Raw genomic sequence first — 55,936 nt, 5'->3', positions numbered from 1 at the left:
GTCACCGCGGGACTGAACGGGACGCTGGCGCGAGGCGTCTCGTATGTCGTGTCGTGTGTGTCGTCTCCTGTGCGCATGGGCACCCCCTCGTTCACAACGCCCCACAGCGCAGGGATCGTTCCTTCATCCGGCCTCCCGCAACCCAGGGGCGGGCCGGCCGGGATAGTCCGCCGGAGGGTTGAGCCGCTGGCCCGGCTGCCCGCCCAACTCGTACTTCAGCAGCTTCTTCGCCTTCTCCGGGTCCATCTCGCCCTCGCCGTAGGAAGGGCAGAGATGCGTGATCGGGCAGGCGCCGCACGCCGGCTTGCGCGCGTGGCAGACCCGACGGCCGTGGAAGATGACTCGGTGCGAGAGCATCGTCCACTCAGACTTGGGGAAGATCGCGGCAATGTCCGCCTCGACCTTGACCGGGTCTTCGTGTTCGGTCCACTTCCACCGCCGCACCAAACGGCCGAAATGCGTGTCAACCGTGATGCCGGGCACCCCGAACGCATTGCCGAGAACCACGAACGCGGTCTTCCGTCCGACCCCGGGCAGGGTCACCAGATCCTCCAGCCGGCCGGGGACCTCGCCGCCGAAGTCATCCCGCAGCGCCGCGGAGAGGCCGAGTAGCGACCGAGCCTTGGCACGGAAGAATCCGGTGGGCCGAATGATCGCCTCCAGATCCTCTGGTGCCGCCTCGGCCATGTCGTCGGCGGTGGGGTACTTCGCGAACAGCGCGGGCGTGGTCTGGTTCACCCTGAGGTCGGTCGTCTGAGCGGAGAGGACCGTCGCGACGAGGAGTTCGAAGGGGTCGCGGAAGTCGAGCTCCGGATGGGCGTACGGATAGACCTCGGCCAGCTCGCGATTGATCCGGCGGGCGCGACGGACCATCGCCAACCGCGACTCAGGCTTCCGGGCCCCCGACCTTTTCGCGCTCTTTGCGGCTTTCGGAGCACCGGACGGCGCATGTTCGCCCACAGCGGAATCTTGCTTTTCGGCCACTCTTCCAGCCCCCTCGGCCTGCGCTCTCACCGGCAAATTGGACACTCGGCCACCCTACGGTCCACCACTGACATCCGCCCCGGTCACAGGTAATCAGGACCCAATCGGGCCCCTGCCGCACGAACAGACGCTCCAGTGCGTCAGACTTGTTGTGATTGATCGCACGAATATTTACTTGCCAGGGGTCTGCCGCAGCCACGCTGTCCCACGCGGTGTCCCCCGGACGGGCACCGTACGGTCCGGCATCATGGGGGCCACGGTCCCTGAGCAGGTCGACAAGGAGAGAACTCGTGGACGACGTTCTGCGGCGCGCCCCGCTCTTCGCGGCGCTCGATGACGAGCAGGCCGCGGAGCTCCGCGGCTCGATGAGTGAGGTGACGCTCGCCCGCGGCGACGCACTCTTCCACGAAGGCGACCCCGGTGACCGCCTTTACGTGGTCACCGAGGGCAAGGTGAAGCTCCATCGCACTTCCCCCGACGGGCGCGAGAACATGCTCGCCGTCCTCGGCCCGGGCGAGCTGATCGGCGAGCTTTCGCTGTTCGACCCCGGACCGCGCACCGCGACCGCGACGGCACTGACCGAGGTCAAGCTCCTCGGTCTGGGCCACGGCGACCTCCAGCCCTGGCTGAACGTACGACCCGAGGTGGCCACAGCGCTGCTGCGCGCCGTCGCCCGGCGACTGCGCAAGACCAACGACCAGATGTCGGACCTGGTCTTCTCCGATGTTCCTGGCCGCGTCGCCCGGGCGCTCCTCGATCTGTCGCGTCGCTTCGGCGTGCAGTCGGAGGAGGGGATCCACGTGGTCCACGACCTCACCCAGGAGGAGCTGGCCCAGTTGGTGGGCGCCTCCCGAGAGACCGTGAACAAGGCACTCGCGGACTTTGCGCAGCGTGGCTGGCTGCGGCTTGAGGCACGAGCCGTGATCCTGCTGGACGTGGAACGGCTCGCCAAGCGTTCTCGCTGATCAGGTAGGTGCGGACGCTGTCCGGCACCGCCTCGCGCCAACAGGAAGGGCCGCCCCGGGATTGCTCCCGGGGCGGCCCTTGCCGTATGGCTCGCGCTATCTGGCCGTCACTGCTTCTTGGTGCCGTCCACGATCAGGGGGTTGGCGCCACTGCCCCCACAGGGCACCGCGTACACCGGGTTCTTGGCTGCCGCCTCCTTGAAGGCGTCGATGCACTGGTTGATGAGGATCTTGTCGGTGAGCGAGTTGCTCAGGATCTTGTTCGCCCGGGCGATGCCCTCGGCCTCGATCCTGCGGCGCTCGGCCTCCGCCGTGGCCGTACGAGCCGCCTCGGTCGCCCGCTCGGTCGCCTGCTGCTGTTGGATCTTGCGGTCGATCTGACCCTGCAGTTGGTCGGACGGTTTCACATTGCGGAGGTTGACCGTGGTGACGGCGATGCCCCGGGGGGCCAGTCGCTCCCGAATCAGATCACCGATCTCACCGTTGATCTTCTCCCGAGCGGAGCTGTAGCCCTGTTCGCTGGTGTGGCGAGCGAAGACATTGCGGATGATCTCTCGGCTGTCGGGAAAGACCAACCGCTGCTGGATGGCGCCCTCACTGCCAGCGAGCCGGTAGAGCTCAACCGCCTTGGCCGGGGTCACCGCCCACTTGACCGTGACCTCCACGTACATCACACCGCCCTGGTTGGAGCGGACTTCGACGACGTCCTTGTCCGAGAGGCTGAGGTCCACGGGACGGGTGGAGAAGGTGGTGATATCGGTGAACGGTGACGTGATGTTCAAGCCCGAGGTCAGTGGCTTCCCCACCTTGCCGAAAGTGACCGGAACGCCGACCTCATAGGCACTGATGATGTGCACGCAGCTGGCCACGCCCGCGAACAGCCCGGCTATCAGCGCGCCCAGAGCGCCTAGCTTGAGCCCCCGTTGGTCGTTGCTCCGGCCGACGAAGAACAGTACGGCCGCAGCAATGAGCAGCAGTACGAAGAGAACGAACACTCCGGGTCCCCCCAAGGTCAAATGCGAGATATAAGCGGAGCGTAAAACACAGCCCATGGCTTCAGACGCTCGGGGGGCCAGGACAGTTCGGCCGTGGGCAGAGCGAATCTCCCGCCCTCGCACGGATCACTGCGCCGGGCGGTGCACAAGGCTCGCACCCGACCGTACGGACCTCGCACCCGGCCAGTACGGGCTAGATCAGCCCGTGCTCCCGCAGATACTCCAACTGCGCCAGGACGGACAGCTCCGCCGCAGGCCAGAGCGTTCTGTCCACGTCCGCGTAGACCCGCGCGACCACGTCCGACGACTCACGGTGGCCTTGCTCGACCGCAGTCTCCACCTGAGCCAGCCGATGGGCCCGATGGGCCAGGTAGTACTCGATGGCGCCCTGGGCGTCCTCCAGTACGGGCCCATGGCCCGGAAGCACCGTACTGACGCCGTCGTCGACGGTCAGCGAACGCAGTCGGCGCAACGAGTCCAGATAGTCGCCGAGCCGGCCGTCCGGGTGGGCGACGACCGTGGTGCCCCTGCCCAGCACAGTGTCCCCGGTCAGGACCGCGCCGTCGGCCGGTAGATGGAAACAGAGCGAGTCCGAGGTGTGGCCGGGCGTGGGAACGACCCTCAACTCCAGGCCACCGGTCCGGATCACATCGCCGGCGGCCAGACCTTCGTCGCCGAGTCTGAGTGCGGGGTCCAGGGCGCGGACGGGTGTCCGGGTCAGCTCGGCGAAGCGCCCCGCGCCCTCGGCGTGATCGGGGTGTCCATGGGTGAGCAGCGTCAGCGCGACCCGCTTGCCCGCCCGTTCGGCGGTGGCCATGACATTGCGCAGATGAACGTCATCGAGCGGTCCCGGGTCGATGACGACGGCCACATCGGCATCCGGTTCGAAGACGATCCAGGTGTTGGTGCCGTCGAGGGTCATGGCGGAGGGGTTGGGCGCCAGGACATTGATCGTACGAGCCGTGGCGGGCCCGGAAAGGGCGCCGCCGCGAGGTTGCCCGGGCAGGGCCGCGGCATCCGTCATCGCGGGCCCCCTATGGGGATGTTCTTGGTGAACTCCTCATGTCCCGGCCAGCTGAGGAGCAGTTCCCCGCCAACCATCCGGGCGGTCGCCAGTACGGGGGTGAGGTCCTGGTGTCGCGCTGCTGTGAGGGCGTCCGCTGCCGTGGCATGGGGAGCCAGCGCCCTCAGTGTGGCGATGGTGGGCGGCATCATCAGCAGTTCTCCACGGTCGTACTGGTCGGCCGCATCGGCCGGCCGGATCCACACCGTGCGGTCGGCCTCGGTGGACGCGTTCCGGGTGCGCTGGCCCGCCGGGAGCGCGGCGACGAAGAACCAGGTGTCGTAGCGGCGTGGTTCGAACTCGGGTGTGATCCACCGGGCCCAGCCACCGAGCAGGTCCGACCGCACCACCAATCCGCGGCGGTCCAGGAAGTCGGCGAAGGAGAGTTCACGAAGGACCAGGGCCTGCCGATCCGCTTCCCAGGTGTCGTCCGTCGTATCGCTGACCACCGTGTCCTCCGTGGTGCCTGCGAGAAGGACGCCCGCTTCCTCGAAGGTCTCCCGGACCGCTGCGCACACGATGGCCTGTGCCGATGCCTCGTCCACGCCGAGACAGGCGGCCCACTCGGCCAGGGAGGGGCCTGCCCAACCGATCGGACGGGAGTCCCGGTCGTCCACTCCGCCACCCGGGTAGGCGTAAGCGCCGCCGGCGAAGGCCATGGAGGCGCGCCGGCGAAGCATATGGACCATAGGACCGTCCACCGTGTCGCGCAGCAGCATCACGGTTGCTGCCCGGCGGGGCGCCGCAGGGGCGAGGTCGCCGCTGGCGAGGGCGCGAATCCGGTCCGGCCATTCCGGTGGGTACCACTGACCATTGGACATGGCCGGATGGTATGCGCTGACGCGTGGATGTTCGAGGGGTCACCCGGTCGCCCACAGGAGCACCGGGAGGTCTCAGCCGTCCCTTGCCTCAACCGGGGCCTACTGCCACCAGCACTGTGTACGGGACGGCACAACGGCCCTGCGTACGGGTCGGAGCAGGCGGCGGGGGCGAGGTTTCACGTGGAACATCGGCCCTGGGCCGCAGTGAGCGGTCCGGCCGGTGACCCGACCGGACCTCCCACACTCAGAACCTCATGCAACGGCGCCCTCAGGCCATCGGACGAGGCGTCCATCGAGGCCGAGGTGACCGGCCCACCGAGCCTAAAACCGGCTCTGGCTGCGGATCACACACCAGGCGGATCACACATCAGTGCGGCCTCAGCACAGCGCCACACTGTTCGAACTCCGCAGTCCGCCCTGAGGGCCTCACACCTGGGTGAGCTCCACCAGGATCTCGACCTCGACCGGTGCATCCAACGGCAGCACAGCAACGCCCACTGCACTGCGTGCGTGCACACCCTTGTCCCCGAGGACCTCGCCGAGGAGTTCGCTGGCGCCGTTGAGCACCGCAGGCTGACCGATGAAGTCAGCTGCCGACGCGACAAAGCCAGTGACCTTGACGACCCGCGCGATGCGATCCAGATCGCCGGTGACCGACTTCACCGCGGCCAGTGCGTTCAGCGCGCACGTGCGAGCCAGTTCCTTGGCCTCGTCAGGAGTGACCTCGGCCCCCACCTTGCCGGTGACGGGAAGCTTTCCCTCGACCATCGGGAGCTGGCCCGCGGTATAGACGTACGAGCCCGAGATCACGGCCGGCTGGTAGGTGGCCAACGGTGGCACCACCTCCGGCAGGGTCAGGCCCAGCTCCGCCAGCCTGGCTTCTACGGCGCCGCTCACGACGACTTCGCCCGCTTCAGATAGGCCACGAGCTGCTCGGGGTTCGGCCCGGGCACGACCTGGACGAGCTCCCAGCCGTCGTCGCCCCAGGTGTCCAGAATCTGCTTGGTCGCGTGCACGAGAAGAGGCACGGTGACGTATTCCCACTTGGTCATGGAGGCGACTGTAGCCGCAGAGCACAGTCTCTCCGCACCCGAGGAGCCCGCAGGGCTTCGATCTGCGGGACGGGATCAACGGCTGCGGTCCCGCATCGGGCGGAGCGCCCCAGGAGCCGAGGAACGCCCGCCCGAAGCACGGCCGGCAATGCCCACGTGACGCAGCCCGCACACCACCTCGTGCGTAGGTCGTGGTTCAACTGGTTAGGCTCGAATGCGTGAGCAGGTTCCAGGTGGTCAGTGGCAAGGGTGGCACCGGTAAGACCACGGTGGCCGCCGCCCTCGCGCTCGCCCTCGCAACCGAGGGAAAGCGAACTCTTCTCGTCGAGGTCGAGGGGAGGCAAGGCATCGCCCAACTGTTCGAGACGGAGGCGCTCCCCTATGAGGAGCGAAAGATCGCCGTCGCCTCCGGTGGCGGTGAGGTCTTCGCCCTGGCCATCGACGCGGAACGAGCGCTGCTCGACTACCTCCAGATGTTCTACAAGCTTGGCAGCGCAGGCCGGGCGCTCAAGAAGCTCGGCGCCATCGACTTCGCCACCACGATCGCGCCCGGAGTCCGAGACGTACTGCTCACCGGCAAGGCGTGCGAAGCCGTTCGCCGGCGGACCAAACAAGGCGCCTACGCCTACGACCACGTCATCATGGACGCGCCACCCACCGGCCGGATCACCCGGTTCCTCAATGTGAACGACGAGGTGGCGGGGCTGGCGAAATTCGGTCCCATATACAACCAGGCCCAGGCGGTGATGCGGGTCCTCAAGTCCCCCCAGACCGCGGTCCATCTGGTGACTCTCCTGGAGGAGATGCCGGTCCAGGAGACTGCGGACGGGGTGGCGGAGCTGCGCGCGGCCGATCTACCGGTCGGCAGTGTGATCGTGAACATGGTCCGTCCGCACCTCCTAGACGAGCAGGCGGTCAACAGTGCCGCGGGTGACCGCAGGTCCGAGATCGCCAGAACCCTCGTCGCGGCGGGCGTGAGCGGTGCCGACGAACTTGTCGCTCCGCTGTTGGAGCAGGCGGCCGATCACGCCCAGCGGGTCGGTCTGGAGCGGGACCAGCGTATGGCGCTGAGCCGGCTGGACCTGCCCACCCATGAACTCCCCCTGTTGAGCGAAGGCGTCGATCTCGCAGGGCTCTACCAACTGTCGAAGGAACTGCGGAAGCAAGGGACCGGCACATGACCTTGGACGCGTCGGCAACGCCTCTCGAAGTCGACCCGCTCATCGATGACCCCGCCACCCGCATCATCGTCTGCTGTGGCTCCGGAGGCGTCGGCAAGACGACCACCGCAGCGGCGCTCGGGGTACGGGCAGCTGAGCGCGGCCGTCGTGTCGTAGTGCTGACCATCGACCCGGCTCGACGACTGGCCCAGTCCCTGGGCATCGATTCCCTCGACAACACTCCGCGCCGGGTGAAGGGCATAGAGGGCAACGTCGATGGCTCGTCCGGTGAGCTCCACGCCATGATGCTCGACATGAAGCGGACCTTCGACGAGTTCGTCGAGGCGCACGCGGATGCCGAGCGAGCCCAGGCCATCTTGAACAACCCCTTCTACCAGTCACTCTCGGCCGGCTTCGCCGGTACGCAGGAGTACATGGCGATGGAGAAGCTGGGGCAGTTGCGCGCTCGGGACGAGTGGGACCTGATCATCGTCGACACGCCTCCGTCACGCAGTGCCCTGGACTTCCTCGACGCTCCCAAGCGACTGGGATCATTCCTCGACGGCACCTTCATCAAGCTGCTGGTGACCCCGGCGAAGATGGGTGGCCGGGCGGGGATGAAGTTCCTCAACGTCGGCATGACGATGATGACGGGCACCCTGGGAAAACTGCTGGGCGGTCAGCTGCTGCGGGACGTCCAGACGTTCGTATCGGCGATGGACACCATGTTCGGGGGCTTCCGCACCCGCGCCGATGCCACCTACCGCCTGCTTCAGGCCCCTGGTACGGCGTTCCTGGTCGTGGCCGCTCCGGAGCGGGACGCCCTGCGGGAGGCCGCGTACTTCGTGGAGCGCTTGGCGGAGGAGGAGATGCCGCTGGCCGGGCTGGTGCTGAACCGCGTACACGGAAGCCGAGCCGCCCAGTTCTCCGCCGAACGGGCCCTCGCAGCAGCGGAGATCCTCGCCTCGGGAATTACGTCAGAAAATATTGATGGTGAGGGCATTGTGGATCAGGGGGGCGGGAAGACTGGTGTTCGTGAGGCTTCGGGCGCCTCTCCCGAACCCCCGCCCGAAAGCCACACACCGGCGCACAACCCCGAGCAGGACAACACTCCCGAGCACACCGCGCATACCGCGCAGCCCATGGATGATGCCCACGTGCCCCAGAAGGTCGTATCCACCACAGCGGACCCCACTGCCGAGCAACTGACGGCCGGTCTGCTGCGTCTTCATGCGGAAAGGATGCAGGTACTCGCGCGTGAGCAGCGAACGCGCGACCGTTTCACCGCGCTGCACCCGGAAGTGGCAGTAGCCGAGGTCTCAGCTCTCCCTGGCGATGTCCACGACCTCGCGGGCCTGAGGGCCATCGGTGACCAACTGGCCGCCGCAGGAGACTCGATCGCCGGACAGTGAAGTCCTGGCGACTGCGCTGGATACTTCGGACCTGCGGTCAGCTCCCCCGCGACCGATACGGACCGAAGGGCTAGACAGTCGAAACGGCACCAGTGAGAGAGACCTGCTCGATGCCCATGGCGACCGTGCCCGGGACTGGCATCCGGCAATGATGCAAGGGGTGACCTCGCTAGCCCCTGACAGGGCGTCACCACGCTGGGCGGTTGAGTTGAAGGACCGGGACGCATCGCCCGGAGCCGGATGCTTCGCCGGCACGGCGTAAGAAGAGTGGCAGCATCACACATGGCAGCACGAAGCCGACATATGAGGCCCGCGGCCCGGTACAGAGCCCGGCAAATGAAGGGACTCGGCGAACAGGCTCCCGCAAGCCTGTCCTGCCCGTCCTATCCGTAGTACCTGTGGTGCCTCTGTTGTGTTCCGACACGGGTGGATTCCATGTCGACTGAATCGTGCGAGGTGGTGCACCCGCGGGGGATCTCCCCGCTGTGACTACCCCACAGCTGCGTACGTCTCGTAGGTCTCATCGTCATCGAGACCAACGGGCAGAATGCCCGCACTGCGCTCGTACTCCGTGCGCGCGGTCTCCAAGAGTCTGCGCCACGAGGTGACCGTGGGACGTCGGCGCAGAAGTGCACGCCGCTCCCTTTCGGTCATTCCGCCCCAGACACCGAATTCCACCCGGTTGTCGAGGGCGTCGGCCAGGCATTCGGTCCGCACCGGACATCCGGTGCACACCGCCTTGGCCCTGTTCTGCGCTGCTCCTTGAACGAACAGTTCATCCGGATCGGTAGTGCGGCAGGCTGCCTGCGCACTCCAGTCGGTTACCCAGCCCATCCCGGCGCCGTCCTCTCCCGAATCGAGGCTCCCCCACGGCGGCAGCGGCATATTCACCGCTGCCAGTTGAGGACGTTACGGAAGGCAGGCACAGCGCAACACCCCCTTCGGGCCCAATCTTGAATGGCCCGAACGGACTATGCGCACGGAACAGATCACTCGGGGGGGTGAGCAGAGGACATGCGTGAGGAACCCGGCAAACCGGGGCAGAAGAGCTGAGCCACAGCACGCACCAGAGGGCGCATAAGACGGATTGAATGCGAATTCGGACACGGACCCTGCGATTCCGCTTCGCTCTCCGCTGCCGCCCTTGTGACTAGGCGCTTTGCAACAGGCTCGCTGCGGAATCGGGGAATGCCTTGATACAAAACCGCACTGCTGTGACAGTTGAGAGCAGCTTAGGCCAAGGCCTATACGTATGTCCGGCGAATGAGAACGTAGGCTGCCTTCATGCCAAAAAAGCGCTCGGGCGGTGGTCTGACCGGGACCCAGCAAGCCGCCAAGTTCCTCGGTGTCAGCGTGCTCTCCGGAGCCGTGCTGGCAGGCATCGCCCTGCCGGCCTTCGGGGTACTGGGGCTCGCGGCCAAGGGAACGGTGAAGGGATTCGACGAGATCCCTGCCAACCTCAAGACCCCCCCGCTGAGTCAGCGCACCACCATCCTGGACTCCAAAGGCGGCCTGATCGCCACGGTGTACTCACGCGACCGCACGGTGGTGCCGCTCAAGGACATCTCGCCCCACATGCAGAAGGCGATCGTCGCGATCGAGGACTCGCGCTTCTACGAGCACGGGGCGATCGACCTCAAGGGCGTGCTGCGGGCGCTCAACAAGAACGCAACGAGCGGCGAGGTCGCTCAGGGCGCGTCGACCTTGACGCAGCAGTACGTGAAGAACGTCTTCGTCGAGGAAGCGGGGGACGACGCCGAGAAGTTCGCCGAGGCCACCCAACAGACCCTCGGCCGCAAGATCCAGGAGTTGAAGTACGCGATCCAGCTCGAGGAAGAGCTGGGTAAGAAGACGATCCTCAAGAACTACCTGAACATCACGTACTTCGGCCAGAAGTCCTACGGCGTCGAGGCAGCCTCCCAGCGCTTCTTCTCCAAGAAGGCGAAGGACCTGAATCTGGAACAGGCCGCGCTGCTCGCCGGTCTCGTCCAGTCGCCCAGCCGCTATGACCCGGTCAACGATGCGGAAGAGGCCACCAAGCGCCGCAACATCGTCCTCCAGCGGATGCTGGAGGTGGGTGACATCTCCCCCGAGGAAGCGGCACGGGCCAAGGCCACCCCGATCAAGCTCAACGTGAGCGAGCCGAAGAACGGCTGCATCACCGCGGTCAACGGAGCGGGCTTCTTCTGCGACTACGTGCGGAAGTCCTTCCTGTCCGACCAGGCTTTCGGCAAGACCCGTGACGACCGCCGGAAGGTCTGGGACCGCGGCGGGCTGACGATCAAGACCACTCTCGACCCGCAGGCGCAGAAGTCGACCCAGAAGTCGATCAAGAGGCACGTGTACAAGTCGGACAAGGTCGCCACCGCGGTGACGATCGTCCAGCCCGGTACCGGCAAGGTCCTCGCCATGGGTCAGTCCCGCCCGTACGGATACGGCAAGAACGAGACGGAGATCAACTACTCCGTCGACAAGAAGGCCGGCGGCTCGAACTACGGCTTCCCGGTCGGATCGACCTTCAAGCCGTTCGTGGCGGCGGCGGCCCTGGAGCAGGGCAGGCCCCCGACGCAGGTGTATCCGGCGCCGTACCAGATGCCGTACCCCGACTCGATCCCCATGTGCGACGGCGGGACCTGGCACAACTCGGCAAAGGAAGTCCTGGAGAACGAGAACGAGAAGGAGGTGGGGCCGTACGCGCTGAAGAAGGCGATGGAGATGTCGGTCAACACCTACTTCGTCCAGATGATCGAGGACATAGGGCTCTGCCCGGTCGTCGAGATGACCGACAAGCTGAGGGTGACCCAGGGCGACGGCACCAAACTGCCGGTCGCTCCCTCACCGCTGACGCTGGGCTCGACCGCGATCTCGCCGCTGACGATGGCCAGTGCCTACGCGACGTTCGCCAGTCGGGGGACGTACTGCAGCCCCACCGCCATCGAGTCGATCCGCACGGCGGACGGCCGAAGCCTCAAGGTGCCGCAGAGCACCTGCGAGAAGGTGCTGAACGAGCAGACCGCCGACACGATCAACACCCTGCTGGGCGGTGTGGTCGACTCCGGCACGGGCCAGCAGGCGGGTCTGTCGAGCCGCGACAACGCGGGCAAGACGGGTACGACGGACGAGCGCCGCAACGCGTGGTTCGTCGGCTACACGCCCAACCTGTCCGGGGCCGTCTGGGTGGGTAGCCCCACTCAGCAGGTGAAGATGATGAACATCACCATCGGCGACGTCTATCACTCCAAGGTCTTCGGCGGTCAGGTCCCGGGCCCCATCTGGCGGGACGCGATGAACGGCGCGCTGGAGGGCTGGGACGCACCCACCTTCAACAAGGTGTCGATCCCCGACGGTCCGGATCCGAGTAAGAAGCCGGACGAGGACGGCGAGGACAACGGCGGAGGCGACGGCAACGAAGGCCGGCCCGACGACGGCAAGCCGGGAGACGGCAGGCCGGGAGACAACGGCGGATCCGGCGGCGACGGTCAGCAGCCCTGGCCCGGTATCTCCCTTCCCTCGGACCAGACGGGGGGCGGCGACAACCGCGGCGGGGACAACGGCGGCGGCGACGGCGCAGGAGACTGACAAAAAGTGTTGAAGGGCCGAGGCATGGTGATGCCTCGGCCCTTCAGTACGTCCGATGTGTCTGGTGTCGGCCCTTCGACGGGTCGGGGGCCGGTCACCGGTCCACATCCGGAACTTTGCTGCGCATCACGAGGTTGCGAGGGCTCTCCCGCTGACCGGTCGATGCAGGGGCGGTGGTTGCCCCGCGGGGCAACCAACCACCCGTCCCGAACGAAAATGATCAGGTGCCGAGACCTGCCCACCCACCGCTCGGGCCACTGTTTCGACGACCCCGCGGTCAGCCCGCGAGGAGCCGCTTGACGGTGGCGGCCACCCGACCGCCCTCGGCCCGCCCGGCGACCTGCGGATTCACCTTCTTCATCACGGCACCCATGGCCCTGGGCCCCTCGGCACCGTCCGCCTTGGCCTCGTCCACGGCCCGGGCCACGATCTGCTGGAGCTCGTCATCCGTGAGCTGCTGCGGCAGGTACTCGCCCAACAGCTCACCCTCGGCCCGCTCGCGCTCGGCCTGCTCCGCCCGTCCACCGTTGGCAAAGGCTTCCGCGGCCTCCCTGCGCTTCTTCGCCTCGCGGGCAATCACCTTCTGCACCTCGTCGTCGGAGAGCTCGCGGGCACTCTTGCCCGACACCTCTTCGGTGGTGATGGCAGAGAGGGTCAGCCTCAAGGTGGAAGTGCGCAGTTCGTCGCGGGCCCTGATCGCTGCGATCAGGTCATCGTGGAGCTTGGACTTGAGCGTGGTCATACGGCTCAGTGTGGCAGGTGAGGATGCGGACGTGCCCGGTCATTTCGCGGAGGTCCGGCGTCCGCGCTCGCCTACGACAACGGTCCGGGACTCCCGCCCGAGCGGCACCCGCAAGGGCCGAGTGATCATTAACTCGACCCACCCCGTCACTTCGTACCCCCTTGTCTGCGACGATGGACATATGCGCGCACGCTTTGGAGTTCCCCTGGCAATCACGGCAGTCGGAGCGGCCGGCATCGCCTACGCGGCCGGCATCGAGGCCCGTTCCTTCCGCCTCCGACGGCTCACGGTCCCGGTCCTGCCCAAGGGAATGCGCCCTCTTCGGGTGCTCCAGGTATCGGACATCCACATGGTCAGCGGCCAGCGCAAGAAGCGTGCCTGGCTCCAGTCCCTCGCGGGCCTGCGGCCGGACTTCGTGGTGAACACCGGCGACAACCTCTCCGACCCGGAGGGAGTCCCGGAAACCCTAGACGCACTCGGCCCGCTCATGGAGTTCCCGGGCGTGTACGTCTTCGGCTCCAACGACTACTACGGGCCCACGCTCCGCAATCCCGCCCGGTACCTGTTCGAGAAGGCCCAGGGCAAGCACGGGCTGAACGGCAACGCGCCGGCCGTCGGCGTGGTCCACAACCCCTGGGAAGAACTGCGGGACGCGTTCGACGCCGCAGGCTGGGTGGGCCTGAGCAACACGCGGGGCAGGCTCAAGCTGGAGGGGTACGAGCTGGCGTTCACCGGCCTCGACGATCCCCACATCAAGCGCGACCGGTACGAGAAGGTCGCGGGTGGCCCCGAGAAGGACGCCGATCTCTCCCTGGCGATCGTGCACGCCCCCTACCTACGCGCACTGGACGCCTTCACCGCCGACGGCTACCCCCTGATCCTCGCCGGCCATACGCACGGCGGCCAGCTGTGCATCCCCTTCTACGGGGCGCTGGTGACCAACTGCGACCTGGACACGGACCGGGTCAAGGGCCTGTCGACCCACGAGGCAGCGGGGAACACCTCCTACCTCCATGTCTCCGCCGGCTGCGGAACGAGCCGCTACACACCGGTACGTTTCGCCTGCCCACCGGAGGTAACCCTGCTCACCCTGGTCGAAAAGACCTGACCCCGGCCCCACCCAAAAACCCAGCCGGGACACCCTGCGGACGACCCCGGGGCCGCGCAAACCGGATTTCGCCTGGGGGCGTGGGTGGGCTAAAGTAATCGATGTCGCCACGCGAGTGATGACATCGGGGTGTAGCGCAGCTTGGCAGCGCGCTTCGTTCGGGACGAAGAGGTCGTGGGTTCAAATCCCGCCACCCCGACAGCTAAACAGCAGATCAGGGCCGGTTTTCTTCACAGGAAACCGGCCCTGATCGCGTTTCTGGGGGCTGTTGGGTGTCAGTCGGGTGTGATCTTGGTCAGCGGTTGTCGCCTCGTCGGCGCGCTGCTGCGACAGCCCGGCACCGAGATCGGGCAGCACAGATTCAACCTGACCCCGACCTCGAGCACGGGATCATCGGAGGGTCCGACGACGCACGAGCAGCAGCCCTGTCCGAAGCGGTGCGGAAGTCGCTGGCCTGGTCCTCCGGGGCTGTAGGCGGCCCCCATCCTGCACGGTCCTTTGGGAGTCTCCCCGCTCCAGTCCGTGCCGGATGAGACGGAGAGGGCCGGCGAGTTCAAGGAGCCGTACGCAGTGCGGTCTGGGGAGTGGTCCAGCCATCCATCTGTTCGTGAACGACGACCTGGGCTCCGTGCCTAGTCGACGAGGCCATCGGCGAGCCAATGAACCGCTGACGCAAGCTCGACGAGAGTTCTCAGCTCATGGTGGGCCAGGGCATCGAATGCCGTCGCGCGCCTCCATGACCGTGTTGATCGGGCATCGTGGTTCTTCGCTACGGATGTCACCCCAGCCGAGTCGACGACACCATCAGCGCCCGGCAACTCCCAGTGAACCGAGTGGGTTTCGCGACTCATGATCGTTTGATGGAGAATGCGCAGCGGGCCCTCGCCCCGAGAGCTCCAGACGTCAGCCGAAGCACATCTCATGGGAAGCCAAGGGGAAGTTGAAGCCCATGCGCCTGGCCGCGAACGGGTCTTCTTCCTCTCTGGCGGCGAAACAGGGGATCCCAGGTCGATCGGCCCCGGCATCGAACCACCGCTCATGGAAGCGGCGGCCTCGCCGCCCCCGACCCCTTCTCCTGCGCCCTCCGGGAACGGGCCACCGTCGTTGCCCCTCTCACAGAGGTGGCCTCAACAGAAAGAGCGATCTCCCTTGAGTGACTCCTCCGCCCCCAGCTCCAACGCCATCGTCATCGGTGCGGGGGTGAGCGGTCTACTCGCCGCACATGTACTGGCCGACGTCGCCGACGTCACCCTCATCGAACGCGACACCCTCCCGAACGGCCCACACCCCCGCCGTGGCATCCCTCAAGCCCGCCACGCACACATGTTGTGGTCCGGCGGGGTCAAGGCCCTTGAGGAACTACTCCCCGGCATAGTCGACGACCTGACCGGCCAGGGTGCTCGCCTGGTGCCCATCATGACCGGCCTCGTGTCCAAGGCCCCGTCCGGGCAGTGGTTCCGACGCTTCAACGGCTCACACCACCACAACCTCGTATGCAGCCGGGACCTCCTGGATTCCGCGATCCGGGAGAGGGTGCTCCCCCACCCCAGGATCGCCCTCAGGAAAGACACCGCCGTCGACGAACTCACCGGGACCGCCGATCGCGTCGACGGAGTCCGAATACGCCACCACGCCACCGAAGCGGTCCTCAAGGCCGATCTCGTCGTCGACGCGACCGGCCGTGGGTCCCACGCTCCCGTCTGGCTCCAAACCCTGGGACTGCTTCCGGTGGCCGAACGGGTCGTCGACGCCGGTGTCACCTACGCCACCCGGATCTACCGCACCCCCGACGGCGCAGCCGATTTCCCCCTCGTCAACGTCCAGGCCAGCCCCGCCCAAGCACCCGGCCGCGGAGGAATCATCCTCCCCATCGAGAAGGGCCGCTGGCTCGTCACCCTCGCCGGCACCCGCGGTGGGGAACCCACCACCAGCGACGAGGACTTCGTCGCTTTCGCCCGCGGCCTCGACCACCCGATCATCGGCGACCTGATCGCCAAAGCCGAACCCCTCGGGGAGGTCACCACCTCACGCAGCACCGCCAATCGTCGCCGCTACTACGAAAAGGCCCGGCACTGGCCCGAAGGGTTCGCCGCCATCGGCGACAGCGTCGCCGGCTACAACCCGGTCTACGGGCACGGCCTCACCGTCGCCACACAGACCGCCGTCGCCCTCCGCGCCACGATCCACCGACACCCGATCACCACCCCCGGAACCGCGCGTCGCATCCAACGTGCCGCGGCCGGCCCGGTGCACACAGCGTGGAGCCTCGCCGTCGGTCAGGACATCTTCTACCCCGGCGCCTCCGACACCCCGCCCACCGCCTTCGAACGCGCCCTCGCCAAGTTCATCGACCGGGCCGTCGACACAGGATCCAGAAACCCGCGCGCCCTCCGTGCCCTCCTGGACGTCATGAGCATGGAACGGCCACCGACCCGGCTGTTCGCCCCCGACATGCTGCTCACCATGGCGGTCGGGCGAAAACTTCCGCACCTGGCCGACCCTCCGTTGAGCCCCGCGGAGCAAGCCTTCATCGACCGCTAGCCCAGCCGTATCCGCCCCAAAGGACACGTAAAAAAGGGGGGACCTGTCACCTTCGGTGGAGCCGTGCGGCTAGTTCGACGAGCCAACCCCCGGGTGCATACTGCTCGGGCGGGTCGACCTCCATCCCCAGTTCGGCCAAGGCGAGCGCATAGTCGGGCTCGTCCAGCGGGAGAGTCAGCAAGTCATACAACTCGCCCGTCAGCTGGGCGATCAGCCCCGGGTCGGTGTTGTCCAAGTAGTCCCGGAGTGCGTCGTCGTGATCCTCGAACTCCTCGGGCATGTCCTGGGAGAACCAGCCGCCGAGAAACTGGGCCAACTCCGGGAAGCGGGCGTGCCACTCCCAGTGGGTCTGCGGGGTGGCGGGCGACGGGGCATGGCCGGTCTCAACACTGTCTCTGAGTCGATCAGCCAGGCGTACCAACCACGCCTGGACCTCAGAATCGGGCAGACCGACATCCGGTACGGGGTAGAACTCACCGAGGCGTCGCCGCAGCCTCCCTGGCGGGTTGACGGCGTACTCCCGCAGTTGGTGCTCCGCCGTGGCGATGGCCCAGGGTCGGGTGCGCCAGGTGTGGCGGAGGTACCCCGTGAGTGGCTCGTCATCGTCCGCCGTTCGGCCCAGAAAGGACCGAACCACATGATGCAACTCTCCGTACTTGCGGTCGTGTTCGAGGGGATTCAGGGACACGGATGCCGCCTCTAGAGATGGATCGGGAACGTGGCGTGCACGGTGAAGTCATGTGGGTTCTCGATGGTCCGTCTGAGGATCACACGGGCGGCCCGGACATCGACGGCGTCCCGCCCTGCGAGCATCATCGCCTGGAGCAGTACGCGTCCGATGGGTTCCGGCCGCGAGGGCCAGGCGGCCTCGATGGTGAGTCGCGGCCGAGTCGACTGGGCCAGCCACCGATGAATGCACTGCTCGTTCGCGGTCACGACCTGCTGAGTCGCCCACTGGGCGGTCTCCCGGTCGGGATAGGAGGCGGATCGGTTCGGAGTCGACACGGATGCAACCTCAGTGCTGCTCTGTGAAATGGATGTGGATAGCCCGCAGGATGGCTTGCAGAATAGGTACGGATGCCCATGGGATGGCGACACCGAGTCCCGCGCGCAAGGAATCCGGTGTCGGAAAGAGGAGTAGGGCCTTCTGTAGTTCGGCTGCCAACCCTGACATCTCCTGGTGACAGCCGTGCGGATGCTCGCTGGCCGCCCCGGCCCGCAGACCCTCCTCGAAGTCGTCGTACTCTCCGGAGTCGACCCAGTACGAGAACTGCCGCATCCGGGGGAACATCAATCGCGCTTCCCAGGCCGCCATCGGCAGACTCTTGAAATCCGGCATTGCCTCCTGATCCTGCATTCGGATCAAACCAGCCAGAAGCGTGAGGAAATTCGGGCCCGCGAGTTCGTCCGACGCATCGTTCAATTTCTGCTCAAAGCCGGCCGGAACGTTCGGTGGATTCGCCGACCAAAGCATCTCAGACAGGAGATCGAGGAGGGCCGACACTGTTGCCAGCGGTATGGCCCATTCGGCTTCTGGCGAGTTTCTGATGGTGCGACAGAAGCGCGCTAGCTCGTCTTCCAGCGAAGGTCCGCCCGCACGGCGGCAATCGATGGCCAGGTCGAGAAGCCGGCGGATCGATCCGTTGTTGAAGACGGCTCCGGTGTATGCGGTCACAGGACTCACGCTAAGCCTCCGGCATCGAGTTGAGGACGACGAAGGGCGGGTCCATGCCTTGAACGTACTTGAGTGCCACCTTCACGCCGTACACATCGCGGGCGGGAGCCTGGAGGCCATGCGCATCGTAGTCCGCACGGCTTGTTGATCGCCCCGTCACTTCATTGGGGAAGCGCAGTTCGCAACTAGGCTTCGAATTGGGGTTGTAGTTGGCTTCCTGGCGGGCGATCCATCTTTCAATGAGAAAAGCATTGTCCACGTCGCCGAGAACCGTCTGAGTGAGTCGTTGTGCCGATGCGCAATCCGCAGACGTGGAGATCACCCTCGGGGTAACAGTTCCATCCGCTCGCTCGGACCATCTGTTGATCTCTGAGACGCTGAGCCAATTGCTCATCCGTCTTTCCCACATGCTTGTCGATGGGATGACTGCCCGCGATTCCCTCTTGGTCGGCCAGATCGATGGGAAAGGAGTGGTTCTTCTCGTCCCCGTCAACGGTGTACTCATATCCCTGCTTGAAGTCGTTGACTTTCGCGCACCGAACGACTGCGCCCGGGCTGCCTCCGCTTGGAAGGTCGGCGCGCTACGGTGCGCTTCGTTCAGCGAGCTGGCTACTCGATCTACTTCACGAGCCTCGACGACATGGTCCGCAATCTCAAAGCCGTCGAGGCCGCAGGGCGTCTGACGAACAAGCTCGGCACCTACCTGCGGCCCGGCGTTCTCGCGGTCGATGAGGTCGGCTACCCCAGCTACCGGCTCAAGAACCGACTCAAGGCGATCGAGCGGGACAACGACGTGGCCTGACGACCCACGTTGTTTCCGGAGTCCGAGCACTTGATCAGTTGTTGATCGCCCGCTGGAAGACCTCGGAGAACTCGCCGTTCTCGATCAGTCCGGCGATTACGTCGGTCATGTTGTCGATGCCGGGATCCCTGACGATCAGGCCGTCCGAGACCCAGAAGTACCGGCCGCCGAGGGCCTCGTCGGTTCCTGCCCAGAGATTCATCAGGCGCTTGACTTCCGCGACGGTGAACACCGTCGCGGTCCAACGAGATCCATCCTTCAGGCTCACGAAGACATCGACGTTGCAGACCTCGCCCAAGCCCTCGCCGTCGCCGGGCAGGAACGACGCCTGGAAGTCCTCCATGCGGACCCGATACCAGGGCTCGTCCCACCCTCGCTCGATCGGTTCAGACGATGTGCTCTGGCTCATCGCGCGAGTGTCCTTGGTCGGGGCATCGATCTCAACCGAGATCCGCTGCCGTGCTGCTGTCCGCGGTCAGAGCTGGGGACATTCTTCGTACGCGACTGGGGAGAAAAGTCCGTACGCCAACAGCTGGTCGCCCGGCTACTCCTCCGAGGGCTTTTCCGGTGCGTAGAAGGCCGTTGTCGCGCTGACGGCAGCCGTCACGGTTGCCGCGGAGGCGCCCGAGGCGCGGTATGCCTCGCCCCACTGTTCGCTGCTGCGCGTCATGACCTCACGGGCCTCGTCGGAGAGCTGCCAGGCCGCCGGGTTCTCGATCGAGCCGCCTGCGAGATGGAGTCCCAGGCCGATCGCGGTGAGGTCCCATCCCACTCCCACCGCACCCGGGCCGAACTGGTCCCACATCTCCGGGGGGACGACAGCGATGTGTTCGAGCTCGAACAGCGTCCGCCCATCGCCGTCGGGGGTCAGCCGGACCTCGACCTCGCTGAAGCCCGGGTCCTCGCCGAACAGCCAGCTCACCTTGAGCACCTGGGGCGGCTCGCACCGGAGGATCTCACCGCCCGCGTTGCCCTCCAGTTGGTAGTGACCGCCGAGCTTCAGATCGCCGCTGACGGGGAGGAACCAGCGGCTGATCCGCTCAGGGGCGGTCACCGCGTCCCATACGTCCTCAGCCGCGGCGGCGTAAGTGCGGCTCAGCAGGATCGTCCGGGCCTCGCCCTCGGGGATCTGCTTGGTGCCCACCTTCCGGTGGATGTCGTTGATCTGGTTCACGATGTCGCTCATCACTGCTCCTCCGGCGCTGATTCGCGCTGTTCAGTCCTCGTCTGCTCGCGCTCTCGATCGCGTTTGCCACGTGCCAGTTCGGTACCGAGGGCGTCCAGTCGCTGTTCCCAGAAATTCCGGAACTGGTCCAGCCAGTCGGCAGCCTCCTTGAGGGGTTCGCTCTCGACGGCGTAGAGGCGCCGGGTCCCAGCAGCTCGGACCGAAGTGAAGCCGTTCTCGCGGAGCACCCGCAGATGCTGGGAGACGGCGGGCTGGCTGATGCCGAATTCGTTCTGGATCACGGAGCTGATGGCGCCCGACGGCTGCTCGCCGGCTGCAAGGAGCTGCAATATTCGACGGCGTACCGGATCACCTAGGACATCGAACGCGTGCATGGGCCTACAGTGCATCTATCGCTTATATAAGTCAAGATTTATATATTGAGTTCCAGGGCGGGGAACTGGAGGGCACGGTCGGTCGTTGGCCGGGTTGGGCAAGGAATCGTCAAGAGAGGCGCGGCCCGCGCCGGATTGCGCAGGGGATTTCCATGGGTGTCAGCCTTTCCAAGGGCGGCAACGTCTCGCTCAGCAAGGAGGCCCCGGGCCTGTCTGCGGTTGTCGTGGGCCTGGGCTGGGACGTCCGGAGCACCACCGGAACCGACTTCGACCTGGACGCCAGCGCCCTGCTGGTGGACGGCAACGGCAAGGTGGTTTCCGACCAGCACTTCGTCTTCTTCAACAACCTGAAGAGCCCCGACGGCTCCGTGGAGCACACGGGTGACAACCTCACGGGTGAGGGCGAGGGCGACGACGAGCAGATCAAGGTGAATCTGGCCGGAGTGCCTGCCGGCGTCGAGAAGATCGTCTTCCCGGTCTCGATTCACGAGGGTGAGAGCCGCGGCCAGTCCTTCGGGCAGGTGCGCAACGCCTTCATCCGCGTGATCAACCAGGCGGACAACAACGAGCTGGCCCGTTATGACCTGAGCGAGGACGCCTCGACCGAGACCGCCATGGTCTTCGGCGAGCTCTACCGCAACGGTGCCGAGTGGAAGTTCCGCGCGGTTGGCCAGGGGTACGCCTCCGGCCTGCGGGGCATCGCCCAGGACTTCGGTGTGAACATCTAAGTCCGGTCGCTCCATATGTGGTCGTGCGTTCGTCCGGGTGGCTCGGCAGTCCCACCCGGACGGATGCGCTTCCCCATGTCCTCGTCACTTCGCGGCCACCACAGGCCGCGGCATCAACAGCGCCCATCACCGACTGCCCCAAGAGCCGATCGCGCCAGTCCCGCGAAATCCGGCGGTGCAGGTACTCACCGGAACCGGCTTTCGACGGGCACAGTCCGTGGCCGCCGGCGATGCTAGGACGATGGCTCCTAGCAGAGACGTACAGCCGTCCGGCATGCGCATTCGGTACGGCAAAGTTGGCCGACGACTCCCGGTTCTCCCTCGGCTGGCCCGGATATTCTTGTGCTCCCCCAGGAGAAGGGCACCACATGGCGACCGAGGCACCTCTCAACAGCGAGCAGACGGCGTCTCTCCCAGGGGTGGAACTGCTCTGGGTCGGTCGGGTCGCGGAGCACGCCGTCGATGCCCTCGCCCACCGTGACGTCCTGGACGCGGAGGAGTCGGCGCGACTCGACGGGTTCATCCGCCCGCAGGACCGGGACGCCTACGCCGTTGGGCATGTGGCGTTGCGCCGCCTTCTCGGCGCACGGCTGGGACAGGCCCCGGAATCCGTTGTGATGGAGCGGGATCCCTGCACCCGGTGCGACGGCCCCCATGGACGGCCGGTCCTCCCGGGCAACGCCGTGCACTTCTCCCTCTCCCACACCAAGGGAATGGTCCTGATCGCCCTCGCATCCGACCCGGTGGGAATCGATGTCGAGCCTCTGCCACGCCCGACGACAGTCGTCGACGTCACCCCTCAACTCCACCCTGCGGAACGCCGGGAGATAGAGCGGATACCGGCCGACCAGCGCCCCCTCGCCTTTGCCCGGTGCTGGACCCGCAAGGAGTCCGTGCTCAAGGCGCGAGGTGTGGGGCTGAACGAAGACCTGTCCTTGACCTATGTGGGCGCCGGTCCACAGCCCGCGGTGAACGCGGACTGGTTGCTCGCAGATGTACCCGTGGACCCCGGCTTCGCAGCAGCGGTGGCCGTATGCCGATCACACGCACCGGATGCGACAGCTGCACCGGATGCAGCAGCCCAGGCTGGTTGAGCCGGGCATGCGGAAGAGAGCGACGACATGGAGTTCATCGTCTTCATGACCCTGCCGGGTCTGGTGATCATTCTGGTGTTCATAGCCTTCGCCGACCAGATCATGCGGGCGACCGGGCTGGGGAAGCGCCAGGGGCAGGTGTCGGCGACCGGGTTCGAGCAGTTGCACGCCACCTTCTCCGCCGGAAAGCAGAACGAGCTGCGTGAGCGGCAGAGCGCCCTGCTGCTGAAGGACGACGAGGAGGACGGCGCGCCCCCTCATCGCTCCACGGTCGATCTCGACGGCGGCCGAGCCGTGGTGCGACTGCCGCGCCCGCACAAGCCCTAAGACGCACCCGCGGTACGGAACACAGCACGCCGACCGCAGCAGCCGGGGGCGGTGTCAGCGGTGGAGTGGCCGCGATGCCTTGAGGGAGTACATCAGGGGGATACGGGGGCGGTCCGGCGGGAATCGGAAGTAGCCGTCGTCGCCCTGCCGGAAGTTGGCGAAGCGAGGAAAGAGCGACACCTCGTGTTCGTGGAGGAACTCCAGCCGAAGGCCGGCGGCGCACAGGGCCGAAACGACGGCCCCGACGGGGTGCTGCCATTCGACGGTGCGGTTGTGAACCGTTTCGGCGTCCAGATCGGCGTAGGTTCCCGGGGCGTCGTCGATCCAGGGCTCCTTCGCGAAGTAGTCGTGCACGACCCGTGAGCCGGTCTCATCGTCGAGGATGTCGGTGAGCGGATGGAACTCGGCGACGTAGAGAAAACCACCGGGAGCCACCAGGGACGAGGCGACCTCGGCCCAGCGTTCTATGTCCGGGAGCCAGCTCAGCGCGCCCGTGCCCGTGTAGACGATGTCGTACGAGCTGTCCGGTACGGCTTCGGCCGCGTCGTACACATCGGCGGCCACGAACGACGCCCGGTCGGAGCCGAAGCCGAGGTCGGTGGCGAGAGCCCTGGCGGCCTCCACCGCTGGTTCGGAGAAGTCGAGGCCGACGACCTGGGCAGCACCTCGCCGGGCCCATGCCAGGGTGTCCTGGCCGATGTGGCACTGGAGGTGGAGGAGCGTGAGGCCATCGACGTCTCCGACCTCGGCGATCTCGAAGTCGCGCAGCGCCTCCTTGCCCGCGCGAACGCCGTCCAGGTCATAGAACTCGCTGGCGACGTGGAGGGGGACGCGCTCGTCCCAGTTGGAACGGTTGATGGCACGCCAGTCCGGGGGCAAAGGTTGGTCCATGCTTTGAAGTTATCCACAGGCTGCGGAGGAAGCGAACGGTTTGTCGGGGGTCCGACGCAGAATGGGGTCATGACTGAGACCACTGAATCCATGCCCGACTGGGAGAAGCGCTTCCGGGCACCGCGCGTTTCCCTCCCCGATTGGGCGGAGGACGCCCCCGATCGCTCGCTCTTCGTTTCCAATGCCACGGGGACGTACGAGCTGTACGCCTGGGATCGCTCGACCGGTGGGCAGCGGCAGGCCACCGACCGTCCGAGCGGTACGACGGATGGTGTGCTGTCCCCCGACGGGCAATGGATCTGGTGGTTCTCGGACACCGACGGGGATGAGTTCGGGGTCTGGCTGAAGCAGCCGTTCGGCGGTGGGGATGACTCCCCCGCAGCGCCGGGGCTGCCGCCTTCCTACTCGGCGGGGCTCGCGATCGGACGCCACGGCGCCTCGGTGGTGGGCCGGTCCACGGATGAGGAGGGCACCACGCTGCACATCGTGCGGGAGGGTGCGGAGCCCGTTGAGATCTATCGCCACCGCGAATCCGCGGGGGTCGGTGATCTGTCCCACGACGGTGAATGGGTCGCGATCGAACACACCGAGCACGGTGACGCGATGCATTCGGCGCTTCGTGTCCTACGCCTGGACGGCATCCCCGTGGCCGAACTCGACGACACCAAGGGGGGCACCGAGGAGCTGGGGCTCGCGGTGCTGGGCTTCGCCCCGGTCGCCGGGGACACCCGCTTGCTCGTCGCGCACCAACGGCGTGGTCGCTGGGAGCCGATGATCTGGGACATCGCCTCGGGTGAGGAATCGGATCTCGCGCTGGATCTGCCCGGCGACGTCTCTGCGGAGTGGTATCCCGACGGGTCGGGTCTGCTGGTAGCCCACAGTTTTGAAGCCCGTGGCGAGCTGTGGCGCTACGACCTGTCGACGCGGGAGCTGGCCAGGATCGACACCCCGGCGGGCTCGGTCTCCGGCGCGACGGCCCGCCCCGGAGGCGAGGTGGAGTACCTGTGGTCGTCGGCTGCCCTCCCGCCGCAGGTGCGATCGACGAACGGTGCCGTGGTGCTCGACCCGCCCGGGATGAAGGCGCCGGAGTCGGTGTCGGTGGAGGACGTCTGGGTGGAGGGCCCCGGAGGGCGGATCCATGCACTGGTGCAGCGACCCGCGGGGGCGAGCGGTCCGGTGCCGACGGTCTTCGACATCCACGGGGGTCCGACCTGGCACGACAGCGATGCCTTCGCGTCGGGGCCCGCCGCCTGGATCGACCACGGCTATGCGGTGGTTCGGGTCAACTACCGAGGGTCGACGGGTTACGGACGGGAGTGGACGGACGCCCTCAAGCACCGGGTGGGGCTGATCGAGCTGGAGGACATCGCGGCCGTCCGTGAGTGGGCCGTGCTATCCGGGCTGGCCGACCCGGACCGGCTGGTCCTCTCGGGGGGATCATGGGGCGGCTATCTCACCCTGCTCGGTCTGGGGACACAGCCCGACGCCTGGGCGCTGGGCATCGCGGCGGTGCCGGTCGCCGACTACGTCACGGCCTATCACGACGAGATGGAAGCCCTGAAGGCCATGGACCGCACCTTGCTCGGGGGCACGCCGGAGGAAGTGCCGGAGCGGTTCGAGGCGTCCTCGCCCCTGAGCTATGTGGATGCGGTGCGGGCGCCCGTCTACATCTCGGCGGGCGTCAACGATCCGCGCTGTCCCATCCGCCAGATCGAGAACTACGTGGACCGGCTGTCCGCGCGTGGGGCGGTCCATGAGGTGTACCGCTATGACGCAGGGCATGGCTCGCTGGTGGTGGAGGAGCGGATCAAGCAGCTCGCTCTGGAGATCGCTTTCGCCGAAACCCATCTCGCGGAGGTGGTGAGCAATACGGGCCGCGACTGATCGCGCCTCGGCACCGAGCCGGTGCGCGGAGTGAGCTGGTCCACGAGGGGATCTGCTCCACGAGGTGGTCTGGTGAGCTGGTGAGTCGAGCACACCGACTCCGGGAGCGAGGGGCGGGTGGATCGTACGCATCCACCCGGGCCCTCGACCTCCCGGAGTGCTGACCGACGGCAGGGAGCCACGCGCAGGGCCGAATGACCTTCGGGGAGGGGGGCGGCACACGGGCCGGCAGTCGCATTCCGTACGGTGGGGGGGTGTACCGGTTCCTGCTGACGCCCCGCTGGTGGGGCATCAACGTCTTCGTCGTGCTGGCGATCCCCTTCTGCATCTTCATGGGTTCCTGGCAGCTCGGGAAGTTCGAGGACCGGGTCGAGACCCATCGGGATGCCCAGGACGCTCCCGCTCCCGGTGAGATGGCCGTCGAGCCGTTGGACGAGTTGCTTCCCGTCGACAAGGAGACCTCGGGCCGGCATGCGCGTGCCACCGGTGTGTACGGGGAGCAGTTCCTCGTACCCGACCGGACCGTGGACGGAAAGAGCGGCTCCTACGTCCTGACCCTCCTCAAGACGGACGGTGGCCGGACCCTTCCTGTCGTACGGGGGTGGCTGGCCAAGGGTGCGCCGGCACCCGCAGTGCCGGACGGTGTGGTCACGGTGGTCGGCGCTCTTCAGGCCAATGAGAACGCGGGCACCGACGGGGTGCACACAGGTGGCGGGCTGCCCAGCGGTCAGCTGGGGATGATCAGTGCCGCGTCGCTGGTCAACCTGGTGCCGGATGACGTCCATGACGCATGGGTCACGCTGACCAAGGCTGATGCAGGACTGGTGGCAGTGCCTGCGTCCATCCCCGAAGGCAGTGGGCTGGACCTGAAGGCGTTCCAGAACCTGGGGTACACCGGGGAGTGGTTCGTCTTCGCCGCGTTCGTGTTGTTCATGTGGTTCCGTCTGGTGCGACGCGAGGCGGAGACGGTACGCGACAGGCGGCTCGGGTTGGAGACCCATCCGCTCTAGACGGCGAAGAGTGCTTGTCCTCGCGGCGGCGCCAACCGTCTAAGGCCAGCTCAATGCCCGAGTCGTGCAATGCACCGGCGAACCGGCTCAAGCACGCCACTGAGCAACGAAACGCGGCACCCGCTCAAACACCCCGTCCCGTAGCCCAGTCACCCTGTCGAGCAGGCGAGCAGGCGAGCAGGCGAGCAGGCGAGCAGGCGAGCAGGCGAGCAGGGCAAACGTCCGGGGCCGGCTCAACGAGACGCCTCGCAACCGCAACGCGAACTCGTTCCGCGAACCACGCCCACGGCCCCGCTCGTCCTGCGCTGCATCCGCACGAATCATCGCGCCGCAGCGGCCCACGCCGGAACGCCATCAGCCATCCCCGCGTCCGCAATTCGTAGTCTCGTGAACCGACCCGCGGCGCGTGGGCCAAGGGCACAGCAGGGATGCATCGCCAACCTGGCCAACCCGCGGGACAGCGGACAGACAGCCGGCCGAACAGCGTGCGAACACCCGCGAGCCCACCGGGCCGGCTCCGCTCCTAGCTCAGCATGCCCGTGCGGTAGAGGGTGCCGGAGCAGGCGTTGGCGATGGTGGTGTCCGTGCTCGGGCCCCCCGGTTCCGCCGTGTGGCTCACCGAGATGCTGCCATCCTGCGGAACGTTCTCCGTGGTGAGGAGTTGGGTCTCCGTGTTGTCCGGAACAGAGCCCTGGCCACCGCCCGTCCCCGGGGAAGGCTCCTGCGAGGTCGGCGGATCCGTCGGGGTCGTGGGAACCGTCGGACAGGACTCGCTCGGCACCCAGGCGAACTTCACCTCGTATCCCCCCTCCGGCTTCAGCAGCAGGGAGGGCGATTCCTGCGAGGGATCGGGAAGACCGGTCGCCGCGTCTCCGGCCGTGTGGTCCACGACCTTGATCTTCCCGTGGTCGGCGGCACCCATCGCCTGGAAGCCGATCTGACCAGGCCCCTCGACCGCACAGCTGGCGGTGGAGGTGTTGGCGACCTTGAACGAGCCATAGACCTTGCCCTCGGCGTCCGGACCGGTCGCCTGGGCCGAGGTGAACTGCAATTGCTCCGCGGCGCAGACCGGGACGCCGTCCGGAACCTCTTCCGGGCTCCGCTCCGGGGAGCCGGTGGCGCCGTCGCTGCTGGCGTCCTTCCCCGGTGTGGTGCCACGGGACAAAGACGGGCTGCCGGTGCCCTGGGGCGTGCCCGAGCTTCCGACGGTGGGACCGCCGGTCGTGGCCTTGTTGCCTTCCGGTTCACCCGTCACGGACTCGGTTCCGCCATGGGCGGTCTGACCGTGTCCGGCATTGATCGGTCGGGCGTTACCGCCGCCTTCCGAGCCTGCGACATGGACGAACGCAGGAACGGCTGTGCCCATCAGCACGACCGCGGCAGCCGCTCCGACCAATGCCTGCCGCTTGCGGGCACGTCGGGCGGGTACGGCCCTGCGCAGATGGTCGAGCGCACCGGCCGAAGGGTTGAGGTCCTGGACAACTCCCTGGAGGAGGTGGCGGATCGCTTCTTCGTCATCCCCCGGGCCGCCATCGCCGAAGCGAGCCGCTCCCGTACCGGACCCGCCGTCCGCGCCTGCACCGTCGTTCGCGCCCGCATGTGCACCGGGGTCGCTCGATGCACCCGGTCCGACCAGAGCGGCCAGCGCGGCCAGTCCACCGGACCCACCCGCACTGCTCGGCGCAGGCTCCTCACCAGCAGGTTCATCGTCGATCCGGCCGTCGCCCGAAGCGGTCGGCTCGGCGGTGCCACCGGCAGTTGCGTCGGCCTTCTCCCCAGCACCGAGCTTCCCGACGGAATCGGCACCGGGCTTCCCAACAGGATCGACACCGGGCTTCCCAACGGGATCAGCACCATTCACCCCTGGGAGATCGACCCGGCCGCTCGCACCCCCTGGATCGCTCGGCTCATCCGTGGTGTCGCCTTCGCCGTGGTCGACGGAGCTTGCGCGGTCCTGCACGCCCTGAGCCTTGCCGACCTTGCCAGCCTCGCCGACCCCGGCGCCATCGCCCTCGGCATCGTCGGTGCGCGCGATGTCACGGCGTTCACGATCTTCGTGGCCGCTCGGCTCAATATCCGGCCCGTTGTTCACAATTCCGTTTCCAGTCCGGTCGTCCGACGGCCCGTCCGGCCCGCCCCGCTCGGTGTCTTCCCTGTCACTGCTCATGCCGTGGCCTCCATGGCAACGCGCAACGCCGCGATGCCCCGTGAGCCGTACGCCTTCACCGACCCGAGGGATATACCCAGCGTCTCGGCGACCTGCGCCTCCGTCATGTCCGCGAAGTACCGCAGAACGAGGACCTCCCGCTGACGGCGCTGGAGTCCGCGCATCGCCTTGATCAGGGCGTCCCGCTCCAGTTGGTCGTACGCCCCTTCCTCCGCGCTCGCCATGTCCGGCATCGGCTTGGAGAGCAGCTTCAACCCGAGGATGCGCCGGCGCAGGGCCGATCGCGAGAGGTTGACCACCGTCTGCCGCAGATAGGCGAGGGTCTTGTCAGGGTCCCGTACCCGATTGCGGGCCGAGTGCACACGGATGAACGCCTCTTGTACAACGTCCTCGCAGGAGGCCGTGTCATCCAGCAGGAGCGCTGCGAGACCGAGGAGCGACCGGTAATGAGCCCGGTAGGTCTCGGTGAGGTGATCGACGGTCGTACCAGCGGCCATCTGTTCGTCAGCACCCTCGCGCTGCGAGGGCAGCCGGGTGGTACGGGGGGTGGGCATGGGTGCGATCACCGGCATGCCGCCGGGCGCCCGTGTACGGGGCTTGCGAACCGGACGCACAGCAGCGCCGCGGACGGGGGTCGTTGAACCGCCCTGGACCAGGCGCATGGAAGCGCCGCGGACCTGGACCACCCCTGGGATGTCGAGTACCTCTGCCACGTATGTTGGACACGCTTCCCCCCGTGAGGGTTGTACGCGTACGCCACCGCTTTTGACGGTGTTCCTGCAGACTTCATGCGTACTCGCTCTTCCCCAATGCCCCATTCTCCGCAGCACCGTATAGAGGTGACCGCAAAGACGCCCTCATCCGGCCGCTGGTTGCAGACCGGGGCAGCGAATTCTGAGGCATCCCCCAGTCCGGACCAAATGGTACAGACCTTCAAGTTCCGCACAGGTCACTCATAGCTGTGGGTCGATCCTACAAACGCCAGGTGGGCTCTTGTCCAGGGTGACCAGGGAATTTGATCATCATCCGCTCTCCGCAGGACCATACGGTGACCGGCAGGACGGCCGGGCAACAGCGGGCAGGACGACCGACGGGCGACGGGCGACCGACGGAACGAGATCACAGAGGGATCGCCGGGCTCAGTACGGCAGGTCCGCGGCGATGGCCTCGGCTATCTGCACGGAGTTCAGCGCCGCCCCCTTGCGGAGGTTGTCACCGCAGACGAAGAGGTCCAACGCGCAGGGGTCGTCCGGTGATCGACGTACGCGACCAACCCAGGTCGGGTCTGTGCCCACCACATCGGCGGGGGTGGGGAAGTCCCCTGCGGCGGGGTCGTCACAGAGCACCACGCCGGGGGAGGTGTCCAGGATCTCGTGCGCTCGCGCGACCGTGACCTCGCTCTCGAAGCGCGCGTGCACCGCCAAGGAGTGGGTGGTGACGACGGGCACCCTCACGAAGGTCGCGGCCACCCGCAGGCCGGGCAGCCCGAGGATCTTGCGGGTCTCCGCCCGCAGACCCAGTTCTTCGGAGGACCAGCCGCCGTCCTGGAGCGTGCCGGACCACGGCACCACATTGAGGGCCAGGGGTGCGGCGAAGGGATCGGCGTCCTCGCCGACGGCGCGACGCACGTCGCCCGGCCGCATCCCCAAATCGGTGCCCGCCACCAGGGACAACTGGTCTCGCAATGTGGACACGGCTTCTCGTCCGGCGCCACTGGCCGCCTGGTAGGAGGAGACGACCAGTTCCCTGAGACCGAACTCGGCGTGCAGCGCCCCCACCGTCGGCAACAGGGCGAGGGTCGTGTCGTGCGGGCTGGCGACGATGCCGCGCGGGCGGACCCGTACGGCATGGGGGTTGATCTCGGGCACGACCAGGGGCACATCGTCGTCAAGACGGAAGGCCGCGGAACTGTCCACCACCACAGCGCCCTTGGCGGCGGCGATCGGCGCCCAATGCGCGGACACATCCACCGGCACGAGGAAGAGCGCCACCGCCACATCGGTGAGCGCTGCCTCGTCGAGCGCGATGACCTCGCACTCCTCCCCGCGTACGACCAGTGTTCGACCGGCCGCGCGCGAAGAGGATACGAGACGGATTTCGCCCCAGATGTCCTTGTGCTGCGAGAGGATCTGGAGCATGACCGCACCAACGGCGCCGGTTGCTCCGACGACCGCGAGGGTCGGCTTACCGGTCATCGCCCCGGTGACCGGTCATCGCCCGGTGCCGCCGTAGACGACGGCTTCCGAGTCGCTGTCGAGACCGAAGGCGCTGTGTACGGCGCGCACGGCCTCGTTCACATCGTCGGCGCGCGTCACGACCGAGATGCGGATCTCAGAGGTCGAGATGAGCTCGATGTTGACGCCTGCGTCCGAGAGTGCCTCGAAGAAGGAAGCGGTGACTCCGGGGTTGGTCTTCATCCCCGCGCCGACCAGCGAGATCTTCCCGATCTGGTCGTCATAGCGCAGCGAGTCGAAGCCGATGGACGCCTTCGCCTTCTCCAGCGCGTCGATCGCCTTGGCCCCGTCCGTCTTGGGCAGGGTGAAGGAGATGTCGGTGAGGGCCGTGGTGGCCGCCGAGACGTTCTGAACGACCATGTCGATGTTGATCTCGGCGTTCGCGATGGTGCGGAAGATCGCCGCGGCCTCGCCGGGCTTGTCCGGCACTCCGACGACGGTGACCTTCGCTTCGGAGACGTCGTGGGCGACTCCCGAGATGATGGCGTGCTCCACCTGCTGGTCTCCCTGCGGCTCGTTGCTGACCCAAGTGCCGCGCAGCCCCGAGAAGGACGAGCGGACGTGGATCGGGATGTTGTAACGACGTGCGTACTCGACGCAGCGGTGCAGCAGCACCTTGGAGCCGGACGAGGCCAACTCCAGCATGTCCTCGGAGGAGATCCAATCGATCTTCCGAGCCTTGGGGACCACGCGGGGGTCGGCGGTGAAGACGCCGTCCACATCCGTGTAGATCTCGCAGACCTCGGCCTCCAGTGCGGCGGCGAGCGCCACGGCCGTGGTGTCGGAACCACCGCGTCCGAGGGTGGTGATGTCCTTCTTGTCCTGGGACACACCCTGGAATCCGGCAACGATGGCGATGTTGCCCTCGTCCAGCGCGGTACGGATCCGGCCCGGCGTCACATCGATGATGCGCGCTTTGTTGTGGACCGAGTCGGTGATGACGCCAGCCTGGCTGCCCGTGAAGGACTGGGCTTCGTGTCCCAGGTTTTTGATCGCCATGGCCAGCAGCGCCATGGAGATGCGCTCTCCTGCGGTCAGCAGCATGTCGAACTCACGCCCGGCAGGGATCGGGGAAACCTGCCCCGCGAGATCGATCAACTCGTCCGTCGTGTCACCCATCGCCGACACCACGACGACCACTTGGTGGCCGTTCTTCTTGGCGTCCACGATCCGCTTGGCGACGCGCTTGATGCCCTCGGCATCGGCAACGGAGGAGCCGCCGTACTTCTGCACGACAAGGCCCACGTGCGCTCCTCGCTCGGTATGTCCACCACAGCCGGGTGCTGCGGTCGGCTCAGTCTAACGAGCGGCCGTGACGCGTCTCGGGGCAGTCACATGGTGAGATGCCCCGCTCAGCAAGTGATCACGGTCGCTCTGGACGACTCTTGCCCCGGCCATGAGGAACCTACGCGGAGATGTGCGGCGGCTCACAGCACGCACACCCGCACCAGAAGAAACGAACGCTGCTCGACCGCCTCCATGACGGTCGAGCAGGGCGGTCAGTGCGGATCAGGTGGTCCGTAGACCCAGCGGTAGGGCGATCTCCTCGGCCATCACCCTGCCAGCTTCCTCCGCCAGTGCGTCCTCGGGCACGTCCTCGTCGGTGTCCAGCCCGTCCAGCGCCTGGAGCGGCTGGTCGAGGCGGACGTGGGAGACCAGCGACTGAAGGGCGCGCAGGGTCGCGGAGGCGGTCGGCCCCCAGTTGGAGAAGTACGAGAACTGCCACCACCACAGCGCCTCGCTGGTGCGATCCGCTCGGTAGTGGGCCAGCCCATGGCGGAGGTCGGTGACGATGTCCGCGAGGTTGTCCGAGATTCGGAAGGCCACAGGGGCCTTGCGCGGCTCATAGGGGTCGAAGACCTCGGAGAAGACGTCGACCGGGTCGAGCAGGACCGCGAACCGCTCGCGCAGTTCGTCGAGGTCCGGTTCCGGGCCGGTGTCCGGCTCGTAGCGCTCGTCCGGGACGATGTCCTCGTGTGCGCCCAGTCGGCCGCCCGTCAGCAGGAGTTGCGAAACCTCCAGCAGCAGGAACGGCACGGCGCTGTCGGGCTCATCGCCCTTGGCGACTTCCGTGGTCGCGACGATGAAGGACTCGATGGAGTCCGCGATCTGGACCGCGAAATCCGCGGGGTCCTGATTCACCGCGTGCAGCATGGCATCAGACATCGAGAAGTCGTCTCCCCTCGAAGGCACGCCCTAGCGTGACCTCGTCGGCGTATTCCAAGTCTCCCCCCACAGGCAGACCACTGGCCAGCCGAGTGACCTTCAAACCCATCGGCTTGATCATTCGAGCCAGATAGGTAGCGGTCGCCTCACCCTCCAAATTGGGGTCGGTGGCCAAGATCAGCTCGGTGACCGCACCATCGGCGAGACGCGTGAGCAACTCGCGGATGCGCAGGTCATCGGGGCCCACCCCCTCGATGGGGCTGATGGCCCCGCCAAGAACGTGGTAGCGACCCCTGAATTCCCGGGTCCGCTCAACCGCCACGACGTCCTTGGACTCCTCCACCACACAGATGACGGAGAGGTCCCGGCGCGGATCGCGACAGATGTTGCACTGTTCCTGCTGAGCGACGTTCCCGCAGACCGCACAGAAGCGGACCTTGTCCTTCACTTCCAGCAGCGCGTGTGCGAGACGACGTACGTCCGTGGGCTCGGCCTGGAGGATGTGGAAGGCGATCCGCTGCGCGCTCTTGGGACCGACGCCGGGCAGCCTGCCCAGTTCGTCGATGAGGTCCTGAACCACGCCTTCGTACAACGGATTGCCTCTTCCGGTTCCTTCGGTTGCCGTGCTTCTACGGTTCGTACGTACGCTAGTTGCTCACACGCCCCGTCAGAAGGGAAGTCCCGGCATTCCGCCGAGGCCCTCCGTCAGCGGGCCGAGCTTCTGCTGCCGGAGCGTCTGCGCATTGTCGTTCGCGGCCTGGACGGCGGCGATCACCAGATCGGCCAGCGTTTCGGTGTCCTCGGGGTCCACGGCCTTCGGATCGATGACCAGGGCGCGCAGTTCGCCGGAGCCATTGACGGTCGCCTTCACCAGACCGCCGCCGGCCTGGCCGTCGACCTCGGCCTGCGCGAGCTCTTCCTCGGCCCGAGCGAGATCCTGCTGCATCTTCTGGGCCTGCTGGAGGATCTGCTGCATGTTGGGCTGACCACCACCGGGGATCACGGGTCACTCCTGGCGCTTCGACAACGGTGTTCGTACGCCGAGCCTACGTGGTCACCGCGCGGCTCGCTGCACGCAGAGACGACAACTCTTTCGTGTGAGTATCCTGCGGGTCCTCTACCTGATCACGACGTATACATGGTCGGAAATACTGGGATTTCCGCCCCAGTGCCCACCATTTGGCGGTAGGAAAGACATGCGCACCAGAACGTGCGCTGCATAGATCGGGCACGTTCGTACATATTTCATAACGCCAAATGACTCAGAGTAGCGTGAAATCGCACTCGGTAGCGGTCATGGCCAAATAGTCACAGAGGAGTGCCCCGGTGAGCCAGCCGGAGATGCAGCCCGGGGGGCCGGCCCGGGAGGAGCGTGGCGAGGTAGCGCGCGGAGACCTGGCCGGGAGGCCCTTTCCGCTCGGCGACTGGGGAGAGCCCGCGGAACGGCTGGACGAGTTGTACCGGTGGGTGGAAGCGGGTGCGCTGCGGACGACGGAGTGGTACCTGGCCGACCGGGTGTGGAAGAGACGTACCGGACGCATGCTGCGTGCGGGTGCCGCCCTCGGGGTCGCCACCGGGGCCACACTGCCGCTGCTGGACCTCACCGGCATGGTGGCGGGGGCGGCCGGCTGGGGATATCTCTCGCTGCTGCTGGGGGCCGCGTGTCTGGCCTGCGACCGCTACTTCGGGGTCACCTCGGGCTGGATGCGCAATGTGGCGACCGCGCAGGCGGTGCAGCGACGCCTCCAGCGGCTCCAGTTCGACTGGGCGTCCGAGAGCGTGCGCGAGGTCCTCGGGCCGACGGAGGGCACGGCGAGCGAAGCCGCAGAACGCTGTCTCGGGGTCCTGCGCAGCTTCTCGGAGGACGTGACGGAACTGGTGCAGGCGGAGACCGCGGACTGGATGCGGGAGTTCGCGGGGGCGCCGGCGCCGCTGCTGCTCCAGGCGCTTCCGCTGTCGCCGACCGGGGCATCGCGTCCGCTGGAGGGCGGGATGCCCGGGAGTCGGGCGTTGCTCCCACCGGGAACGCGTCCCAACATGCCGCGGCAGCGCCCCCCGGAGACTCCGCGCTAGGACGTGTTCGACGGCCGATGAACTCCGCGACCCGCCCCCGATGAACAGCGAAAACCCCGGGCCCATGATTCCGCCGAAGGCGCCCGGGGTCTTGCGTGGGGCGTGCGCCGAGTGCCTTCGCCGGGGCGTCCGGCCGGGCCGCTCCGGTCAGCTGAACACGATCATGGAACCTTGTCCCAGGCTGCGGATGGCCGCCGCATGCAGGCCCAACCAGACGTGGCGTTCCCTGGAGAACGGTCCGTCGTCGGGGGCTATGGGCCCTGCCGGCTCCTCCAGTGTCGTCGGGCGCTCGGGCGGCACTGGTGGCGCCGGAGGGTTGGCCGGGTCGATCCCGATCGCCGGCGCGACGAACTCCAATTCCCTCAGCAGCCCCTGGGTCGAACCCAGCGGTCCGCCTCCCGCGAGCAACTCGTCGTTGAACAGCGGTGCCGTGAAGTCGACGGGGACGTAGGCGCCGGCGTGGTCGTAGTGCCAGACCAGGTGCGAGCCCTGCGCGGTCGCCTCGAACATCTCCAGCAACTGTTCGTAGTCCCCTCCCAGTTCGTCCACGGGGGTCACGGCGAGTCCGCACAGTTGGAGCAGATAGGCACGGCGCAGGAAGTGCAGGGCGTCGTAGTCGAAACCCGCGACGGGGGCCACATCGCCGGACAGCCCGGGCATATAGGCGAAGACGGGGACCGTCGGTAGCCCGGCGGTGGTCAGAGCCTTGTCGTAGGAGGCGATCTCTTCCGCGAAGGGGTTGTCGGGGCTGTGGCACAGCACGTCGACGAGGGGGACCAGCCACAGGTCACAGGCCAAGGAAGGCTCGCTCTCCAGCGGGTTGGGGCGCGGCGCGCCCGACGGTCAGAGAAGAGTAGTGCCAGGGATACGTTGTGCGAAGGCCGCCTTCCCAGCCTCGTACCCGGCTGGCGCGGAAATCACCATCGGGCCCCGCGCGGTTTTCCCACGTCCCACACCCATACCCCGGCGATCTTCTCCCCCGGCCGTCCCAGCAGCGCCGACACCGTGCGGTACAGCGCCTCCTCGTGGTACTCCGGCGGCAGGATGACCAGACCCGCCCGCCACGCCTTCAGGTCGAGTTGCGCCTGAGCTCGGCCGGCCGACCCGATCTCCGGTACGACTCCCGTGTCGCGCACCTCGTAGAGCAGGTTCGAGGTGTGCCGCGGGGTGGAGCCGTAGATGCCGATGCGATCAGGTCCCCAGGGGCCGTTGAAGTAGCCGCCGGCCAAGGAGAAGTCGAGGCCGGTGGACGACTGCCAACGCAGGGCTTCGGCGTTCCCGGGGTAGGGCAGCGGTACGACCACGACCGACTCCCCGGGAGCGAGGTACGGCCGGTACATGCCCGCCGTGATGAATTCGGGGACCTCGGCCCGCTCCCGTACGGGGTAGGGCGTGGGGACCACCGGGAGCACGGCGGCTGCGACGGCGAGACAGCCGGCGATGCGCAGTGCCGGCCGACGGGACCTCGATGTCCATCCGAGGGTGAGCCGATGCACCGCGATGGCCAGCAGCATGCCCAGTACCGGTGCGCAGATCATCGCCGTCCGGGACTCGATCACCGACTCCAGGAGCGGCATGTTCGCGAGCAGCCGCCAAGGGCCGGTGAACACGATGTCGGTGTGGGGGATGCGGACCTTGACCCCGAGCGAGAGGAAGGCGGCCGTGAGGGCGGTCAGGGCGAGGGCCTTCACCCGTGCCTCACGCCGGAGCAGAACGACGATTCCCGTGGCCAACAGGAGGACCGGCCAGCCGTAGAAGGCGTTCTGTTCGGTGCGGTTCATCGCCAGGGGATCGGCGGTCTCATCGCTACCGAGGAGTGAGCGGCCGGCGAATTCAAAGAAGGCACGCGGGCTGTTGTGGGTGTCGGCGCCGTGCATGACGTGCGTATAGCTCTGGGGGCCGAAGAATTGCCAGGCCAGCGGAAAGGCGACGAGGGGAAGGCAGACCGCGAGGCCGATGAGGATTCCATGGAGCAACGGCCGCCAGGCGGCCTTCGCCTTTTCCGGACGCACGATCGCATAGGCGATCGCGAAGAAGAGCATTCCCATGGCCGCCAGCAGCAGCGGTTCTTCGCCGAGGAATATCTGATAGGTCGCGAAAAGGCCGAGCAGCACTCCGTCGCGTACGGGTGCACGGCCTTCGCACAGCCTCAGGGCACGGTCGATGATCACGGGGATCATAAAGAGGACGAGGAAATTGGGGTGTGCGTTGCCATGGGAGATCATCGGCGGTGCGAAGGCGGCGAAGGCGGCGCCGACGGCCGCAGCCCAGCGCCCCACCCCCAGCCGACGAACCATCAGCCAGAACCAGCACACCGCGGTCATGGCGAGTCCGAAGGTCAGCACCAGCGCCCAGGTGACCTCAGGGCCGCACAGGAGGGTGACCGGGGTGAGGGGCACCGAGAGGCCGAGCATCACGGTGTTCGCCATGAGGTTCACGCCCTCGGGATATCCCTGAAGCGTGGTGAACAGAGGGTTCTTGAGATGGACCACATTGTCGGCCGTGACCCTGAAGAACCACTCCCATTGGTTCTGGTCCTGGCCGGCGTCCCTGAGATATCCGCGGTCGAGGTCCTGCCAGAGTTCCGAATAGAGGAGGAAGGACGCCAGGAGGAAGAGGGTGGCGATCAGCAGGTCGATGCGGTGCAGAGAGCGGGTGCGCAGTCGCAGGAGTTCGAGGAGGACCCTGCCATAGTCCAGTGGTTTGAGCTTGGAACCGGATTGATGCGACCAGCGAACCGGGACTTCCACGACCGGCCACCCGGCACGCCGGAAGAATCTCAGTATTTCGACGTCGATGCCCCACCCGTTCAGCTGTGAATCAGCGAATGCGGCTCGGGCTTTGTCTCCGTCGAAGAGTTTGAATCCGCACTGGGTGTCATGGATGCCGGGAACCGCGACCGCCCGTATCAGCCCGTTGCCCATGCGGCCGAGCCATTCGCGGACCCGCCACTGGTGTACGTCTATCTGGGAATCGGGATGGGCGCGGGAGCCGATCGCGGCCGTGATGTCGTGGGCGGCGAGTTCATCGGCCAGGTCGTCCAGTTCGGCGATGGGGGTGGCGAGGTCGGCGTCCGTGACCAGGACCTGGCGTCCGTAGGAGGCGAGCACACCTCGGCGCAGGGCATCGCCCTTGCCCCGGTTCGCGCCGTTCACCGCGGAGAGCAGATGGATGCGGGGCTCGCTGACGGCGGCTTCGCGGGCGATCGTCGCGGTGGCGTCGGTGGAGCCGTCGTCGACGACGATCACTTCCCACTCGCCCCAACGGTCCGCGTCAGCCTTGAGGTGGGCGCAGATCGCGTCCAGGGTGGGGCGGAGTCGGACCTCCTCGTTGTAGGCGGGGACGACGATGCTCAATTGCACACCGCCCCCTTCGCCGGAGTGGTCGACGAGGGGCGAGGCGAAGGCCGCTTCGGTCCGGTCGTCGGCCGCGGGGGGCCGGTCCTCGGGTGCCTGTTCGTCCTGGTCCGGCCCGTCTGGAACGTTGGACGGGCCGTTGGACGGACCGTCGGACGGGTGCTGGGGCTCTGGGCGATCGAGCTCTGGGTGCTGGGGCTCTGGGCGATCGAGTTCCGGGCGCTGGGGCTCTGGGCGATCGAGTTCCGGGCGCTGGGGCTCTGGGCGATCGGACGCTGCGCCGCGTTGCGTTTCCGCGCGATCGGTCTCCGCGCTCACCGTTCCAACCGATCGGCCCAGGTGAGCGCCTGCTCGTTGTACCCGCTGATGGTCGCGCGTGCCGCGGTCATGTCGCCGAGCGTCACAGCGTCGATCAGATCCTCGTGTCCGCTCCACAACCACTCGCGCCGGCAGGTGTCCCGCCGAAGATGGGGCACGGCGAACACCCATCCCTGTACGCGCAGTTGGTGCAGAAACCCGGAGATGTAGCAGTTGGCCGTGATGGAGCCGAGTTCGGACCAGAACCGCAGGTCGTATCCGATGTGGATGTCCAGATCGCCGCACCGGGCCGCGCGGGCGGCCTCCTCGGCCCGACGCCGCACCGGCAGCACCGACTTGGGCCGCACCCGGGTGCGTCCGTTGCGTTCGGCGTGGCGGATGACGCCTTCCATCACCAGGGCCCGGGCGTCGACCATGTTGCGGTAGTCGGCGATGGAGAACTGGTGGACCTTGAATCCCCGGTGCTGGTCCGAGTCGAGCAGCCCCTGAGCGGAGAGGTCGACCAGGGCTTCTCGTACCGGAGTGGCGGAGACCCCGTACTGTTCGGCGATCTGCTTGACCGTGAACTCCTGCCCGGGCAGCAAGCGCCCGGCCAGCACCTCGTCACGCAGCGCGTCCGCGATCTGTTGCCGCAGCGTGCTCCGGGTGACGGAAGTGCTGCCGGGGCTGGGCATCGATGGCTTCTCCTTCGCGGGGGTCCCGGACACGATAAGCCAGTCGGTACGAGACAGGTGAGGTACAGGTGGCAGAGGGAGTGTTCGAAGCGGCAACGGGAGACGGCCCCCCGGGGCTGACGGAGGGTGCCGGGCGGGCCGCGGACGTACGTCAGGCGTTCGCGGGGCTGCTACAGATCCGACGGCTGACGGGGACGGCTCCCGCGGCCTGGGAGCTGACCCAGACGGTACGCGCCGTGGCGCTGGCACTGGAGGCGGCCGGTCTCCCACCGTCCGCGGTCGATGCCGACGGTACGCGAGTGGCCACCGGATACCGCGTGCGGTCGGGCGACGGGCCGGGCACGGTGTGCGTGGACTGGCTGGGACCGAGCGGGAGCGGCGCGGCGCAGGAGGAGGAGTCGGAGCTCGGACGGTGCACGGACGCGCTGGTGAAGGCGGGTTGGGAGGCGCTGCTGTACCGGGGTCCACGCCGACGGCGCTTCCTGGAGGTGGAGCCCGCGCCCCGTCCGTCCTGAGCGGTGGCCGGCCCCTCATAGACGCCGGTGCCCAGGCAGGGGCCAGTGCCCGTTCCGGCCGGGCACCGGGCCCGAACGCGAACCGGGCCCGAACCGGGGCTGGGGGTTGGGGTTGGGTTCCCGCGCCCCATCGATTCTCCGCGTGATGGCACCTTCACGCCGCTTCCCCATCGACTTCACCGGGGCCGTTTGTCAGCATGTGCCCCATGACCCAGATCATCAAAGGCGCCAATGTGCCCGTCCCCACGTCCCGACTACGGGTCGCAGTGGGTCGGAGTACGGCGCCCGGCGTCCCCGCGGTGGACGCCTCCGCCCTGTTGCTCGACGCGACGGGCAAGGTACGGGGCGATGCTGACCTGGTGTTCTACAACCAGCCGCAGCATCCGTCGGGTTCGGTACGGCACGTGGGGACCGCGGAAGGTGTCGGACAGCGCGCCGAGTGGCTGGAGTTGGATCTCCCGTCGGTGGAGCCCGTCATCCAGCGCGTGGTGATCTCGGCGTCCTGCGACGGTGGTGTCTTCGGCTCGGTGCCCGGGCTGTTCGTGCAGGCCCTCGGGCCGGACGGCGCGGTCGTGATGCACTTCGCGGTGACGGACGCGACCACGGAGACGGCCTTCGTGCTCGGCGAGTTCTATCGGCGGGACGGGGTGTGGAAGTTCCGGGCGGTGGGACAGGGGTACGCCTCCGGACTCGCGGGCCTCGCAACGGACTTCGGGATCGTGGTGGCGCAGCCGTCGACCACACAGCAGGCGCCCGTTCAGCCCGCTCCCCAGCCCGCCCCCGGTGCCTTTCACCCCCCTTCCGCTCCCGCCCCCGCCTTTCACCCCCCTTCCGCTCCCGCCGCGGTTCAGCAGCCGGCCGTGCCGGGGCCCTTCCACCCCCAGCCGGCAGCTCCCGCCGCCTTCACGCCGCAGCTCGCCCCGGCCAGGTACCGGCAGCCCGCTCCCCCGGGAGCAGATCAGCAGCCCCCCGCACCGCTGCCGTACCCGTATCCGTATGCGCAGCCGCCGTCGCATCCGCAGCCCGCGTACCAACCGCCGGCGCCACCGGTTGCCCCCGTGCCCGATCCGTTCAGCGCGCTCCCCGGGTTCCCACCGTTCACCCAGCGCGGGCACGGCACGCTGACCTTCGCCGTCGACGCCCCCCTGCCGCCAGGGCCGGCCCTGATCGAGGCGCGGAACGAGGGGGACGGCTACTTCTCGGTGCACTCGCTGACCGCCCGCCATGAGCCGGACGACATGTACTTCAACACCAGCCTCACCGACTTCCGCGGTCGGGCGATCGCTCGCGTCCCCACCGAAGGACGGCTGCTCCTGCTGGTCGAGGGCAGCGAGAACTGGACCGTGGTGATCCATCCGCTCTCTGCGATACGGCGCTTGGGCTCTCTCGCCGTCGAAGGACGCGGCAATGAGGTTTTCGCGTATCTGGGGCCGTCCGCGAACCTCGATGTGCGGTTCTGGGGCAGCGAGTCCCGGCACGACGACATCACCATCAAGACGAGACCGCTGTTCCCCACCGAGGACGAGTACGACGACTATCCGGAACCGCTGCTCAGCCGGGCGGTCGGCCCCTTCTCGCAGACCGTCCCGCTCAGCGCGGGGCCGCGCTTCCTGACCGTGGAGGGGGAGGGGTACTGGTCCCTTCATGTACACCCGAGGATCGGGGCGGCGGCACAGCACGGATAGCCGCTCATGCGCGAAGGGCGGGCCCGGATTCCGGGCCCGCCCTTCGGCTGTGTCGGGGGTCAGCCTTCGACGGTGTACCCGTCGGCGACGGTGAGCGCCGCGTCGAGGATCGCCAGGCCCTCCTTGGCCTCCGCCTCGCTGACGTTGCACGGCGGCACGGTGTGGGTGCGGTTCATGTTGACGAACGGCCACAGGCCCTGGGCCTTGCACGCGGCGGCGAAGGCAGCCATCGGGGCGTTCGCCTCGCCGGTGGCGTTGTAGGGCACCAGCGGTTCGCGGGTCGAGCGGTCCCGTACGAGGTCGAGGGCCCAGAACACGCCCGTACCGCGGACCTCGCCCACGCTCGGGTGGCGTTCGGCCAGTTCGCGCAGCCCCGGGCCGAGTACGGTCTCGCCGATGCGGGCCGCGTGCTCGACGACCTTCTCGTCCTCCATGACCTGGATGGTGGCGACGGCCGCGGCGCAGGCCAGCGGGTGACCGGAATAGGTGAGTCCGCCGGGGTAGGCGCGGGTCTCGAAGGTGGCGGCGATCTTCTCGGAGATCGCCACCCCGCCGAGCGGCACATAGCCGGAGTTGACGCCCTTGGCGAAGGTCAGCAGGTCGGGGACCACGTCGAAGTGCTCGGACGCGAACCACTTGCCGGTGCGGCCGAAGCCCGCCATGACCTCGTCGAGGACGAGGACGATCCCGTACCGGTCACAGATCTCGCGTACGCCCGGGAGGTAGCCGGGCGGCGGGATCATGATGCCCGCAGTGCCCGGGACGGTCTCCAGGACGATCGCGGCGATCGTTCCCGGACCCTCGAAGGCAATGGTGTCCTCCAGGTGCTGGAGGGCGCGCTGTGCCTCTTCCGCCTCGGTGGTCGAGTAGAAGGGCGAGCGGTAGAGGAACGGCGCCCAGAAGTGGACCACTCCGGATGTGCCGTTGTCGGACGCCCAACGCCGCGGGTCGCCGGTGACGTTGATCGCGGTCGTGGTGCCGCCGTGGTACGAGCGGTAGGCGGAGAGCACCTTGGGGCGTCCGGTGTGCAGCCGGGACATCCGGATGGCGTTCTCGATCGCCTCGGCGCCGCCGTTGGTGAAGAAGATCTTGTCCAGATCGCCGGGGGTGCGCTCGGCGATGAGCCGGGCGGCCTCCGAGCGCGACTCCACCGCGAAGGCGGGCGCGAAGGTGGACAGCTTGCCCGCCTGCTCCTGGATGGCGGCCACGACCTTCGGGTGCTGGTACCCGATGTTGGTGTAGACGAGGCCGCTGGTGAAGTCGAGGTAGCGCTTGCCCTCGTAGTCCCAGAAGTACGAACCCTCGGCGCCGGCGACGGCGAGCGGATCGATCAGCCCCTGGGCGGACCACGAGTGGAAGACGTGCGCACGGTCTGCGGCCTTCACGGCGGCGCCGGCCTGGGGATCAGCGGGGTGGGCTTGAGCGGTCATGCCGGCGAGCCTACGGACGTCCCGGCGGCGCTCGACATCACCATCCTGTCTGTCCTGGGGCGCTTTCCTCGTCGTTCTGTCGGGTGGCTCGATCAAGATTGACAGCATGCTGCCAACGTGACAGCCTTCTGTCATAGCCGCTGGGGCCTGCCGGCTCACCGAGGAGGACGCCATGACCCGCACGACCATCCATCTCGCCGTCTACGACGACTTCGCCGACTGGGAGCCCGGATACGCCACCTCCCAGCTCACCCAGCACGGCTTCACCGTCCGCACCGTCGGCCTCACCACCGACCCCGTCACCACCATGGGCGGCATCCGCATCCAGCCTGATCTGGCCCTCGACGAACTGACCGGCTCGGCCGTCGCCGACAGCGCCCTGCTCCTGCTCACCGGCTCCACCGGGTGGGACACCGGTCATGACCTCGCGCCCTTCGCCGCCAAGGCGCGCGAGTTCCTCGCATCGGGCGTCCCGGTCGCCGCCATCTGCGGGGCCACCCTGGGCCTGGCCCGCGAAGGGCTGCTCGACGACCGCGACCACACCAGTGCGGTGTCGTACTACCTCGCCGCATCCGGGTACGGGGGCGGCGAGCGCTACCAGGAGGCCGACGCCGTCACCGACGGTGACCTGATCACCGCCGGCCCGACCGAACCGATCGCCTTCGCCCGGGAGGTCTTCGCCCGGCTCGGTGTGTACGAGGGGAAGAAGCTGGACGCCTGGTACCGGCTGTTCCACGACTCCGACGCCTCCGCGTACGCCGTCCTCGAAGGGGAGGACGAGGGTTCCGCCGGGGTGAGCGCGTCATGAGCCGTGCCGAGCAGGACCTGCTGAGCCGCACGGCGCTGGGGATCTTCCGGCTGAACGGCCAGTTCCTGGCCGCGTCCGAGGAACTCGCCGCCCCCGCGGGGCTCACCGCGGCCTGGTGGCAGGTGCTCGGAGCCGTCCTTCCCGAGCCACTACCCGTCGCCGGGATCGCCCGCGACATGGGGATCACCCGACAGAGCGTGCAACGGATCGCCGATCTGCTGGTGGAGCGTGGGCTCGCGGCGTACGAGACCAATCCTGCCCACCGACGGGCCAAGCTGCTGCGACCGACGGACGAGGGGCGGGCGGCCGTCGACCGGCTCGGCCCCGGGCATGCGGCACTCGCGGCGCGGCTGGCGGAGGTACTGGGCACGGAACAGTTCGCGGAGACCGCTCGGGTCCTGGAGGAACTGTCCAAGGCGATGGAGACGATCCGGAAAGGGTGACAAGCGCACTATCCTCAGCCCGTCCGCAGATGTCGCGATTGGGGGAGGACTTGCGGCGATGGAACCACTCACGCCCGGGGACCCACGGAGTATCGGTGCGTACCGCCTGCTGGCCCGCCTCGGCGCGGGCGGGATGGGGCAGGTGTACCTCGCCCGCAGCGACCGGGGACGCACAGTCGCGGTCAAACTCGTGCGCCGGGAACTCGCCGAACAGGACGAATTCCGCAACCGCTTCCGGCAGGAGGTCCAGGCGGCCCGTCGCGTCGGCGGCAACTGGACCGCCCCCGTACTCGACGCGGACACGGAGGCGGCCGTGCCCTGGGTCGCCACCGGGTACGTCGCCGGCCCCTCGCTCCACTCGGTCATCGCCGAAGGGCCGCTGCCGGAGCGGTCGGTCCGCATCCTGGCCGCCGGACTGGCCCACGCGCTCACCGACATCCACACCGCGGGCCTGATCCACCGCGACCTCAAACCCTCCAACATCCTCATCACGCTCGACGGGCCGCGGGTCATCGACTTCGGTATCGCCCGCGCCCTGGAGACCGCCACCGACGGCGGTCTGACCCGTACCGGCTCGGTCATCGGCTCCCCCGGCTTCATGGCCCCCGAGCAGGTGCGCGCCACCCGAGTCACCGCGGCGTCCGACATCTTCTGCTTCGGCTCGGTACTGGCGTACGCGGCCACGGGCCGGCTGCCCTTCGGGTCGCCGGACAGTGGTCAGCACGCGGTGATGTACCGCATCGCACAGGAGGAACCGGAACTCACGGACGTGCCGGAGGGCCTCGCCGACCTAGTGCGGGCATGTCTGCACAAGAGCCCGTCCGAGCGACCGGGACTCGCAGAGATCCTGGAGCGCGTCCCCGTCGAGGACGACGGTGAACCGTGGCTGCCCGCGGCGCTGGTAGCCCGGCTGGGACGTCATGCGGTGAGCCTGCTGGAGGTGGAACAACCCCCGGAAGGCACCACCACCGCCGCCCAACTGGCGCCCGACGCCAGCAATCCAGGACACCGGCCCCCCGGATCTGCCGCAGCAGCGGGCCAGGCGCCACTGCCCGGCTTCGGCCCCGCGCAGGCCCCAGGACACCGGACGCCGTCCGTCCAGCCGTCCGTCCAGCCGTTCGTCCAGGGGCCGAACCCCGCTTTCCCCGCGGCACCTGGGCAAAGCCCCACTCCGGCCTGGGGTGCGGTACCAGGGTCCGGCACCGCAGGCGGTCTGCCCCACGCACCGGCCGCCCCACACACACCGCACGCCCCCGGCCCGGTGTCGCCCCCGCCGTACACTCCGCCACCGGCCCCCAGCGCCTCGACTTCCCCTGTGCGCGCCATCGCCCTGGGTGTGGTGGCCGTGGTGATCGCGGTGGCATCGGCGAGTTGGGTGTACTACGCCCTGAAGGGCCCCGACCGTACGGAACCGGACGCCCGACCGAGCAATTCCGCAGCCGGCCCCTCCCAGGCGAGCAACCCCTCCCCCACTCGATCACCCCGCCCAACGGGGGCCGTACCGGAGGGCTTCCTCGGCACCTGGACCACCACCTTCAGCGCGGAGGACGGCACCCACACCCGAGTGATGGTGATCAGCCAGGGCGAGACGGGCGCCCGCACGATGGTGCTGACCGGCACGGGACCGACCTACGACTGCCGCTGGTCCGCGACCCTCCAAAAGGCCGGCTCCCCGATGGAGTTGGGACCGACCCGACTGGACGAGGGCGATCGCAGTTCCTGCTCCCCCGGCCAGTGGAGCCGACTGGAACTGACCGGGTCCGGCACCCTGGTGCGCGAACTGGTGGGATCGGGCGGCTCACCGCTGACGTACAACCGGACGAACTAGCTCGCTCATCGCCAACTCCCTTACTAGCATGAGTAATTCGCATTGAGCACGCGAACGGGGAGCAGGTATGACGTTCAATAGCGAGTGGGCTGAAGCGGTCGCCACCACCAAAGACCGACAGGCGACAGCAATGCAGCTGAATCAGGTCGCGCCGGATCCGGGTGGGGGTTCGGGCAGCGCCGAGCCGGATCTCGAAGTGACCCAAGACGATCTCGGGGCGGTCGGCAGCGAGGCGTTCCGCCTGCACGATCAACTGCGCAAGGGCTCGGACATCGCTGGCGCCGGCAGCGGAAAGAGCGAATCCGGATCGACCGCCCGGGCAGCGCAGGAATGCTCGAACCACAATCTGGCCATGGGTGGTGAACTCTCCACCACTCTCTCCCTGTGGGACACCCAGGTGAAGACCCTCCTCCAGATGTGTGCCCATATATCCAACCACTTGGACTACACCAAGAAGTCACACAGCAACGAGGAAGCCGAAATCGCGGCAAGCCTGCGTCGCCGCAACGGAACAGCCGTCGCGGCATCCGACATCTCTCGACTCATCAAGTAACGAGGAGTTGAGATGAGCACATTCGGCTACTCCGACCTCATTTCCTTAGATCTCGGCAAGCTGGAAACAGCCGTGGCGGAATGGAAGACGATGGTCGGGTGCACTCGCCAAACTCAAGGCCGACGCAAGCGAAGGAATGCTCAAGAAGTCCGAGGCCGCACGATGGCAAGGGGTCAATGCCTCGGTCACCCGGGAGTTCGTCCGCAGCGCGGTCAAGGAGTTCGCCGATCTCCATGCGCAGGCCCAGAGCGTCCACAACGTACTGGATGACGCCCACTCGGAACTCACCCGCATCCAGAGCCGGGTGAAGTCACTGGTGCGGCAAGCCGCAGCCGGCGATCCGACGCGGGCCGAACCGGACCCCGGCCTCATCGTCTCGGACGCCGGCAACGGCACTGTGCGGGTCGCATCGACGATCTGTGATGCGAAGGGCCCGTCGCAGCGGACTGAAGATCTGATCCAGTGGTACGCCGACACCCTCACCGGTCTGGTCACCCATGCGGCAGAGGTCGACGCCGCAGCCACCCGCGCGCTGAAGGCCACCCACGGGGGCGACCCTCACAACGCCGGACACGCGACGTACACCTCGCTCGATCAGGACCAACTTCCGCGAGCGATGAAACTTGCGGCGCTCGGAGACGAGGCGAACGACAAGCAACGGGCAGAAATGCGGAGGCTGTGGCAGTCCTTGAGCCCGGAGGGGCGGGCCCAGTTGTGGCTGAAGCACCGGGATGACCTGCTCGCAGGCGGCCTGTTGAACCCAAGCGTCAAGAAAGCGGCGCCGGATCGAGGGTCGGGGAGATTCGACTCCGAAAGCCCCGGCGCGGATGAGTGGCTCACCAGGGAGAAGATGCACCTCCTCATCACGGGCTCCGAGTGGGCAGGCAGCAATGACGCAGGAAAACACATGGATCACTACCTCGGCCGAAGCGGAGACCCTCTGGAATTGCCCGTGGACAGGATGCTCTCGGATGACGAGAACTTCAGAGGCCATATCGACAATCAGATTCGACGCCATCAGGAAGGATGGCGCGAGCAAGCCCTGGAAGAGTTCCACAAGAACGGCGGACGGCCGGTGGCGATTCCCATCGAGACCGGCAACGAGGACTACACGTTCCCCAAGAACACAGAGCCGAATTGGTACTACGCAGTCGGCTCCACCCGGTCCAACATCACTGGAGTGATCACCGTCGTACCGGACGCCAACGGCCAACCCAAAGTCGGCCTCGACTACCAGGCCAATGCCTGGGATCGGTACAACTGGGATGCCGGCAAGGGAGTGGAGATCGGCCCCGTGTCCATCCCGGACGGTGAAATGGGTCGGCAGCACGTCGTCGGGCACGCCAAGGAGTTCGATATGGCCGGGAGCAGCTCCGTCAAGCACTACGATCTGGGCGGACCAGCGCCCAACACCGACCCTCTTCCGCAGCCGCCCGACCCCGGTCGCGACGGCGGACGGACGGACCCGAGCCGATGACTCACCCGAACTCCGGTGAACGCCGGAAACTCCCCCTCGCCACCCGGCTGACCGTCATCGCAGCCACCTTGGTGGTGGTCGTCGGTGGGGGCGCCCTCCTCGCTCAGTACCTCGGCGACCGCGTGATGTCCGAGCAGGTGCAGAAGGAGAAGGATTGCTGTTGGCTGACCGGAGCCACTCCGGCATGGACGATCGAACTGCTCGGTGTGACCGTTCCGCAGACGGCATCGGATCGGCGTGCCGCATACAAGAGCGATCGCGTGGACACCTCTCTTCTTGCGTTCACCCTGCCAAGCAAGCCGGCTGACGCCTATTTGGAGGCGTTGAATCCACCGGGAACCACGTTGATCAAGAATTTCAACCCAAAGGGCAAGGATTACGAGCCGATGGCTCCCTTCGCCCGTTTGGGACTGCGGGAGCCGGAGACCATCGTGGCGGGAATGCGGCTGGGCGGGCTCTGCGAGGGGGACGTCACCACGCCCGAGGGACGCAATGTTCACCACTGTCTGGACATCTACGCCCATGAGTTCACACCCGGCTCCACCCGTATCTACATGCGTTCGAGCATCGAGCCCGGCGCCAGCCCTCCGGCGTCGGACGGGACGTCTGCGCCCTGACCGCCGCTTGCGGGGCACGGTCGGCAGTGGTGCGCACGCCCCTGCTCCCGACTCCCCCGTCAGGGCGGTTTCAGGTGGTTTCGCTTGGCGTGTTCAGCCCTCTCATGGCGACCTGGGAGGTGACTGAACCGTCCGGAGCGATTGGAGAGATCTGATGAGCCTGCGCAGAGTCGGAATGTCCCTGGCTGTCGTATCGCTCGTGGTGAGCGCGTTCACCACGTTGGCTGCCAGCCCGGCATCCGCCGCTACCAAGCCCCAAGCGTCCGTGGCGCCCTCCTCCCCCGTCCCCGCCGTCTACTGCGGCTACCACGGTGCCGTGACCCCACCCACCGTGCGCCGTGGCAGTACCGGCAACGCGGTCAGAGAGGCTCAGTGTCTGCTCCAGTACTGGGGCTTCGACGTCGGGCCCACCGGCGTCGACGGCAACTTCGGCCCCCGTACCGAAGCCGCGGTGAGAGACATCCAGGCCGCGTGCGGCATCGGTGTCGACGGGATCGTCGGGCCCATCACCTGGAGCGTGCTGCGCAACGGCTGTTGAGCGTTTGATTCCCACGGGCCCGGTCCAGCCGCCCGGGCCCGTTTCCACGTCCACGTCCACGTCCACGTCGTCAGCCGGATTCAACGGCAGAGGTCGTCGATGGTCTTCTGGAAGTGGGGGAACTCCTTCGCAGCCGCGGCGATCACCTCGTGCGCCGAACGGCGCGGGCCCTGCGCATGGCGCTCCGCTATCGCGGTCAGCCCCTCTTGCGGGTGCGGGTCACGGGTCGGGTACTCGACCACCTCGAAGGGACCGAACCCGTCGGCCAGCAACCACAGATAGTCGCTGAGGCAGCGGGCGATCACCCCCGTCTCCCCTTCCGAACCGAGGAATACCACCGGCTGTTCGATGAGTGCTGCATCCGGCCGCACCAGCCAGAGCGCCACCTGCCCGCCGGTGCCGTCCTTGCCGAACACCCGGAAGGCCGCGCCGTTCAGTTCCTGGTTGCCGGTCCAGGCGCGCAACCAGTCGGTGGTCTCTTCTGCGGAGACGAACTCGTCGAAGGGATACAGATCGACGCCGTCGCCGTCGTCGTACTCGAACTCGACCTCGGCCACGGCTGCGAGGGCGGCAGGGAACTCACGATCGTCAATGAGAGGCACAGCCGCAGGCTAGCGCCCGAAGCGGCGGTGATCGGCGTCGGCCCGATCCCGGCCGGTGGGACGAGAGGCACACGGTCTTGCGATCGAGCTCCGGGGGCCTGACACGACGGGCGGCGGAAGCCGGCCGGAAAGAGCACGATGCCCGGGCGGGGTCGGTCCGCCCGGGCATCGTTCACCGCATCGCACGGCAGGGTTCCCCCGCTCCGGTGCCGGCCTGTGCAGGGCGTTCGGCGCCACGCCCTGCACCCGTACCGCGCACGCCAAGAGCCGCTGGGGAGCCCTGCGAACGCCTTCCTAAAGGAAGGAGTTGATCTCGATCGTCTCGGTGCGGCCGGGGCCGACGCCGATCGCCGAGATGGGCGCTCCGGACATCTGCTCCAGCGCCTTCACGTAGTCCTGCGCGTTCTTCGGCAGATCGTCGAAGGTCTTGGCCTTGGTGATGTCCTCGGACCAGCCGGGCAGCATCTCGTAGATGGGCTTCGCGTGGTGGAAGTCCGTCTGCGAGTACGGCAGCTCCTCGACCCTCTTGCCGTCGATCTCGTACGCCACGCAGACAGGGATCTGCTCCCAGCCGGTGAGGACGTCCAGCTTGGTGAGGAAGAAGTCCGTCAGACCGTTCACGCGAGTCGCATAGCGCGCGATCACCGCGTCGAACCAGCCGCAGCGGCGGTCACGGCCGGTGGTGACGCCCCGCTCGCCGCCGATGCGGCGCAGCGCCTCGCCGTCCTCGTCGAACAGCTCGGTCGGGAAGGGACCGGCCCCGACACGGGTCGTGTACGCCTTGAGGATGCCGATGACGCGGCTGATCTTCGTCGGTCCCACGCCCGCGCCCGTGCAGGCGCCGCCCGCGGTCGGGTTGGACGAGGTGACGAACGGATAGGTGCCGTGGTCGACGTCGAGCAGTGTGCCCTGGCCGCCTTCGAAGAGGACGACCTTGCCGTTGTCGATCGCGTTGTTGAGGATCAGCGTGGTGTCGGCGACGTACGGCCGCAGCTGCTCCGCGTACTGGAGCATCTCCTCGACGATGCGTCCCGACTCGATGGCGCGTCGGTTGAAGACCTTGGCGAGCAGCTGGTTCTTGGACTCCAGCGCGGCGTCCACCTTCTGCACCAGGATGGACTCGTCGTAGAGGTCCTGGACGCGGATGCCCACACGGTTGATCTTGTCGGCGTAGGTGGGGCCGATGCCCCGACCGGTGGTGCCGATCTTCCGGGTACCGAGGAACCGTTCCGTCACCTTGTCGAGGGTGACGTTGTACGGAGTGATGAGGTGAGCGTTGCCACTGATCAACAACTTGGACGTGTCGACGCCACGGTCGTTGAGCCCGCTCAGCTCGGAGAGCAGGACGGCCGGGTCGACCACGACACCGTTGCCGATGACCGGGGTGCACCCCGGTGAGAGAATGCCGGAAGGGAGGAGATGCAGCGCGTACTTCTGGTCGCCGACGACGACCGTATGGCCGGCGTTGTTGCCACCCTGGTAGCGCACCACATAGTCCACTGATCCACCGAGCAGGTCGGTGGCCTTTCCCTTGCCCTCATCACCCCACTGAGCACCGAGCAGCACAAGTGCGGGCACAGGCGTACACCCCTTCCGGGCGGGGCATGTCCAGGGTCAGGGGGCGTGAGCCGTGCCTGAGTCCGCGGACCGGTTGCCCCGGAATAGACGAAGCCCCTGGCGCAATAGCGCAAGGGGCTCTTGCACAAAGATGCTACCCGAGGAAGGACCGAGGTGTCGGCTCACGACCAGCTGCTGGTGGTCATCGACCCGGTCGCCCGCCGAAGTGACGGCGAGTCCGTGCGGATCGCGAAAGATGTTCTGCTCGGAGGCTCGGAGGCGAAAATCTGCCTTCCTGAGGGGCCCGAGGACTTTGCCCGGGCCCTCGCCCGTAGGGGCCCGAGGCGACCCGTCGTGGTGGGGGACGACCGCGCACTGCTGCGTGCGGTGGCCCTGTTGTACCGGGATCGATGGCTGGGAAACGGCGCTCTGTCCCTGGTGCCGGTGGGTCCGGGGCCCGCGGTGGCGCTGGCGCACGCGCTGGGCGTCCCCCAGGGAGCGGTCGCGGCGGCGCGCACGGTGCTGGACGGATCCGTGCGGCGGTTGGACCTGCTGGTGGACGAGAGCGACGGGGTCGTAGTGGGGGATCTCACCATCCCCGTGGCCGGATCGAAACATCCCGCCGGTGCCGGCTCCCTGTGGCACAGCTGCCGTTCGTTGGTCCGCGGCCTGGTGCGACCGGTGCCAGCGCCGTCGGTGGTCCGTCCGCATCGGTTGCGGGTGGAGGTGGACGGGGTGGTGCTGACCGATCTGGACCGGGAGGTGGAGTCGGTGACCGTACGGGCGGTGGGCGGCCGGGCCGAAGTGGTGGTGCAGCCGGTCCAGCCGGTGCGTCCAGGCCCTTCGGCCGAGCCATTGACCGCGAAGGCGCTGACAGTCACGGTCTCGGGCCCGGACTTCCGCTATCGGGCGGACATCATGGTCACGGGTCCGGTGCGCACCAGGACGTGGACGCTCCAGGCGGGAGCCTGGGGGCTGACACTGCCGTCCGGCGCGGAGGGCTGATCCTCCCTGGTGCGAGAGCCCGTCCGTGCGAGACGGTTCGTGCGAGACGGTTCGTGCGAGCCCGTCCGTGCGAGACGGTTCATAGCGAGCCTCGGGCCTTTCGGCGTGTCCGTGCGCGGCGGTCAGGTCGCGACGGACCCCCCGTAGGTCCGTTCCCGGTGCTCCCGCCAGCGGTCCAACAGCAGCGGCAGCTCCTGGCCCAGGAAGTGGAAGAAGTCCTGCGTCTCGGCCAGCCGCAGCCCGGCGGGGGTGTCGGGCCCCAGGCTCGCCACTCCCTCGCGCATGGTGTCCTCCCAGCGCTTGACGATCTGGTCCCGGTTGCCGAGGGCCTCGTACCACTGGTCGCTGTGGACCCGGTACCGCTCGCGTCGTGATCCGGGCTCGCGCTCGCGGGAGACCATCGTGACGTGGGAGAGGTAGCGCACCGCTCCCGAGACCGCGGCCGGGCTGATCTTGAGCTGTTCACCCAGTTCGGCAACTGACATGGTGCCGGCGTCCGAGGACAGGATCGCCGCGAAGACCCGGGCGGGCATCCGGGCCATTCCCGCGTCCGTCAGCTGGGCGGCGAACCGCTCGACGAAGTCGGACACCGCTTTCTCGTCGCGCTGGGAGTTCGCCCGTGGGGGCTGCTCTTCGGTCATGGTCCGATCCTCTCCCCTGCCCAGGGCACCGCACGCAATTTTATACGCTTCCCAATCTTCACAAATTTGTGAAGTGAGCGTACTTTCGGAACATGACTCAGGCGATCAGCGTCTTAAGGCTCCGCAAGTCGTTCGGGCGCACCCCCGCCCTGGACGGCCTCGACCTCTCCGTGGAGACCGGCGAGGTCCATGGCTTCCTCGGGCCCAACGGCTCGGGAAAATCCACGACCATCCGCGTCCTGCTGGGTCTGCTGCGCGCCGACTCCGGGGCCGTCCGCGTCCTTGGCGGCGACCCCTGGCAGGACGCCGTCGCACTCCACCGGCGCATCGCGTACGTCCCCGGTGACGTCACGTTGTGGCGCAACCTCTCCGGGGGTGAGGTCATCGACCTCTTCGGCCGGCTTCGCGGCGGTCTCGACCCCGACCGGCGGACCGCACTGATCGAGCGGTTCGAACTCGACCCCACGAAGAAGGGGCGGACCTACTCCAAGGGGAACCGCCAGAAGGTCGCCCTGATCGCCGCCTTCGCCTCCGATGTGGATCTGCTGATCCTCGACGAACCCACCTCAGGACTCGACCCGCTGATGGAGGAGGTCTTCCAGCACTGCGTGAGCGAGGAACGCGACCGCGGACGGACCGTCCTGCTCTCCTCGCACATCCTCAGCGAGGTGGAGAGCCTCTGCGACCGGGTCAGCATCATCCGGCAGGGCGAGCGGGTGGAGACCGGTTCGCTCAGCACACTGCGCCGTCTCACCCGCACCAGCATCACGGCCGAGTTGGCCACCGCACCCAGCGGACTGGACCGGCTCAGCGGCGTCCACGACCTCGACGTCCGGGGCCACCACATCACGCTCCAGGTCGAAACCGACCAGCTCGACACCGTTCTGCGCTCCCTCACCGACGCCGGCGTACGGTCGCTGACCAGCAGCCCGCCCACCCTGGAAGAACTCTTCCTGCGCCATTACGCCGATGAGCGGACCGGTCGGACGGCGCCCCGATGACCACCACTGCGGACACCTCCCCGCTCCACACCCGGCGCCCCGGCAACAGCCCCTTCGCCGGTACGGGACCCCTGCTGCGGCTCGCCCTGCGCCAGGACCGCGTCCTGCTCCCTATCTGGGTGCTGGTCCTCTCCGCCCTGGTCGTCAGCGGCGCCGGCACCATCGAGTCCTTCTACGACACCCCCGCCGCCCGCGCTGAGCTCCTGCGGTCGATGACCACCAACGGTTCGCTGCGCGCGCTGTACGGGCCGGTCTTCAGCGACTCCGTCGGCGGTCTGGTCAGCTGGCGGTTCGGAGGCTTCGCGGCGCTGATGGCCGCGGTGATGAGCCTGCTCATCGTCGTCCGGCACACCCGTGACGAGGAGGAGAGCGGCCGTCAGGAGATGCTGTCCGCCGCCGTCGTGGGGCGCCGTGCACCACTGACCGCTGCCCTGCTCACCGCGGCGGTCGGCAATGCCGGCATCGCCCTGTTGGTGACCGCGGGCCTGGCCGGCCCGGGCGGATCGGCGGCCGGGGCGCTCGCACTGGGGCTCGCCATCGGCGGGACCGGGATGCTCTTCGCCACCACCGCGGCGCTGATGGCCCAGCTCACCGAGAGCGCCCGGCTCGCCCGGGGGCTGACCGCCGCCGTCCTCGGTGGCGCCTACGCCCTACGGGCCGCCGGTGACGCCGCCACCGAGCCCTCCGCCCTGGTCTGGCTCTCCCCGCTGGGCTGGGCGGAACAGGTACGCCCCTTCGGTACCGAGCGCTGGTGGGTGCTGCTCCTGCTCGTCCTCGCCGTCGCCGCGCAGGGCACCCTGGCGTACGCACTGGCCGGACGGCGCGATGTGGGCATGAGCTTCCTGCCCACCCGGCCCGGGCCCGCCCACGGCCGGCTCACCGGCCCTGCCGCGCTGGCCTGGCGACTCCAGCGGGGCGCCCTGCTGGGCTGGACCCTCGGATTCCTCGTCGCCGGGCTCGCCCTCGGATCACTGGCGGACGGGGCGACCGAGCTCGTCGGCCAGAACGAGCAGGCCAGGGCCGTCTTCGAGCGGATGGGAGGCCGAACCGGGCTGACCGATGCGTTCCTCGCCGCCATGGTGGGGCTCTGCGGCATGGTCGCCGGGCTGTTCGTGGTCGCCTCCGTGCTGCGGCTGCACGGCGAGGAGGCCGCCCAGCGGGCCGAACCCGTCCTCGCGACCGCGGTGGGCCGGCCGACCTGGGCTGCCGGCCATCTGGCCGTCGCCTTCGGCGGCTCGGTCGTGGTCCTCGGTGCGGCGGGGCTGGGTCTGGCCCTCGGACACGGTGAGCGGCACGGGGCGATCGTCGCGGCGGCACTGGCCCAACTGCCCGCCGTCTGGCTGCTCGGAGGCATCGCGGTGCTGCTGTACGGGCTGGTCCCCCGGGCCGCCGGAGCGGCCTGGGTCGTGGCCGGCGTCTGTCTCACCGTCGGCTGGATCGGGCCGGCGCTCGACCTGCCCGGCCGGGTACTGGAACTGTCCCCCTTCGGTCAGCTGCCGAAGCTCCCGGGAGGTTCCGTGCAGTGGCCCCCGCTGCTGGTGCTCACGGCGCTGGCCGCCGCTTCCGGCTGCGCCGGACTGGTCGCACTGTGCAGAAGGGACCTTCGGACATGAGCTCATGGGACCCCGGAATCGCCCCGATCACCGGCGCACTGCTCGACGCCGGCGAAGACGCCCCCGAGCAGACCCACTCGTACAGACCGACCCGTACAGACCGTCCCGTACAGACCCACTCGTACGCAACCCCTTGAGAGCTCCGCCTAGAGCTCCACCTAGAGCTCCACCGGCAGCTCGTACACACCGCGGATGACATACCCCGGCTTCCACCGCGGTTCGGCCGCCAGCTTCATCGTCGG

At 67.7% G+C, this 55,936-nt stretch carries 56 protein-coding genes, 1 tRNA gene and 1 pseudogene (1 of these 58 cut by a window edge); 27 read left to right on the top strand and 31 right to left on the bottom strand.

The features are described 5' to 3' along the window. Positions 1 to 123: 123 nt before the first annotated feature. Complete coding sequence (nth, locus tag OID54_RS21150; protein ID WP_329021656.1) at positions 124 to 984, bottom strand: endonuclease III; 861 nt, start codon at positions 982 to 984, stop codon at positions 124 to 126. Between the two features lie 290 nt (positions 985 to 1,274). Between nth and OID54_RS21145 the strand changes: the two genes are divergently transcribed. After that, positions 1,275 to 1,949 carry a Crp/Fnr family transcriptional regulator gene (locus OID54_RS21145; protein WP_250921514.1) on the top strand — a complete coding sequence of 225 codons (675 nt, stop codon included), beginning with the start codon at positions 1,275 to 1,277 and terminating at the stop codon, positions 1,947 to 1,949. A 107-nt stretch (positions 1,950 to 2,056) separates the two neighbouring features. Here OID54_RS21145 and OID54_RS21140 read toward each other — a convergent pair whose 3' ends face one another. From OID54_RS21140 to OID54_RS21120, 5 genes are all read right to left on the bottom strand, one after another. Beyond that, positions 2,057 to 2,944: a prohibitin family protein gene (locus OID54_RS21140; protein WP_329021655.1), complete on the bottom strand. Its 888-nt coding sequence runs from the start codon at positions 2,942 to 2,944 to the stop codon at positions 2,057 to 2,059. A gap of 193 nt (positions 2,945 to 3,137) precedes the next feature. Beyond that, positions 3,138 to 3,968 (bottom strand): MBL fold metallo-hydrolase, encoded by an 831-nt coding sequence (locus tag OID54_RS21135; protein ID WP_329021653.1) that lies wholly within the window; start codon positions 3,966 to 3,968, stop codon positions 3,138 to 3,140. Beyond that, on the bottom strand, positions 3,965 to 4,828 hold the full coding sequence (locus tag OID54_RS21130) for an NUDIX hydrolase (RefSeq protein ID WP_329021652.1): 864 nt from the start codon (positions 4,826 to 4,828) through the stop codon (positions 3,965 to 3,967). Before OID54_RS21130 ends, OID54_RS21135 begins: the two co-directional genes overlap by 4 nt. 426 nt (positions 4,829 to 5,254) lie before the next feature. Further along, positions 5,255 to 5,725 (bottom strand): RidA family protein, encoded by a 471-nt coding sequence (locus OID54_RS21125; RefSeq protein WP_329021651.1) that lies wholly within the window; start codon positions 5,723 to 5,725, stop codon positions 5,255 to 5,257. After that, positions 5,722 to 5,880: a hypothetical protein gene (locus OID54_RS21120; protein ID WP_329021650.1), complete on the bottom strand. Its 159-nt coding sequence runs from the start codon at positions 5,878 to 5,880 to the stop codon at positions 5,722 to 5,724. Before OID54_RS21120 ends, OID54_RS21125 begins: the two co-directional genes overlap by 4 nt. A gap of 218 nt (positions 5,881 to 6,098) precedes the next feature. On the opposite strand from OID54_RS21120, the gene OID54_RS21115 reads away from it, so the two are divergent. Together OID54_RS21115 and OID54_RS21110 are read left to right on the top strand one after the other, a co-directional pair. Continuing rightward, positions 6,099 to 7,061: an ArsA family ATPase gene (locus OID54_RS21115; RefSeq protein ID WP_329021649.1), complete on the top strand. Its 963-nt coding sequence runs from the start codon at positions 6,099 to 6,101 to the stop codon at positions 7,059 to 7,061. After that, positions 7,058 to 8,452: an ArsA family ATPase gene (locus OID54_RS21110; RefSeq protein WP_329021648.1), complete on the top strand. Its 1,395-nt coding sequence runs from the start codon at positions 7,058 to 7,060 to the stop codon at positions 8,450 to 8,452. The genes OID54_RS21115 and OID54_RS21110 overlap by 4 nt, the downstream gene beginning before the upstream one ends. A gap of 489 nt (positions 8,453 to 8,941) precedes the next feature. Here the strand turns inward: OID54_RS21110 and OID54_RS21105 are convergent, their stop codons facing one another. Further along, the gene (locus OID54_RS21105; RefSeq protein WP_177149633.1) at positions 8,942 to 9,286 is read right to left on the bottom strand and encodes a WhiB family transcriptional regulator; all 345 of its coding nucleotides are present in this window, start codon (positions 9,284 to 9,286) and stop codon (positions 8,942 to 8,944) included. Positions 9,287 to 9,736: 450 nt separating this feature from the next. Here OID54_RS21105 and OID54_RS21100 point away from each other — a divergent pair, with 450 nt between their 5' ends. Then, entirely contained in the window at positions 9,737 to 12,031 is a 2,295-nt protein-coding gene (locus OID54_RS21100) for a transglycosylase domain-containing protein (protein WP_329021647.1), read from the top strand. 277 nt (positions 12,032 to 12,308) lie between these two features. On the opposite strand, the gene OID54_RS21095 is transcribed toward OID54_RS21100, so the two are convergent. After that, positions 12,309 to 12,773, bottom strand: coding sequence for a GatB/YqeY domain-containing protein (locus OID54_RS21095; RefSeq protein WP_329021646.1), 465 nt, complete (start codon positions 12,771 to 12,773; stop codon positions 12,309 to 12,311). A gap of 181 nt (positions 12,774 to 12,954) precedes the next feature. On the opposite strand from OID54_RS21095, the gene OID54_RS21090 reads away from it, so the two are divergent. The 3 genes from OID54_RS21090 (at position 12,955) to OID54_RS21080 (ending at position 16,422) form a co-directional block, all read left to right on the top strand. Continuing rightward, entirely contained in the window at positions 12,955 to 13,881 is a 927-nt protein-coding gene (locus OID54_RS21090; RefSeq protein ID WP_329021645.1) for a metallophosphoesterase, read from the top strand. A 125-nt stretch (positions 13,882 to 14,006) separates the two neighbouring features. Further along, positions 14,007 to 14,080: transfer RNA gene (locus OID54_RS21085), tRNA-Pro, on the top strand. Between the two features lie 950 nt (positions 14,081 to 15,030). Next, entirely contained in the window at positions 15,031 to 16,422 is a 1,392-nt protein-coding gene (locus OID54_RS21080; protein WP_329021644.1) for an FAD-dependent monooxygenase, read from the top strand. Between the two features lie 46 nt (positions 16,423 to 16,468). Here the strand turns inward: OID54_RS21080 and OID54_RS21075 are convergent, their stop codons facing one another. From OID54_RS21075 to OID54_RS21060, 4 genes are read right to left on the bottom strand one after another with little or no spacing between them, the layout of a single operon-like run. Continuing rightward, positions 16,469 to 17,110: a contact-dependent growth inhibition system immunity protein gene (locus OID54_RS21075; RefSeq protein ID WP_329021643.1), complete on the bottom strand. Its 642-nt coding sequence runs from the start codon at positions 17,108 to 17,110 to the stop codon at positions 16,469 to 16,471. A gap of 11 nt (positions 17,111 to 17,121) precedes the next feature. Beyond that, a complete protein-coding gene (locus OID54_RS21070) occupies positions 17,122 to 17,427 on the bottom strand; it encodes an RNase A-like domain-containing protein (protein ID WP_329021642.1) in 306 nt (101 codons plus the stop codon). Between the two features lie 10 nt (positions 17,428 to 17,437). Then, on the bottom strand, positions 17,438 to 18,097 hold the full coding sequence (locus OID54_RS21065) for a hypothetical protein (protein WP_329021641.1): 660 nt from the start codon (positions 18,095 to 18,097) through the stop codon (positions 17,438 to 17,440). Between the two features lie 10 nt (positions 18,098 to 18,107). After that, the gene (locus tag OID54_RS21060; protein ID WP_329021639.1) at positions 18,108 to 18,419 is read right to left on the bottom strand and encodes an RNase A-like domain-containing protein; all 312 of its coding nucleotides are present in this window, start codon (positions 18,417 to 18,419) and stop codon (positions 18,108 to 18,110) included. Positions 18,420 to 18,698: 279 nt separating this feature from the next. Between OID54_RS21060 and OID54_RS21055 the strand changes: the two are divergent. Further along, positions 18,699 to 18,899 (top strand): annotated as a pseudogene (locus tag OID54_RS21055) (ATP-binding protein); the annotation flags it as partial. Positions 18,900 to 18,933: 34 nt separating this feature from the next. Here the strand turns inward: OID54_RS21055 and OID54_RS21050 are convergent. From OID54_RS21050 to OID54_RS21040, 3 genes are all read right to left on the bottom strand, one after another. Then, positions 18,934 to 19,308: a hypothetical protein gene (locus OID54_RS21050; RefSeq protein WP_329021638.1), complete on the bottom strand. Its 375-nt coding sequence runs from the start codon at positions 19,306 to 19,308 to the stop codon at positions 18,934 to 18,936. Positions 19,309 to 19,443: 135 nt separating this feature from the next. After that, positions 19,444 to 20,085: an SRPBCC family protein gene (locus tag OID54_RS21045; protein WP_329021637.1), complete on the bottom strand. Its 642-nt coding sequence runs from the start codon at positions 20,083 to 20,085 to the stop codon at positions 19,444 to 19,446. Then, the gene (locus OID54_RS21040; RefSeq protein WP_329021636.1) at positions 20,085 to 20,459 is read right to left on the bottom strand and encodes an ArsR/SmtB family transcription factor; all 375 of its coding nucleotides are present in this window, start codon (positions 20,457 to 20,459) and stop codon (positions 20,085 to 20,087) included. Before OID54_RS21040 ends, OID54_RS21045 begins: the two co-directional genes overlap by 1 nt. Before the next feature lie 152 nt (positions 20,460 to 20,611). Here OID54_RS21040 and OID54_RS21035 point away from each other — a divergent pair, with 152 nt between their 5' ends. From OID54_RS21035 to OID54_RS21025, 3 genes are all read left to right on the top strand, one after another. Then, entirely contained in the window at positions 20,612 to 21,187 is a 576-nt protein-coding gene (locus OID54_RS21035) for a TerD family protein (RefSeq protein WP_329021635.1), read from the top strand. A 368-nt stretch (positions 21,188 to 21,555) separates the two neighbouring features. Next, positions 21,556 to 22,281 (top strand): 4'-phosphopantetheinyl transferase family protein, encoded by a 726-nt coding sequence (locus tag OID54_RS21030; RefSeq protein WP_329021634.1) that lies wholly within the window; start codon positions 21,556 to 21,558, stop codon positions 22,279 to 22,281. A 27-nt stretch (positions 22,282 to 22,308) separates the two neighbouring features. Beyond that, on the top strand, positions 22,309 to 22,608 hold the full coding sequence (locus tag OID54_RS21025) for a DUF6191 domain-containing protein (protein WP_329021633.1): 300 nt from the start codon (positions 22,309 to 22,311) through the stop codon (positions 22,606 to 22,608). A gap of 54 nt (positions 22,609 to 22,662) precedes the next feature. Here OID54_RS21025 and OID54_RS21020 read toward each other — a convergent pair whose 3' ends face one another. Next, complete coding sequence (locus OID54_RS21020) at positions 22,663 to 23,499, bottom strand: class I SAM-dependent methyltransferase (RefSeq protein WP_329021632.1); 837 nt, start codon at positions 23,497 to 23,499, stop codon at positions 22,663 to 22,665. Positions 23,500 to 23,568: 69 nt separating this feature from the next. Here OID54_RS21020 and OID54_RS21015 point away from each other — a divergent pair, with 69 nt between their 5' ends. Then, entirely contained in the window at positions 23,569 to 25,383 is a 1,815-nt protein-coding gene (locus tag OID54_RS21015) for a S9 family peptidase (protein WP_329021631.1), read from the top strand. A 254-nt stretch (positions 25,384 to 25,637) separates the two neighbouring features. Continuing rightward, entirely contained in the window at positions 25,638 to 26,393 is a 756-nt protein-coding gene (locus OID54_RS21010) for an SURF1 family protein (RefSeq protein WP_329021630.1), read from the top strand. 523 nt (positions 26,394 to 26,916) lie between these two features. Here OID54_RS21010 and OID54_RS21005 read toward each other — a convergent pair. From OID54_RS21005 to OID54_RS20975, 7 genes are all read right to left on the bottom strand, one after another. Further along, positions 26,917 to 28,560, bottom strand: a complete 1,644-nt coding sequence (locus OID54_RS21005) for a hypothetical protein (RefSeq protein ID WP_329021629.1) — start codon at positions 28,558 to 28,560, stop codon at positions 26,917 to 26,919. Continuing rightward, positions 28,557 to 29,132: a SigE family RNA polymerase sigma factor gene (locus tag OID54_RS21000; RefSeq protein WP_329027673.1), complete on the bottom strand. Its 576-nt coding sequence runs from the start codon at positions 29,130 to 29,132 to the stop codon at positions 28,557 to 28,559. Before OID54_RS21000 ends, OID54_RS21005 begins: the two co-directional genes overlap by 4 nt. A gap of 567 nt (positions 29,133 to 29,699) precedes the next feature. Next, positions 29,700 to 30,755 (bottom strand): aspartate-semialdehyde dehydrogenase, encoded by a 1,056-nt coding sequence (locus OID54_RS20995; RefSeq protein WP_329021628.1) that lies wholly within the window; start codon positions 30,753 to 30,755, stop codon positions 29,700 to 29,702. Between the two features lie 15 nt (positions 30,756 to 30,770). Then, entirely contained in the window at positions 30,771 to 32,039 is a 1,269-nt protein-coding gene (locus OID54_RS20990) for an aspartate kinase (RefSeq protein ID WP_329021627.1), read from the bottom strand. Between the two features lie 264 nt (positions 32,040 to 32,303). Then, a complete protein-coding gene (locus OID54_RS20985; RefSeq protein WP_329021626.1) occupies positions 32,304 to 32,960 on the bottom strand; it encodes a DUF5063 domain-containing protein in 657 nt (218 codons plus the stop codon). Continuing rightward, positions 32,953 to 33,552: a recombination mediator RecR gene (gene recR, locus OID54_RS20980; RefSeq protein ID WP_329021625.1), complete on the bottom strand. Its 600-nt coding sequence runs from the start codon at positions 33,550 to 33,552 to the stop codon at positions 32,953 to 32,955. Before recR ends, OID54_RS20985 begins: the two co-directional genes overlap by 8 nt. 75 nt (positions 33,553 to 33,627) lie before the next feature. Next, positions 33,628 to 33,963, bottom strand: coding sequence for a YbaB/EbfC family nucleoid-associated protein (locus OID54_RS20975; protein WP_329021624.1), 336 nt, complete (start codon positions 33,961 to 33,963; stop codon positions 33,628 to 33,630). A gap of 323 nt (positions 33,964 to 34,286) precedes the next feature. Here OID54_RS20975 and OID54_RS20970 point away from each other — a divergent pair, with 323 nt between their 5' ends. Next, complete coding sequence (locus OID54_RS20970) at positions 34,287 to 35,033, top strand: SLATT domain-containing protein (protein WP_329021623.1); 747 nt, start codon at positions 34,287 to 34,289, stop codon at positions 35,031 to 35,033. A gap of 147 nt (positions 35,034 to 35,180) precedes the next feature. Here OID54_RS20970 and OID54_RS20965 read toward each other — a convergent pair whose 3' ends face one another. From OID54_RS20965 to OID54_RS20955, 3 genes are all read right to left on the bottom strand, one after another. Further along, entirely contained in the window at positions 35,181 to 35,831 is a 651-nt protein-coding gene (locus OID54_RS20965; protein ID WP_329021621.1) for a hypothetical protein, read from the bottom strand. Between the two features lie 119 nt (positions 35,832 to 35,950). Then, positions 35,951 to 38,707, bottom strand: a complete 2,757-nt coding sequence (locus OID54_RS20960; RefSeq protein ID WP_443055651.1) for a glycosyltransferase — start codon at positions 38,705 to 38,707, stop codon at positions 35,951 to 35,953. Continuing rightward, positions 38,704 to 39,381, bottom strand: coding sequence for a GntR family transcriptional regulator (locus OID54_RS20955; RefSeq protein ID WP_329021620.1), 678 nt, complete (start codon positions 39,379 to 39,381; stop codon positions 38,704 to 38,706). The genes OID54_RS20960 and OID54_RS20955 overlap by 4 nt, the downstream gene beginning before the upstream one ends. 68 nt (positions 39,382 to 39,449) lie before the next feature. Between OID54_RS20955 and OID54_RS20950 the strand changes: the two genes are divergently transcribed. Continuing rightward, positions 39,450 to 39,896, top strand: coding sequence for a hypothetical protein (locus OID54_RS20950; RefSeq protein WP_329021619.1), 447 nt, complete (start codon positions 39,450 to 39,452; stop codon positions 39,894 to 39,896). Between the two features lie 206 nt (positions 39,897 to 40,102). Then, entirely contained in the window at positions 40,103 to 41,581 is a 1,479-nt protein-coding gene (locus tag OID54_RS20945; RefSeq protein ID WP_329021618.1) for a TerD family protein, read from the top strand. A 59-nt stretch (positions 41,582 to 41,640) separates the two neighbouring features. On the opposite strand, the gene OID54_RS20940 is transcribed toward OID54_RS20945, so the two are convergent. Next, the gene (locus OID54_RS20940) at positions 41,641 to 43,011 is read right to left on the bottom strand and encodes an aspartate aminotransferase family protein (protein WP_329021617.1); all 1,371 of its coding nucleotides are present in this window, start codon (positions 43,009 to 43,011) and stop codon (positions 41,641 to 41,643) included. Positions 43,012 to 43,183: 172 nt separating this feature from the next. On the opposite strand from OID54_RS20940, the gene OID54_RS20935 reads away from it, so the two are divergent. The 7 genes from OID54_RS20935 (at position 43,184) to OID54_RS20905 (ending at position 49,275) form a co-directional block, all read left to right on the top strand. Continuing rightward, positions 43,184 to 43,819, top strand: a complete 636-nt coding sequence (locus OID54_RS20935) for a type 1 glutamine amidotransferase family protein (protein ID WP_329021616.1) — start codon at positions 43,184 to 43,186, stop codon at positions 43,817 to 43,819. Continuing rightward, positions 43,816 to 44,262, top strand: coding sequence for a MarR family winged helix-turn-helix transcriptional regulator (locus OID54_RS20930; protein ID WP_329021615.1), 447 nt, complete (start codon positions 43,816 to 43,818; stop codon positions 44,260 to 44,262). Before OID54_RS20935 ends, OID54_RS20930 begins: the two co-directional genes overlap by 4 nt. 58 nt (positions 44,263 to 44,320) lie before the next feature. Then, positions 44,321 to 46,090: a serine/threonine-protein kinase gene (locus OID54_RS20925; RefSeq protein WP_329021614.1), complete on the top strand. Its 1,770-nt coding sequence runs from the start codon at positions 44,321 to 44,323 to the stop codon at positions 46,088 to 46,090. A gap of 67 nt (positions 46,091 to 46,157) precedes the next feature. Next, positions 46,158 to 46,643, top strand: a complete 486-nt coding sequence (locus tag OID54_RS20920; protein ID WP_329021613.1) for a hypothetical protein — start codon at positions 46,158 to 46,160, stop codon at positions 46,641 to 46,643. 136 nt (positions 46,644 to 46,779) lie between these two features. Next, a complete protein-coding gene (locus OID54_RS20915; RefSeq protein ID WP_329021612.1) occupies positions 46,780 to 48,120 on the top strand; it encodes a hypothetical protein in 1,341 nt (446 codons plus the stop codon). Then, the gene (locus OID54_RS20910) at positions 48,117 to 48,737 is read left to right on the top strand and encodes a hypothetical protein (protein ID WP_329021611.1); all 621 of its coding nucleotides are present in this window, start codon (positions 48,117 to 48,119) and stop codon (positions 48,735 to 48,737) included. Before OID54_RS20915 ends, OID54_RS20910 begins: the two co-directional genes overlap by 4 nt. A 154-nt stretch (positions 48,738 to 48,891) precedes the next feature. Beyond that, positions 48,892 to 49,275 carry a peptidoglycan-binding domain-containing protein gene (locus OID54_RS20905; RefSeq protein WP_329021610.1) on the top strand — a complete coding sequence of 128 codons (384 nt, stop codon included), beginning with the start codon at positions 48,892 to 48,894 and terminating at the stop codon, positions 49,273 to 49,275. A gap of 80 nt (positions 49,276 to 49,355) precedes the next feature. Here the strand turns inward: OID54_RS20905 and OID54_RS20900 are convergent, their stop codons facing one another. Continuing rightward, positions 49,356 to 49,877, bottom strand: a complete 522-nt coding sequence (locus tag OID54_RS20900) for an SMI1/KNR4 family protein (protein ID WP_329021609.1) — start codon at positions 49,875 to 49,877, stop codon at positions 49,356 to 49,358. 294 nt (positions 49,878 to 50,171) lie between these two features. Then, the gene (locus tag OID54_RS20895; protein WP_329021608.1) at positions 50,172 to 51,455 is read right to left on the bottom strand and encodes an adenylosuccinate synthase; all 1,284 of its coding nucleotides are present in this window, start codon (positions 51,453 to 51,455) and stop codon (positions 50,172 to 50,174) included. A gap of 153 nt (positions 51,456 to 51,608) precedes the next feature. Here OID54_RS20895 and OID54_RS20890 point away from each other — a divergent pair, with 153 nt between their 5' ends. Further along, positions 51,609 to 52,439, top strand: coding sequence for a diacylglycerol kinase (locus OID54_RS20890; protein WP_329021606.1), 831 nt, complete (start codon positions 51,609 to 51,611; stop codon positions 52,437 to 52,439). A 122-nt stretch (positions 52,440 to 52,561) separates the two neighbouring features. Here the strand turns inward: OID54_RS20890 and OID54_RS20885 are convergent, their stop codons facing one another. Then, a complete protein-coding gene (locus OID54_RS20885) occupies positions 52,562 to 53,080 on the bottom strand; it encodes a GbsR/MarR family transcriptional regulator (RefSeq protein ID WP_329021605.1) in 519 nt (172 codons plus the stop codon). 92 nt (positions 53,081 to 53,172) lie between these two features. Between OID54_RS20885 and OID54_RS20880 the strand changes: the two genes are divergently transcribed. The 3 genes from OID54_RS20880 to OID54_RS20870 are packed head-to-tail and all read left to right on the top strand — an operon-like array spanning position 53,173 to position 55,831. Continuing rightward, complete coding sequence (locus tag OID54_RS20880; RefSeq protein ID WP_329021604.1) at positions 53,173 to 54,081, top strand: ABC transporter ATP-binding protein; 909 nt, start codon at positions 53,173 to 53,175, stop codon at positions 54,079 to 54,081. After that, on the top strand, positions 54,078 to 55,694 hold the full coding sequence (locus OID54_RS20875; protein WP_329021603.1) for an ABC transporter permease: 1,617 nt from the start codon (positions 54,078 to 54,080) through the stop codon (positions 55,692 to 55,694). Before OID54_RS20880 ends, OID54_RS20875 begins: the two co-directional genes overlap by 4 nt. Then, positions 55,691 to 55,831, top strand: coding sequence for a hypothetical protein (locus OID54_RS20870; protein WP_329021601.1), 141 nt, complete (start codon positions 55,691 to 55,693; stop codon positions 55,829 to 55,831). Before OID54_RS20875 ends, OID54_RS20870 begins: the two co-directional genes overlap by 4 nt. 21 nt (positions 55,832 to 55,852) lie before the next feature. Here the strand turns inward: OID54_RS20870 and OID54_RS20865 are convergent, their stop codons facing one another. Next, positions 55,853 to 55,936: the 3' end of a cytochrome P450 gene (locus tag OID54_RS20865; protein WP_329021600.1), read on the bottom strand. The gene runs 1,122 nt beyond the window's last position; the window shows 84 of its 1,206 coding nt (coding positions 1,123-1,206); its start codon lies off the right edge, out of view; its stop codon occupies positions 55,853 to 55,855.

Origin of the sequence: Streptomyces sp. NBC_00690 (genome assembly GCF_036226685.1) — a bacterium.
Classification (GTDB): domain Bacteria; phylum Actinomycetota; class Actinomycetes; order Streptomycetales; family Streptomycetaceae; genus Streptomyces.
Note: the sequence above shows the minus strand (reverse complement) of the source record. Positions and strands in the feature narration are given on the sequence as shown.

What these genes read in the sequence shown, in the direction of transcription:
- OID54_RS20920 (WP_329021613.1), top strand. Translation starts at nt 46,158, where the DNA reads ATGACGTTCAATAGCGAGTGGGCTGAAGCGGTCGCCACCACCAAAGAC.
- OID54_RS20985 (WP_329021626.1), bottom strand. Translation starts at nt 32,960, where the DNA reads ATGTCTGATGCCATGCTGCACGCGGTGAATCAGGACCCCGCGGATTTC.
- OID54_RS20940 (WP_329021617.1), bottom strand. Translation starts at nt 43,011, where the DNA reads ATGACCGCTCAAGCCCACCCCGCTGATCCCCAGGCCGGCGCCGCCGTG.
- OID54_RS20875 (WP_329021603.1), top strand. Translation starts at nt 54,078, where the DNA reads ATGACCACCACTGCGGACACCTCCCCGCTCCACACCCGGCGCCCCGGC.
- OID54_RS21040 (WP_329021636.1), bottom strand. Translation starts at nt 20,459, where the DNA reads ATGCACGCGTTCGATGTCCTAGGTGATCCGGTACGCCGTCGAATATTG.
- OID54_RS21135 (WP_329021653.1), bottom strand. Translation starts at nt 3,968, where the DNA reads ATGACGGATGCCGCGGCCCTGCCCGGGCAACCTCGCGGCGGCGCCCTT.
- OID54_RS20945 (WP_329021618.1), top strand. Translation starts at nt 40,103, where the DNA reads ATGACCCAGATCATCAAAGGCGCCAATGTGCCCGTCCCCACGTCCCGA.
- OID54_RS21120 (WP_329021650.1), bottom strand. Translation starts at nt 5,880, where the DNA reads ATGACCAAGTGGGAATACGTCACCGTGCCTCTTCTCGTGCACGCGACC.
- OID54_RS21090 (WP_329021645.1), top strand. Translation starts at nt 12,955, where the DNA reads ATGCGCGCACGCTTTGGAGTTCCCCTGGCAATCACGGCAGTCGGAGCG.
- OID54_RS21015 (WP_329021631.1), top strand. Translation starts at nt 23,569, where the DNA reads ATGACTGAGACCACTGAATCCATGCCCGACTGGGAGAAGCGCTTCCGG.
- OID54_RS21045 (WP_329021637.1), bottom strand. Translation starts at nt 20,085, where the DNA reads ATGAGCGACATCGTGAACCAGATCAACGACATCCACCGGAAGGTGGGC.
- OID54_RS21095 (WP_329021646.1), bottom strand. Translation starts at nt 12,773, where the DNA reads ATGACCACGCTCAAGTCCAAGCTCCACGATGACCTGATCGCAGCGATC.
- OID54_RS20955 (WP_329021620.1), bottom strand. Translation starts at nt 39,381, where the DNA reads ATGCCCAGCCCCGGCAGCACTTCCGTCACCCGGAGCACGCTGCGGCAA.
- OID54_RS20905 (WP_329021610.1), top strand. Translation starts at nt 48,892, where the DNA reads ATGAGCCTGCGCAGAGTCGGAATGTCCCTGGCTGTCGTATCGCTCGTG.
- OID54_RS21005 (WP_329021629.1), bottom strand. Translation starts at nt 28,560, where the DNA reads ATGAGCAGTGACAGGGAAGACACCGAGCGGGGCGGGCCGGACGGGCCG.
- OID54_RS20885 (WP_329021605.1), bottom strand. Translation starts at nt 53,080, where the DNA reads ATGACCGAAGAGCAGCCCCCACGGGCGAACTCCCAGCGCGACGAGAAA.
- OID54_RS21025 (WP_329021633.1), top strand. Translation starts at nt 22,309, where the DNA reads ATGGAGTTCATCGTCTTCATGACCCTGCCGGGTCTGGTGATCATTCTG.
- OID54_RS21000 (WP_329027673.1), bottom strand. Translation starts at nt 29,132, where the DNA reads ATGCCGGTGATCGCACCCATGCCCACCCCCCGTACCACCCGGCTGCCC.
- OID54_RS20910 (WP_329021611.1), top strand. Translation starts at nt 48,117, where the DNA reads ATGACTCACCCGAACTCCGGTGAACGCCGGAAACTCCCCCTCGCCACC.
- OID54_RS21110 (WP_329021648.1), top strand. Translation starts at nt 7,058, where the DNA reads ATGACCTTGGACGCGTCGGCAACGCCTCTCGAAGTCGACCCGCTCATC.
- OID54_RS21100 (WP_329021647.1), top strand. Translation starts at nt 9,737, where the DNA reads ATGCCAAAAAAGCGCTCGGGCGGTGGTCTGACCGGGACCCAGCAAGCC.
- OID54_RS20930 (WP_329021615.1), top strand. Translation starts at nt 43,816, where the DNA reads ATGAGCCGTGCCGAGCAGGACCTGCTGAGCCGCACGGCGCTGGGGATC.
- OID54_RS21130 (WP_329021652.1), bottom strand. Translation starts at nt 4,828, where the DNA reads ATGTCCAATGGTCAGTGGTACCCACCGGAATGGCCGGACCGGATTCGC.
- OID54_RS20915 (WP_329021612.1), top strand. Translation starts at nt 46,780, where the DNA reads ATGCTCAAGAAGTCCGAGGCCGCACGATGGCAAGGGGTCAATGCCTCG.
- OID54_RS20925 (WP_329021614.1), top strand. Translation starts at nt 44,321, where the DNA reads ATGGAACCACTCACGCCCGGGGACCCACGGAGTATCGGTGCGTACCGC.
- OID54_RS21020 (WP_329021632.1), bottom strand. Translation starts at nt 23,499, where the DNA reads ATGGACCAACCTTTGCCCCCGGACTGGCGTGCCATCAACCGTTCCAAC.
- OID54_RS20870 (WP_329021601.1), top strand. Translation starts at nt 55,691, where the DNA reads ATGAGCTCATGGGACCCCGGAATCGCCCCGATCACCGGCGCACTGCTC.
- OID54_RS21030 (WP_329021634.1), top strand. Translation starts at nt 21,556, where the DNA reads ATGGCGACCGAGGCACCTCTCAACAGCGAGCAGACGGCGTCTCTCCCA.
- OID54_RS20935 (WP_329021616.1), top strand. Translation starts at nt 43,184, where the DNA reads ATGACCCGCACGACCATCCATCTCGCCGTCTACGACGACTTCGCCGAC.
- OID54_RS20880 (WP_329021604.1), top strand. Translation starts at nt 53,173, where the DNA reads ATGACTCAGGCGATCAGCGTCTTAAGGCTCCGCAAGTCGTTCGGGCGC.
- OID54_RS21105 (WP_177149633.1), bottom strand. Translation starts at nt 9,286, where the DNA reads ATGGGCTGGGTAACCGACTGGAGTGCGCAGGCAGCCTGCCGCACTACC.
- OID54_RS20995 (WP_329021628.1), bottom strand. Translation starts at nt 30,755, where the DNA reads ATGACCGGTAAGCCGACCCTCGCGGTCGTCGGAGCAACCGGCGCCGTT.
- OID54_RS21050 (WP_329021638.1), bottom strand. Translation starts at nt 19,308, where the DNA reads ATGAGCCAGAGCACATCGTCTGAACCGATCGAGCGAGGGTGGGACGAG.
- OID54_RS21035 (WP_329021635.1), top strand. Translation starts at nt 20,612, where the DNA reads ATGGGTGTCAGCCTTTCCAAGGGCGGCAACGTCTCGCTCAGCAAGGAG.